45 protein-coding genes (2 of these 45 cut by a window edge) are annotated in these 57,671 nt (G+C 60.0%); 11 read left to right on the forward strand and 34 right to left on the reverse strand.

Translation table 11 applies throughout. The features are described 5' to 3' along the window. Nucleotides 1-360: the end of an SDR family oxidoreductase gene (locus AD668_RS12115; protein WP_053158951.1), read on the forward strand. It extends 387 nt beyond the left edge of the window; the window shows 360 of its 747 coding nt (coding positions 388-747); its start codon lies off the left edge, out of view; the stop codon is at nucleotides 358-360. A gap of 106 nt (nucleotides 361-466) precedes the next feature. Here the strand turns inward: AD668_RS12115 and mapR are convergent, their stop codons facing one another. From mapR to AD668_RS12130, 3 genes are all read right to left on the reverse strand, one after another. After that, on the reverse strand, nucleotides 467-1,876 hold the full coding sequence (gene mapR / locus AD668_RS12120) for a GntR family transcriptional regulator MpaR (RefSeq protein WP_053158953.1): 1,410 nt from the start codon (nucleotides 1,874-1,876) through the stop codon (nucleotides 467-469). A 131-nt stretch (nucleotides 1,877-2,007) separates the two neighbouring features. Continuing rightward, on the reverse strand, nucleotides 2,008-3,423 hold the full coding sequence (gene ccoG / locus AD668_RS12125; protein WP_053158955.1) for a cytochrome c oxidase accessory protein CcoG: 1,416 nt from the start codon (nucleotides 3,421-3,423) through the stop codon (nucleotides 2,008-2,010). A gap of 184 nt (nucleotides 3,424-3,607) precedes the next feature. Then, complete coding sequence (locus AD668_RS12130) at nucleotides 3,608-3,841, reverse strand: DUF3203 family protein (protein ID WP_053158957.1); 234 nt, start codon at nucleotides 3,839-3,841, stop codon at nucleotides 3,608-3,610. Nucleotides 3,842-3,962: 121 nt separating this feature from the next. Here AD668_RS12130 and AD668_RS12135 point away from each other — a divergent pair, with 121 nt between their 5' ends. Next, nucleotides 3,963-4,463, forward strand: a complete 501-nt coding sequence (locus tag AD668_RS12135; RefSeq protein WP_053158959.1) for an MgtC/SapB family protein — start codon at nucleotides 3,963-3,965, stop codon at nucleotides 4,461-4,463. Between the two features lie 99 nt (nucleotides 4,464-4,562). On the opposite strand, the gene AD668_RS29660 is transcribed toward AD668_RS12135, so the two are convergent. Then, a complete protein-coding gene (locus AD668_RS29660) occupies nucleotides 4,563-4,724 on the reverse strand; it encodes a hypothetical protein (protein ID WP_172681823.1) in 162 nt (53 codons plus the stop codon). 204 nt (nucleotides 4,725-4,928) lie between these two features. Between AD668_RS29660 and AD668_RS12140 the strand changes: the two genes are divergently transcribed. The 3 genes from AD668_RS12140 (at nucleotide 4,929) to glgB (ending at nucleotide 12,628) form a co-directional block, all read left to right on the forward strand. Further along, complete coding sequence (locus tag AD668_RS12140) at nucleotides 4,929-6,923, forward strand: alpha-1,4-glucan--maltose-1-phosphate maltosyltransferase (RefSeq protein ID WP_053158961.1); 1,995 nt, start codon at nucleotides 4,929-4,931, stop codon at nucleotides 6,921-6,923. 129 nt (nucleotides 6,924-7,052) lie between these two features. Further along, nucleotides 7,053-10,394 (forward strand): maltose alpha-D-glucosyltransferase, encoded by a 3,342-nt coding sequence (gene treS, locus AD668_RS12145; protein ID WP_053158963.1) that lies wholly within the window; start codon nucleotides 7,053-7,055, stop codon nucleotides 10,392-10,394. A gap of 2 nt (nucleotides 10,395-10,396) precedes the next feature. After that, complete coding sequence (gene glgB, locus AD668_RS12150) at nucleotides 10,397-12,628, forward strand: 1,4-alpha-glucan branching protein GlgB (RefSeq protein WP_053158965.1); 2,232 nt, start codon at nucleotides 10,397-10,399, stop codon at nucleotides 12,626-12,628. Between the two features lie 110 nt (nucleotides 12,629-12,738). Here glgB and AD668_RS12155 read toward each other — a convergent pair whose 3' ends face one another. The 9 genes from AD668_RS12155 to glgA form a co-directional block, all read right to left on the reverse strand. Further along, nucleotides 12,739-13,806 carry an autotransporter outer membrane beta-barrel domain-containing protein gene (locus AD668_RS12155; protein WP_053158968.1) on the reverse strand — a complete coding sequence of 356 codons (1,068 nt, stop codon included), beginning with the start codon at nucleotides 13,804-13,806 and terminating at the stop codon, nucleotides 12,739-12,741. 310 nt (nucleotides 13,807-14,116) lie between these two features. Beyond that, nucleotides 14,117-16,759, reverse strand: coding sequence for an autotransporter outer membrane beta-barrel domain-containing protein (locus tag AD668_RS12160; RefSeq protein WP_053158970.1), 2,643 nt, complete (start codon nucleotides 16,757-16,759; stop codon nucleotides 14,117-14,119). A 242-nt stretch (nucleotides 16,760-17,001) separates the two neighbouring features. After that, nucleotides 17,002-17,802 carry an endonuclease/exonuclease/phosphatase family protein gene (locus tag AD668_RS12165; RefSeq protein WP_053158972.1) on the reverse strand — a complete coding sequence of 267 codons (801 nt, stop codon included), beginning with the start codon at nucleotides 17,800-17,802 and terminating at the stop codon, nucleotides 17,002-17,004. 98 nt (nucleotides 17,803-17,900) lie between these two features. Then, complete coding sequence (gene glgX, locus AD668_RS12170) at nucleotides 17,901-20,063, reverse strand: glycogen debranching protein GlgX (protein WP_053158974.1); 2,163 nt, start codon at nucleotides 20,061-20,063, stop codon at nucleotides 17,901-17,903. A 187-nt stretch (nucleotides 20,064-20,250) separates the two neighbouring features. Then, nucleotides 20,251-20,586, reverse strand: coding sequence for a DUF2934 domain-containing protein (locus tag AD668_RS12175; protein ID WP_053158976.1), 336 nt, complete (start codon nucleotides 20,584-20,586; stop codon nucleotides 20,251-20,253). Between the two features lie 21 nt (nucleotides 20,587-20,607). Beyond that, on the reverse strand, nucleotides 20,608-23,403 hold the full coding sequence (locus tag AD668_RS12180; protein WP_053158978.1) for a malto-oligosyltrehalose synthase: 2,796 nt from the start codon (nucleotides 23,401-23,403) through the stop codon (nucleotides 20,608-20,610). Then, nucleotides 23,400-25,478 carry a 4-alpha-glucanotransferase gene (gene malQ, locus AD668_RS12185; protein ID WP_053158979.1) on the reverse strand — a complete coding sequence of 693 codons (2,079 nt, stop codon included), beginning with the start codon at nucleotides 25,476-25,478 and terminating at the stop codon, nucleotides 23,400-23,402. Before malQ ends, AD668_RS12180 begins: the two co-directional genes overlap by 4 nt. Next, nucleotides 25,471-27,270, reverse strand: coding sequence for a malto-oligosyltrehalose trehalohydrolase (gene treZ / locus AD668_RS12190; protein ID WP_053158981.1), 1,800 nt, complete (start codon nucleotides 27,268-27,270; stop codon nucleotides 25,471-25,473). Before treZ ends, malQ begins: the two co-directional genes overlap by 8 nt. 11 nt (nucleotides 27,271-27,281) lie before the next feature. After that, the gene (glgA, locus tag AD668_RS12195) at nucleotides 27,282-28,865 is read right to left on the reverse strand and encodes a glycogen synthase GlgA (protein ID WP_053158984.1); all 1,584 of its coding nucleotides are present in this window, start codon (nucleotides 28,863-28,865) and stop codon (nucleotides 27,282-27,284) included. A gap of 561 nt (nucleotides 28,866-29,426) precedes the next feature. Here glgA and AD668_RS12200 point away from each other — a divergent pair. Then, nucleotides 29,427-30,239: a crotonase/enoyl-CoA hydratase family protein gene (locus AD668_RS12200; protein WP_053158986.1), complete on the forward strand. Its 813-nt coding sequence runs from the start codon at nucleotides 29,427-29,429 to the stop codon at nucleotides 30,237-30,239. Between the two features lie 6 nt (nucleotides 30,240-30,245). Continuing rightward, nucleotides 30,246-31,076 (forward strand): NAD(+) diphosphatase, encoded by an 831-nt coding sequence (gene nudC / locus AD668_RS12205; RefSeq protein ID WP_053158988.1) that lies wholly within the window; start codon nucleotides 30,246-30,248, stop codon nucleotides 31,074-31,076. Here the strand turns inward: nudC and AD668_RS12210 are convergent. Next, entirely contained in the window at nucleotides 31,044-31,823 is a 780-nt protein-coding gene (locus AD668_RS12210; RefSeq protein WP_053158989.1) for a TSUP family transporter, read from the reverse strand. The two genes, nudC and AD668_RS12210, sit on opposite strands and share 33 nt — an antisense overlap. Before the next feature lie 251 nt (nucleotides 31,824-32,074). Next, complete coding sequence (locus AD668_RS12215; RefSeq protein WP_053158991.1) at nucleotides 32,075-32,551, reverse strand: nuclear transport factor 2 family protein; 477 nt, start codon at nucleotides 32,549-32,551, stop codon at nucleotides 32,075-32,077. Between the two features lie 260 nt (nucleotides 32,552-32,811). Between AD668_RS12215 and pssA the strand changes: the two genes are divergently transcribed. Next, a complete protein-coding gene (pssA, locus tag AD668_RS12220) occupies nucleotides 32,812-34,155 on the forward strand; it encodes a CDP-diacylglycerol--serine O-phosphatidyltransferase (RefSeq protein WP_053158992.1) in 1,344 nt (447 codons plus the stop codon). Nucleotides 34,156-34,255: 100 nt separating this feature from the next. On the opposite strand, the gene efeO (AD668_RS12225) is transcribed toward pssA, so the two are convergent. Genes efeO (AD668_RS12225) through efeU form a run of 4 tightly spaced genes read right to left on the reverse strand, consistent with a single transcriptional unit; the run spans nucleotide 34,256 to nucleotide 38,474 of the window. Continuing rightward, nucleotides 34,256-35,080, reverse strand: a complete 825-nt coding sequence (gene efeO / locus AD668_RS12225; RefSeq protein WP_053158994.1) for an iron uptake system protein EfeO — start codon at nucleotides 35,078-35,080, stop codon at nucleotides 34,256-34,258. Between the two features lie 30 nt (nucleotides 35,081-35,110). Next, the gene (gene efeB / locus AD668_RS12230; protein WP_053158996.1) at nucleotides 35,111-36,409 is read right to left on the reverse strand and encodes an iron uptake transporter deferrochelatase/peroxidase subunit; all 1,299 of its coding nucleotides are present in this window, start codon (nucleotides 36,407-36,409) and stop codon (nucleotides 35,111-35,113) included. Continuing rightward, entirely contained in the window at nucleotides 36,406-37,626 is a 1,221-nt protein-coding gene (gene efeO, locus AD668_RS12235; protein WP_053158998.1) for an iron uptake system protein EfeO, read from the reverse strand. Before efeO (AD668_RS12235) ends, efeB begins: the two co-directional genes overlap by 4 nt. A gap of 8 nt (nucleotides 37,627-37,634) precedes the next feature. Continuing rightward, nucleotides 37,635-38,474, reverse strand: coding sequence for an iron uptake transporter permease EfeU (gene efeU / locus AD668_RS12240; protein WP_053159000.1), 840 nt, complete (start codon nucleotides 38,472-38,474; stop codon nucleotides 37,635-37,637). A 284-nt stretch (nucleotides 38,475-38,758) separates the two neighbouring features. On the opposite strand from efeU, the gene AD668_RS12245 reads away from it, so the two are divergent. Then, nucleotides 38,759-39,775, forward strand: coding sequence for an AraC family transcriptional regulator (locus AD668_RS12245; protein WP_053159002.1), 1,017 nt, complete (start codon nucleotides 38,759-38,761; stop codon nucleotides 39,773-39,775). A gap of 2 nt (nucleotides 39,776-39,777) precedes the next feature. Here AD668_RS12245 and AD668_RS12250 read toward each other — a convergent pair whose 3' ends face one another. The 5 genes from AD668_RS12250 to AD668_RS12270 all read right to left on the reverse strand — a co-directional run bounded on the left by AD668_RS12250 (nucleotide 39,778) and on the right by AD668_RS12270 (nucleotide 44,491). Then, nucleotides 39,778-40,323, reverse strand: a complete 546-nt coding sequence (locus tag AD668_RS12250) for a GNAT family N-acetyltransferase (protein WP_053159003.1) — start codon at nucleotides 40,321-40,323, stop codon at nucleotides 39,778-39,780. Nucleotides 40,324-40,350: 27 nt separating this feature from the next. Beyond that, on the reverse strand, nucleotides 40,351-40,821 hold the full coding sequence (locus AD668_RS12255) for an LEA type 2 family protein (protein ID WP_053159005.1): 471 nt from the start codon (nucleotides 40,819-40,821) through the stop codon (nucleotides 40,351-40,353). A gap of 65 nt (nucleotides 40,822-40,886) precedes the next feature. Next, nucleotides 40,887-42,350 carry a nucleobase:cation symporter-2 family protein gene (locus tag AD668_RS12260; RefSeq protein WP_053159007.1) on the reverse strand — a complete coding sequence of 488 codons (1,464 nt, stop codon included), beginning with the start codon at nucleotides 42,348-42,350 and terminating at the stop codon, nucleotides 40,887-40,889. A gap of 98 nt (nucleotides 42,351-42,448) precedes the next feature. Further along, entirely contained in the window at nucleotides 42,449-43,156 is a 708-nt protein-coding gene (locus tag AD668_RS12265) for an HPP family protein (protein ID WP_053159009.1), read from the reverse strand. 153 nt (nucleotides 43,157-43,309) lie between these two features. Then, nucleotides 43,310-44,491 (reverse strand): MFS transporter, encoded by a 1,182-nt coding sequence (locus AD668_RS12270; protein ID WP_053159011.1) that lies wholly within the window; start codon nucleotides 44,489-44,491, stop codon nucleotides 43,310-43,312. Between the two features lie 274 nt (nucleotides 44,492-44,765). On the opposite strand from AD668_RS12270, the gene xerC reads away from it, so the two are divergent. After that, nucleotides 44,766-45,734 (forward strand): tyrosine-type recombinase/integrase, encoded by a 969-nt coding sequence (gene xerC / locus AD668_RS12275; RefSeq protein ID WP_053159013.1) that lies wholly within the window; start codon nucleotides 44,766-44,768, stop codon nucleotides 45,732-45,734. A 10-nt stretch (nucleotides 45,735-45,744) separates the two neighbouring features. Here the strand turns inward: xerC and AD668_RS12280 are convergent, their stop codons facing one another. From AD668_RS12280 to AD668_RS12325, 10 genes are all read right to left on the reverse strand, one after another. Beyond that, nucleotides 45,745-46,815: an ABC transporter ATP-binding protein gene (locus AD668_RS12280; RefSeq protein WP_053159015.1), complete on the reverse strand. Its 1,071-nt coding sequence runs from the start codon at nucleotides 46,813-46,815 to the stop codon at nucleotides 45,745-45,747. Beyond that, nucleotides 46,812-48,410: an iron ABC transporter permease gene (locus AD668_RS12285; RefSeq protein WP_053159016.1), complete on the reverse strand. Its 1,599-nt coding sequence runs from the start codon at nucleotides 48,408-48,410 to the stop codon at nucleotides 46,812-46,814. Before AD668_RS12285 ends, AD668_RS12280 begins: the two co-directional genes overlap by 4 nt. A gap of 3 nt (nucleotides 48,411-48,413) precedes the next feature. Continuing rightward, complete coding sequence (locus tag AD668_RS12290; protein ID WP_053159018.1) at nucleotides 48,414-49,427, reverse strand: iron ABC transporter substrate-binding protein; 1,014 nt, start codon at nucleotides 49,425-49,427, stop codon at nucleotides 48,414-48,416. A gap of 147 nt (nucleotides 49,428-49,574) precedes the next feature. Continuing rightward, nucleotides 49,575-50,132: a membrane integrity-associated transporter subunit PqiC gene (locus tag AD668_RS12295; RefSeq protein ID WP_053159020.1), complete on the reverse strand. Its 558-nt coding sequence runs from the start codon at nucleotides 50,130-50,132 to the stop codon at nucleotides 49,575-49,577. A 17-nt stretch (nucleotides 50,133-50,149) separates the two neighbouring features. Then, on the reverse strand, nucleotides 50,150-51,829 hold the full coding sequence (locus AD668_RS12300) for an intermembrane transport protein PqiB (protein WP_053159022.1): 1,680 nt from the start codon (nucleotides 51,827-51,829) through the stop codon (nucleotides 50,150-50,152). Then, complete coding sequence (locus AD668_RS12305) at nucleotides 51,810-52,466, reverse strand: paraquat-inducible protein A (protein WP_053159027.1); 657 nt, start codon at nucleotides 52,464-52,466, stop codon at nucleotides 51,810-51,812. The genes AD668_RS12300 and AD668_RS12305 overlap by 20 nt, the downstream gene beginning before the upstream one ends. Next, on the reverse strand, nucleotides 52,463-53,059 hold the full coding sequence (locus tag AD668_RS12310; protein WP_053159029.1) for a paraquat-inducible protein A: 597 nt from the start codon (nucleotides 53,057-53,059) through the stop codon (nucleotides 52,463-52,465). Before AD668_RS12310 ends, AD668_RS12305 begins: the two co-directional genes overlap by 4 nt. A gap of 173 nt (nucleotides 53,060-53,232) precedes the next feature. Next, complete coding sequence (locus tag AD668_RS12315; RefSeq protein ID WP_053159031.1) at nucleotides 53,233-54,534, reverse strand: FAD-binding oxidoreductase; 1,302 nt, start codon at nucleotides 54,532-54,534, stop codon at nucleotides 53,233-53,235. Continuing rightward, the gene (locus tag AD668_RS12320; RefSeq protein ID WP_053159033.1) at nucleotides 54,531-55,619 is read right to left on the reverse strand and encodes a polyamine ABC transporter substrate-binding protein; all 1,089 of its coding nucleotides are present in this window, start codon (nucleotides 55,617-55,619) and stop codon (nucleotides 54,531-54,533) included. Before AD668_RS12320 ends, AD668_RS12315 begins: the two co-directional genes overlap by 4 nt. Nucleotides 55,620-55,776: 157 nt before the next feature. Beyond that, on the reverse strand, nucleotides 55,777-57,135 hold the full coding sequence (locus AD668_RS12325; RefSeq protein ID WP_053159036.1) for a glutamine synthetase family protein: 1,359 nt from the start codon (nucleotides 57,133-57,135) through the stop codon (nucleotides 55,777-55,779). Between the two features lie 162 nt (nucleotides 57,136-57,297). On the opposite strand from AD668_RS12325, the gene AD668_RS12330 reads away from it, so the two are divergent. Beyond that, nucleotides 57,298-57,671, forward strand: the start of a protein-coding gene (locus tag AD668_RS12330; RefSeq protein ID WP_053159038.1) for a helix-turn-helix domain-containing protein. 559 nt of this gene lie beyond the right edge of the window; 374 of the gene's 933 nt are visible here — the first part of the coding sequence; the start codon lies at nucleotides 57,298-57,300; the stop codon falls past the right edge of the window.

Genomic DNA, 57,671 nt, shown 5'->3' on the forward strand with positions numbered 1-57,671 from the left:
AAGCACGGCGGGCAGGGCGGCAGCATCGTCAACGTGTCATCGGTGGCGGCGCGCCTGGGGGCACCCAACGAGTACGTTGACTACGCCGCCTCAAAAGGCGCGCTGGATACGTTCACCGTCGGCCTTTCCAAAGAAGTGGCCGGCGAAGGCATCCGTGTCAACGCGGTTCGCCCAGGCTACATCTACACCGATTTCCATGCCCTGAGCGGTGATCCGGATCGGGTCAGCAAGCTTGAATCCGCCATCCCCATGGCGCGGGGCGGACGACCGGATGAAGTGGCGGAAGCGATTGTCTGGCTGCTGTCGGACAAGGCTTCCTATGCGACGGGGACGTTTGTTGATTTGGGGGGTGGGCGCTAAGCCCCGGGATTGGTGTTGTCAGTGCCGGCCTCATCGCGAGCATGCTCGCTCCTACAGTGGATTTGTGGTGTTCACAGATACCCCTGCAGGAGCGAACTTGTTTTTATCAGAACGACCGCACAATCCGCCCCAACGTCTCCATCGCCTTCTCCGAATCCTCAGTCCACGGACTGCCGTAATTCAGCCGAATACAGTTTCTGAAGCGCTGCGTCGGTGAAAAGATCGGCCCCGGTGCAATGCTGATGCCTTGCGCCAGCGCCATCTGAAACAACTTCAACGAATCCATTTGCTCCGGCAACTCCAGCCACAGAAAGTAGCCGCCAGCCGGCTGACTGACCCGAGTCTGTGCCGGGAAATACCGGGCGATGGCGGCGAGCATCGCGCTTTGCTGGTCCTCCAGCGCGTGACGCAGTTTGCGCAGATGGCGGTCATACCCGCCGTGTTGCAGGTAATCGGCAATGGCCGCCTGGGCCGGCATCGACGCACACAGCGAGGTCATGAGTTTCAACCGTTCGATTTTCTGCGCATAGCGCCCGGCGGCGACCCATCCGATGCGGTATCCGGGGGCGAGGCTTTTGGCGAATGAGCCGCAGTGCATCACCAGGCCTTCGGTATCAAAGGCCTTGGCCGGTTTCGGTGCTTGCTGGCCGTAATACAACTCGGCGTAGACATCGTCTTCGATCAGCGGCACTTCATGACGGCGCAGCAATTCGACCAGTTCCTGCTTCTTCGCCTCGGGCATGGTCGCGCCCATGGGATTCTGAAAGCTGGTCATGCACCAGCAGACCTTGATCGGGTGTCGCTCCAGGGTTTGCGCGAGCACACCGAGGTCGATACCGTCGCGCGGGTGCACGGGGATTTCCACAGCCTTGAGTTTCAGGCGTTCGAGTACTTGCAGACAGGCGTAGAACGCTGGGGCTTCGATGGCTACCAGATCGCCCGGCTCTGTGACTGCTTGCAGGCACAGGTTCAATGCCTCAAGGGCGCCGTTGGTGATCAGCAGTTCTTCCATCGGCAACATCAGACCGCCAACCATGTAGCGCAGGGCGATTTGTCGGCGCAATTGTGGATTGCCCGGCGACATGTCAGTGACGACCATGCGCGGGTCCATCTCACGGGTGGCGCTGGCCAGGGAGCGGGACAAGCGTTGCAGGGGGAACAGGGTCGGACTGGGGAACGCAGAGCCGAACGGCACGGTGTTCGGGTCCTTGATCGAGTCGAGTACCGAGAACACCAGTTCACTGACATCGACCTCGGTGGATTCGTTTACCTCGCTGCTGATCACCGGTTCGCAGAACTGACTCGGGGTATGGGTGTTGACGAAGTAGCCAGAGCGCGGGCGGGCGCGAATCAAACCGCGACGCTCCAGCAGATAATAGGCCTGGAACACCGTGGATGGGCTGACGCCGTAGGTCTGACTGGCATAACGCACCGACGGTACGCGGTGGCCGGGTCCCAGAACGCCGGAGCGGATCAGTTCAGCAATGTCGTCGGCGAATTTTTCGTAGCGTTTCATCGAAAGTCCGATAAGTGTGTTTCAGAAAAACCGGAAGTGACTTCATCGCGAGCAGGCTCGCTCCCACAAAGATTGCGCTGTTCTTGAGGGAGTGAGCCTGCTCGCACGTGGCAGCACCGCAGTTTAACGGCTCAACGATTCATCGGCGCAACAAACCGGCTCTTCGCCACGCTATAGATGCCTGGTTCATCGCTGTCTTGGACTTTGAACGCGATGTTCTGCGAACCGCTGGCCGCTCGTTCCGTAGTCATCGCCACCGACACGGGTACGTCGACAATCTCGCCAGGTGTCAGGCTCAGATCGGTCTTGCCCTGCAACTGGAAGCCGTCGCCATCCACCAGAGTCAGCCGGTAATCCTGGCGTTGCTGGGTCTTGTTGATCACCTTCAGGCTGTAGATGTTTTCGATCTGCCCCTGGCTGTTCTCGCGGAACAGGCCACGGTCTTTGCTGACGTCCAGCGACACCATCGGCCGCTCCACCAGCGCAACCACCAGCGCGGCGATCATCACCAGCAGCACGGCGGTGTAGCCGATCAGCCGTGGGCGCAGCAGGTGCGTCTTGCCACCCTGCAACTGATGCTCGGAGGTGTAGCTGATCAAGCCTTTGGCGTAACCCATTTTGTCCATGATCGAATCACAGGCGTCGATGCACGCAGCGCATCCGATGCACTCCATCTGCAAACCGTCGCGGATGTCGATGCCGGTCGGGCAGACCTGGACGCAGAGCTGACAGTCGATGCAATCACCCAGGCCGACTTCGGCAGGTTTGACCTCGCGTTTGCGCGGGCCTCGGTTTTCGCCCCGGGCCACGTCGTAGGAAATGGTCAGGGTGTCCTTGTCGAACATCACGCTCTGGAAGCGCGCATATGGGCACATGTGCATGCACACCGCTTCGCGCAGCCAGCCTGCATTGATGTAGGTCGCGCCGGTAAAAAACAGCACCCAGAACAGACTGACGCCGCTCATTTGCAACGTGAGCAGTTCCTCGGTCAGCGGCCGGATCGGCGTGAAGTAGCCGACAAAGGTCAGGCCGGTCAGCAGGCTGATCGCCAGCCACAATGTGTGCTTGGCCGAGCGGCGCATCAATTTGTTGAGGCCCCAGGGTGCCGCTTGCAGTTTGATCCGCTGGTTGCGCTCACCCTCGGTGATTTTCTCGCACCACATGAAAATCCAGGTCCAGGAACTCTGCGGGCAGGTGTAGCCACACCAGACACGACCTGCAAACACAGTGATAGCAAACAGACCGAACGCCGCGATGATCAACAGGGCCGATAACAGAATGAAATCCTGCGGCCAGAACGTGGCACCAAAAATGTGGAATTTGCTCTCGGACAGGTCCCAGAGTACGGCCTGGCGTCCACCCCAATTGAGCCATACAGTGCCGAAAAACAGTAAAAACAGAAGCCCCGTGCCGCTCAGGCGCAGGGTTCGGAACAGTCCGGTAAAGCTGCGGGTATGAATCAGATTGTCGCTGGATTTGGCCTTTATCTTCCTGCCGGGTAAAGGCTCGAATGTTTCAACGGTTCGGACGGGGATTCTTTCGCTCATGGTCTTTCGCTCATCAGCCTCCATCAGGCATGAGCACTATGAGCGGCAATCTGTTTGCATAACAGACTCAGGTAATTCAATAAAAAGCGGATCAGATCGTGTGTGAGCGCCTGCCTGCGGCAAGTTGAAGCACCTGCCGCACGCGCCTATGCAACTTGTTTGCGCCGGTATTGAGCCAGATCAGTCAAATCACCGAATCACTGTCCGTCGCTTTCAGGTGCCGACGACCGTCCACTGCGCCCGCTACGGTCAAGGCGTCCGCTTCCGCTTCGGTGATGTAGATGTGCTGACCATTGATGTCCACGGCCGACATGGCTTTTTCCGAGTCGGTGATGATGGTGACATCGGGACATAGTCGGATTTCTTCGCCATTTTCAGTGGTGAAAAAGCAGGTCTGGTTTTCAATGCGCACGGTCATGGTGGAGTCCTTTTTTCGGCGGAACCTATAGTCTCTGGCCGCAACCGCTGGTTATCGTTCTATGCAACCGATTAATGGTCGGTGCGGTCCACCATCCATGGCTCCTCACAAGGACATCACCATGAACGCCTGGTGGCATGAAGTCTGGGTAACGCTGCAAGCCGAGTTCGCCGATATCGGCGACGCGTCACAGTTGACACGGGTGACGGTGCGGTTGCTGATGGCCGCTGTATTGGGCGGGATTCTCGGTTTTGAACGCGAACACAAGGGCAAGGCTGCCGGTGTGCGCACCCACATGCTGGTGGCGATGGGGGCGGCACTGTTTGTGCTGGTGCCGCAGATGTCCGGTTCCCAGGCCGACGCCATGAGCCGGGTGGTGCAGGGGGTGATTGCCGGTATCGGTTTTCTCGGCGCCGGCACCATCCTGAAAAACCACGAGGGCGACGAAGGTCACGTCAAAGGCCTGACAACTGCGGCGGGCTTGTGGATGACCGCCGCCATCGGCGTCGCGGCCGGATTAGGGCGCGAAGCCACGGCGGTGCTCAGTACGTTGTTGGCATTGGGGGTGTTCAGCGTGATGCCGCGAATTGTGAAGCTGCTGGAGAAAGACCACACCCTGTAGGCGCTGCCGAAGGCTGCGATGTTTTGACTCTGACTGTTTAACTGTCTTGATATCAGGGAAGCCCAGATCAACGGATCGCAGTCTTCGGTGCCTACAGTGTCAGGGTTTGACAATGACAGGTGGCATCGTTGTTGGCGGTTCTTCCCGTGGCGGGGTGGTGTCGGGTGGGTCTTGTTCGGGCACCGGTTGCGGCTCGCCTTCAGGGATGACCGGGCTGTCGATGTTCGGATCGGGGGTTTCTGCCGGGAATGGGTTGTTCATTGATCAAGCCTCCAGTGGCACATGGCGTGAGTCGTGCTTAAGTTGGTTGACCACGACGTGGCAGATTTGATTCCCCCCGATTGCGCTGAACTTTTCCCGGCGCCTGTCGCTCGGAACCTAAGTGAGTTCATTCCGGGGCAGGCGTTCCGGCGGGGATGTTGAACAAACACAAGCGCGTCCATGGGGCGTAAGGAGAGAGGCTCGATGACGGCTGAAAAACCGACTGAACTGAGCTACAACCCGAACATGCCGCTGTCGCAGGCACTGTTGCTGCCGCGAATTGTCATTGAAAGCGCCATGCCGACCCTTGAAGGTGGGCAGTTCGCCGTGAAGGCGGTGGAGGGGCAGGATGTTGTGGTAACGGCCAAGGTGTTCGCCGACGGGCATGACAAGCTGGCGGTGCGGGTGCGCTGGTGTCGTGATGGTCAGGACCTGTGGCAGAGCGCGGTCATGGACGATCTGGGCAACAACGGTTGGCAGGGCCAGTTCCGCGTCGAAAGCCAGGGCCGCTACCGATTCTGTATCGAGGCCTGGATCGATCAGTTCGCCAGTTTCCGTTACGAGCTGGAAAAAAAGCATGCGGCTGCCGTGCCGGTCAGCCTGGAGTTGCAGGAAGGGCGCAATCAGGTCCAGCAAGCCGCTGAACGTAGCGAAGGCCAACTCAGCGAACAACTGGCGGCGTTGCATCACGAACTGTCGGGACTGCTCGAAACCGAGCAGGTTGCGCTGTTTCTGCACCAGCGTAGCGCCGACCTGATGGCCCAGGCCGATCATCGCGCCTATTTGAGCCTGAGCCCCGAATACCCGGTGGATGTCGAACGTGAATTGGCACAGTTCGCCAGTTGGTACGAATTGTTCCCGCGTTCGATCACCGATGATCCGTCTCGCCACGGCACCTTCAACGACGTGCATTCGCGGCTGGCGATGATTCAGGACATGGGTTTCGACGTGCTTTATTTTCCGCCGATCCATCCGATCGGCCGCAGCTATCGCAAAGGCCCAAACAATTCCCTTACCGCAGGTCCTGATGACCCGGGCAGTCCCTATGCCATTGGCAGCGAGGAGGGTGGTCACGAAGCGATTCACTCGCAGTTGGGCACTCGTGAGGATTTCCGCCGACTGGTGGCCGCGGCGGCGAGCCATGGCCTGGAAATCGCCCTCGACTTCGCCATCCAGTGTTCCCAGGATCACCCGTGGCTCAAGCAGCATCCCGGTTGGTTCAACTGGCGGCCCGACGGCACGATCAAATACGCGGAAAATCCGCCGAAGAAGTACCAGGACATTGTCAACGTCGACTTCTACGCCGCCGAAGCGATCCCGAGCCTGTGGATCGAGTTGCGCGACATTGTGGTGGGTTGGGTGGAGGAGGGGGTGAAGATCTTCCGCGTCGACAATCCGCACACCAAACCGTTGCCATTCTGGCAATGGCTGATCGCCGATGTGCGGGCGTTGTACCCCGAAGTGATCTTCCTCGCTGAGGCCTTCACCACTCCGGCAATGATGGCGCGGCTGGGCAAGGTCGGTTATTCCCAGAGCTACACCTATTTCACCTGGCGCAACACCAAGTCGGAGCTGGCGACCTACTTCACCGAACTTAATCAATCGCCCTGGCGGGAATGCTACCGGCCTAATTTTTTCGTCAACACGCCGGACATCAACCCGGCCTTCCTCCACGAGTCCGGCCGCTCCGGTTTTCTCATTCGTGCGGCGCTGGCGACCATGGGCTCGGGCCTGTGGGGCATGTATTGCGGTTTCGAACTGTGCGAATCAGCCCCGGTGCCGGGCAAAGAGGAATACCTGGACTCGGAAAAGTACGAAATCCGCCCCCGGGACTTCAACGCCCCGGGCAACATCATCGCCGAAATCGCCCAGCTCAACCGCATCCGCCGACAGAACCCGGCATTGCATACGCATTTGGGCCTGAAAATCTATAACGCCTGGAACGACAACATTCTGTACTTCGGCAAACGCAGCGCCGACGGCAGCAACTTCATTCTGGTCGCGGTCAGTCTTGACCCGCATAACGCTCAGGAAGCGAATTTCGAGTTGCCATTGTGGGAAATGGGCTTGCCGGATGACGCCAGCACCCAAGGCGAAGACTTGATGAACGGCCATCGCTGGACGTGGCACGGCAAATACCAATTCATGCGAATCGACCCGGCGTATCAGCCGTTCGGGATTTGGCGGATTACCGCGTAGGCGCTGCCGCAGGCTGCGATCTTTTGATCCTGGCATTCAATGGAAAGGCAAAAGATCGCAGCCTGCGGCAGCTCCTACAGAGACCTGGCACGTTTGCCAGGCGTGTAGAGAATTCAACAGGAGTTTCAAATGGCGAAGAAACCCAAAGCAGCCACCTTCATCAAGGACCCGCTCTGGTACAAGGATGCGGTGATCTACCAGGTACACGTAAAATCCTATTTCGACTCAAATAACGACGGGATCGGCGACTTTCCTGGCCTGATCGCCAAGCTCGACTACATTGCCGATCTGGGTGTCAATACCATCTGGCTGTTGCCGTTCTATCCATCGCCTCGCCGCGACGACGGGTATGACATCGCCGAGTATCGAGGTGTGCACAGCGACTACGGCACCATGGCCGACGCCAAGCGCTTCATCGCCGAGGCGCACAAACGTGGCCTGCGGGTGATTACCGAACTGGTCATCAACCACACCTCCGACCAGCACCCGTGGTTCCAGCGAGCGCGCAAGGCTAAAAAGGGCTCGGCGGCGCGAGACTTCTACGTCTGGTCCGATGACGATCAAAAGTACGACGGCACCCGCATCATCTTCCTCGACACCGAGAAGTCCAACTGGACCTGGGACCCGGTTGCCGGCCAGTACTTCTGGCACCGTTTCTACTCCCACCAACCTGACCTGAATTTTGACAACCCGCAGGTGATGAAAGCGGTACTGTCGGTTATGCGTTACTGGCTCGACATGGGCATTGACGGACTGCGCCTGGACGCCATTCCCTATCTGATCGAGCGCGATGGCACCAACAATGAAAACCTGCCGGAAACCCACGATGTCCTGAAAAAGATCCGTGCCGAAATCGACGCCAATTACCCCGACCGCATGTTGCTGGCCGAGGCCAATCAATGGCCCGAAGACACGCAGCTGTATTTCGGCGACACCGACAAGAAGGGTTTGAACGGCGACGAATGCCACATGGCTTTTCACTTCCCGCTGATGCCGCGCATGTACATGGCGCTGGCCCAGGAAGACCGCTTTCCGATCACCGACATCCTGCGCCAGACGCCGGATATTCCGGCCAACTGTCAGTGGGCGATTTTTTTGCGCAATCACGATGAGCTGACCCTGGAAATGGTCACCGACAAGGAGCGCGATTACCTGTGGAATTACTACGCGGCTGACCGTCGTGCGCGAATCAACCTGGGGATTCGCCGCCGTCTCGCGCCGTTGATGGAGCGCGATCGCCGCCGTGTGGAGCTACTCAACAGTCTGCTGCTGTCGATGCCCGGCACGCCGACCCTGTATTACGGCGACGAAATCGGCATGGGCGACAACATCTACCTCGGTGACCGCGACGGCGTGCGTACGCCGATGCAGTGGTCCATTGACCGAAACGGCGGTTTCTCCCGTGCCGACCCGGCGAGCCTGGTGTTGCCACCGATCATGGATCCGCAATACGGCTACCTGTCGGTCAACGTCGAAACCCAGGCCGGTGACCCGCATTCGCTGCTGAACTGGACCCGGCGCATGCTCGCCGTGCGCAAGCAATCCAAGGCGTTCGGGCGCGGGACATTGAAGATGCTGTCGCCGAGCAACCGGCGAATTCTGGCGTACACCCGCGAGTACACCGGACCGGACGGCAAATACGAAATCATTCTGTGCGTGGCCAACGTGTCGCGCAGTGCCCAGGCGGCAGAACTGGACCTGTCGGCCTACGTCGGCATGGTGCCGGTGGAGATGCTGGGCGGTAACGCATTCCCGCCCATCGGGCAGTTGAATTTCCTGCTGACGCTGGCGCCGTATGGGTTTTACTGGTTCGGCCTGGCGGCAGAAAACCAGATGCCGAGCTGGCATGTGGAACCTGCTCAAAGCCTGCCGGACTTCACTACGCTGGTGTTGAAAAAGCGCATGGAGGAACTGCTCGAAGCCCCGTCGCGCAATACGCTCGAACAGCAGATTCTGCCGAGCTGGCTGCAGAACCGTCGCTGGTTCGCCGGTAAGGACGCAGTCATCGAGCAGGTGAAACTCGCCTACGGCGTGCGTTTCGGCGATCCGCAACATCCGGTGTTGTTCAGTGAGATCGAAGTCACCAGCGGCGGCCAGACCAGTCGATATCAATTGCCGTTCGGCTACATTCCGGAGGAACAGGTCGGTGCAGCGCTGCCCCAGCAACTGGCCTTGTCGAGGGTTCGACGCGTGCGCCAGGTCGGCCTGATCACCGATGCCTTCAGCCTGGAAACCTTCGTCCACGCCGTGCTGCAAGGCATTCAGGCCGGTAAGGTGTTGCAGACGAGCGAGGGCGATATTCGCTTCGAGGCTACCGCCGAGCTGGAAAAACTCGGCCTGAACGCCGAGTCACCGGTGCGTTACCTGTCAGCCGAACAATCCAACAGTTCGGTGGTGATCGGCAGCAGCCTGGTATTGAAACTGATCCGCAAAGTCGCCTCCGGTGTGCATCCGGAGCTGGAGATGAGTGCTTATCTGACGGAGGCAGGCTTCCGGCATATTTCGCCACTGCTAGGCGCCGTGGTGCGTCGCGATGCCGCCGGTGAAGACAATCTGCTGATGATCGCCCAAGGTTATTTGAGCAATCAGGGTGACGCCTGGGAATGGACGCAGAACAACCTCGAACGGGCGTTGCGTGATGAACTGGCCGGCGCCATGTCCGAGCAGGAACAACATTACAACGCGCTCGGCGAACTGAAAGATTTCGCTGGCATGCTCGGTCAGCGATTGGGCGAAATGCACCAGATGCTCGCCGCGCCGAGTACCCACGCCGATTTTGCACCGCAGGTCACCACAGCAAAAGACGCATTGGCTTCAACCAGGGATGTTGTGGCACAGATCGAGCATGCGTTGAAGTTGCTCAAGCAGCATCAACACGAATTGAACCCGGCGGATAGAACCCTGGTCAGCCGGTTACTTGATAATAAAAAGGCGATCCTCGGCCATGTTCAGGAGCTGGGTAAAAAGACCGCGGGTGGCTTGCGGATTCGGGTGCATGGCGACTTGCACCTGGGGCAGGTACTGGTGATCAAGGGCGACGCGTACCTGATCGATTTTGAAGGCGAACCGGCACGACCGCTGCATGAACGGCGGGGCAAACACAGCCCGTACAAAGATGTCAGCGGCGTTTTGCGCTCCTTCGACTACGCTGCCGCGATGGCGATCAATGTGCACAACGTCGACAACACCGCCGTGGCCGATGCGGCACGCGTGCGGGTAGCTGATCGCTATTTGAAAGAGGCACGGCAGTCATTTGTCGACGCTTATCGGCTGGCGGCTGCCGGTCTTGGCCATGCATGGCAAGATCCGGAAGGCGAAGATGCTGCGCTGGCGTTGTTCGGTCTGGAGAAGGCCGCGTATGAAGTGGCCTATGAGGCGGAAAATCGCCCCACGTGGTTGTCCGTGCCGTTGCACGGTTTATATGGATTATTGAGTGGGCTTAAACCCTTTTCCGATCTTGGTGGAGAGTAGTCATGAGTGTCTCGAACAAGGAACAGGGTGATCACAAAGAAGCGCTGCTACCCAGGGCGCGGGACATCGACGCGTTGGTACGCGCTGAACACATCGACCCTTTTTCCATTCTCGGTCCCCACGGCGATGGCGCTGGCGGGCAGTTTATCCGGGCTTATCTGCCGGGCGCGCTGAGCGTTCAGGTGGTAGCCAGCGATTCTGGCGAAGAGCTCGGCAACCTCGAAGACACACAGACACCAGGGCTGTTTGTCGGGCATTTCGAACGGGCACAACCTTATCTGCTGCGGACTCGCTGGGCCGGTGGCGAACAACTGGCCGAAGACCCTTACAGCTTCGGCCCGCTGCTGGGCGAAATGGATTTGTACCTGTTTGCCGAGGGCAATCACCGTGACTTGAGCGCCTGCCTCGGCGCACAACTGAAGACAGTGGACGGCGTCGAGGGCGTGCGTTTCGCAGTGTGGGCGCCGAATGCCAGAAGGGTGTCGGTGGTCGGCGATTTCAACGTGTGGGACGGGCGTCGCCATCCGATGCGCCTGCGCCATCCTACCGGGGTCTGGGAGTTGTTCATCCCGCGCCTGCAGGCGGGGGAGGTGTACAAGTACGAAATTCTCGGCGCCCATGGGATTCTCCCGCTGAAGGCCGACCCCATGGCACTGGCAACCACCTTGCCACCGGACACCGCGTCGAAAGTCGCGTCGCCGCTCAAGGTCGACTGGCAGGACCAGGACTGGATGTTGTCCCGAGGCGAGCGCCATCGCCCGACCGCCCCTTTGTCGATCTATGAACTGCACGCCGGCTCGTGGCAATGCGAGCTGGACGATCTTGGCGAAGTGGCTCGCCAGTACACTTGGCCAGAGCTGGCGGAGCGCTTGATTCCGTATGTCAAGGAACTGGGATTCACTCACATTGAACTGATGCCGATCATGGAGCACCCGTTCGGTGGCTCATGGGGCTATCAGTTGTTGGCGCAGTTCGCTCCGAGCGCACGTTATGGCACGCCTGATGAGTTCGCGGCGTTCGTCAACGCCTGCCACGTCGCCGATATTGGCGTGATCCTCGATTGGGTGCCGGCGCATTTCCCTACCGATACCCATGGTTTGGCACAGTTCGATGGCACCGCACTCTATGAATACGGTAACCCTCAGGAAGGCTTTCATCAGGACTGGGACACGCTGATCTACAACCTGGGCCGCACCGAAGTGCACGGCTACATGCTGGCGTCAGCGCTGCACTGGCTCAAGCATTTCCACGTTGACGGCCTACGGGTCGATGCCGTGGCTTCGATGCTCTATCGCGACTACTCGCGCAAAGCCGGCGAGTGGGTGCCGAACCGCCATGGTGGCCGGGAAAACCTGGAAGCCATCGACTTCCTGCGCCATCTCAACGATGTCGTGGCACTGGAAGCGCCCGGCGCACTGGTAATCGCCGAGGAGTCCACCGCGTGGCCAGGCGTCAGTCAAGGCACACAACAGGGTGGCCTGGGCTTCGCCTACAAATGGAACATGGGCTGGATGCATGACTCGCTGCATTACATCCAGCAGGACCCGGTGTACCGCGCGCATCACCACAACGAACTGAGTTTCGGCCTCGTATACGCGTGGTCCGAGCGCTTTATCCTGCCGATCTCCCATGACGAAGTGGTGCACGGTAAACATTCGCTGATCGACAAGATGCCCGGCGACCGCTGGCAGAAATTTGCCAACCTGCGGGCCTACCTGAGTTTCATGTGGACGCATCCGGGCAAGAAGCTGCTGTTCATGGGCTGCGAGTTCGGCCAGTGGCGTGAGTGGAATCACGATCAGCAACTGGACTGGTATCTGTTGCAGTACTCCGAGCACAAGGGCGTGCAGAAACTGGTCGCCGACCTCAACCGCCTGTATCGGGAAGTGCCTGCCCTGCATGAGCAGGATGATGTGCCGCAGGGCTTCCAGTGGCTGATTGGTGATGATGCGATCAACAGTGTCTATGCGTGGTTGCGCTGGAGCAAGGAGGGTGATCCGGTGTTGGTGGTGGCCAACTTCACGCCGGTGCCACGTGAAGCCTATCGCGTGGGCGTGCCGTTTGCGGGCCGCTGGAAGGAGTTGATGAACAGCGATTCGGCAACTTATGCCGGGTCCAACTACGGCAATGAAGGCGGGGTGCTCGCCGAAGAGGCGCCAAGTCATGGTCAGGCATTATCGCTGGTCCTCAATTTGCCGCCGTTGGCGGTGTTGATTCTGCGGCCCGAAGACTGACCGGATCATCGCGAGCATGCTCGCTCCCGCAGGTACCACCTCAAGACCTGTAGGAGCGAGCATGCTCGCGATGGCGTCAGCCCGGTCAAAACACCTCTAGTGTCTACTCCTCACCACCGCATCCGCACACCCAGGCTGCCGATCAACCCGTTCAGATCATTGTCATCTACATCACTGCTGTAATCGGCACTGACGTACAAGCTCACCGCTGGTGTCACCCTCGCGACCAGACCCAGGCCCAGTTCGACGGTTGAAGACTTGCGACTGCTGCTGATCTTGTCGACCTCATCGAGCGTCACCGTGTTGCCGGTGTACACCGTGTGCCACAAGTTGGTCCGCACGTAGGGTTCGACGGGCAGGCCACTGATGTCGTAACTGCCTTTCAAGCGCGCTCCGACCCGGCCGCTCCAGGACGTCAAGTCAGTGGAGGACGCATTGCCCGATCCTGCATACGGGGCGTCCAGCGTGATGCGCTGATTGATCAACTGCGCTTGCGGCTCAATCACCCAGTTCTCACCCAGGCCTATGGGGAAGCCACCTTCGACCGACAGCGTCATCGCGCTGCCTTCGGTGGCTTGCCGCGCACCTTGCTCATTGCGGCTGATACCGTTGACGCGGCCTCCGCTGGCCGTCAAGTCGACGTGCCAGCCCTGTGGCCCGGTCAGGCTCCAATAGGCGCCCAGGCTCTGGCCTTGAAGATTGAGTATGTCGCTGTTGGGGTCGGAGTGCGCCACCGGGCTTCGCACGCCATTGCTGTTGAACTGAATCTGCTGGTTGCCACCCACAAGACCGACACGCTGGGTATGACCGCTGGCGCTTTGCAGGGTCAGGATCGCTGGGCTCTTGAAGTCGCTGGTTCCGGGAACGCTGGAGTCGAGGGAAAGGAAGTCGGTTTGTGCTTGCCGTGAAGCCTGGCCATAGAGTTGGTCCCAGGCAGAGGGTGCGGCGTCTTCTGTGGACAGTCGGGAACTTCGTAGATCGGGGTGGGCGCTGAATTGGCCGGGATACGTCGTTGCAAGGGCAGACAAGCTGAGCGTAGGGGGTTCCTGCTGGTACCAGGGTAAGGTGTCTTCCTCGGCAGGGCCGGCCTGCACTTCCATGGAGGAACACAGCAGGAGTGAACTTGAGACAGTGCAAAAAGTAACTTTGATCTCTTGTGAGGTGAGAGTGGTTTTCATGGAGGTCTACCTTGCAATCGCATGCGGGATCTCGCTTCTGGCGTCTCTCCTACCCCGAGTGAGGGGCGACCGAATGGAGTAGGACACACCACGGGCTGCCCGTTTTTACGGGCGCCGGCGGCTTGTCCTGATGGTACTTCCGGGGTAGTAACGTGAAGTCAAGAAGACCCGACCCCATGCGTCAAGAAAATGGCCGATAAGTGGTATGGGTATTTAAGGTCATTTAAGTGACTGATTTACGGCGCCCTCTAAGTGCTTGTTTGTTGGAAGATACGTCAAAAAAACTGCGAGCTAGAGCCTTTTTTCAGGGTTACCAACTGACCCTGACACCCATGTTGCCGAACGTTCCTCGTTGCTGGTTGCTGTCGATATTGCCGGTGTAATCAAAGGCGACGTACAGGCTGACCGAGGGATTCAGACTTAACACCACACCGACCCCGATGTCGGCTGAGGAGGACTCCTGTCGGGTTTCGATTTTATCGGCGTTATCAAAGGTCACCGTATCGGTACCGGAAAAGGTGTGCCACAGGTTTGCGCGCAGGTAGGGTTCCAAAGGTTGCCCGTTGAGTTGGTAACGGCCCTTGAGCCGCGCACCGAGGCGACCGGTCCATGCGCTGTCGGAGTCGAAAGAGACGCGGGAAATGCCATCGTTCTGGCTTTTGAGGGAGATTTTCTGGTTGATCAGTTGCGCTTGGGGTTCGACTACCCAATTGTGGGTCAGCGCGATGGGATAACCGCCTTCCACCGAAAACGTCAGGGCATGACCCTTATTGTCGATCTTCAGGCCACGCTCGGATTTACTGTCACCGTCCAGCCAGGTGTACATCGCTACGCTATCGAAGTACCAGCCTTGTTGATCGGTCAGGGTCCAATAAGCGCCAAGGCTGTCTCCATTAATCTCAACCTTGCCGGCGCGCATGTCTTCGAATCCCTGAGTGAATCCGTTGACGTTACCTTGCAAACGACTGTGGCCGACAAAGAAACCCGTCCGCTGGGTTTGTCCGCCCGCCAGTTGTGATGCGAAAAGATCGTTGCCCACCTGAAAAGCCTTCAGCGAACCATTGAGACGCGGCGCCACGGTGCCGGCCCACGTCTGGTCGAAGTCCTTGCCGTAGACCCGACCCCAGCCTGCACTCAAGGCGCCGGTTTCAGCGAGCAGGCGCTGATCGCCCTGACGATCATGGAAGGTACCGAGGGCACTCAGAACCAGTTGTGTAGCGGCTGGCGGCAGCACCGACCAGACCGGCACTTCTTGCCGGAAAAGCGCAATCGGCGCGGCGCCCGGTACGGCGGCAGGCAACACCAGGGTTTCCAGGAGTGGAACTGTTGGAATTGTTGGATTCGTTGGATCCGTTGGAACTGTTGGCACTTCAGGACTTGGCGGAACTCCGCCCTGCGCCACAATTGGCGCAGCGACGGGAACCGCGACCAGCGGCACCAGAATAGGCGGTGAATCCGGTGTTGCGCCAGCGACCTCCACCAGCGGCGGCGCCACGACGGAGGAACGCAGGTAGAAACTGTTTTCGCTGCCTCTGGTCACGCCACCCTTAAACAAACGGTAATCGTACGCCCCCGCCGATACGGTACCTTTGAGGGCAAACGCGGTGCTTTCGCTGACTGCCGTGCCTTGAGCCTTTACCACCTCAATGCCGTTCTGTTGAGTCAGGGCACCCACACCGCCGATGTTGGTGACGGTGATCAGGGTGGTGCCGGTCAATTTTCCGTTACTGACCACCAGCTTGTCGCTGGGCGAGCTGTCGTCGCCCAGGCGGGTTTGCACTAACAACTGGCCACCCTTGCCGACGTAATTGCCGTTGAGGGTCATGGTGTCGTCGGTGCGGGAGTTGCTGCGGGTGAGGTCAATGGTGCCAGCGTTGTTCAACGTGGCGAGTCGTTCTGCGTTGAGGGGGGCGATACCGCCCTGAACCGAAGTCAGCGTACTCTTGGCGTCGATGTTGAATTCACCGGTACCGATGGTGCTGTCGCCCAACACAAAAGTGCCATCCAGATCGAAGCGCGAGTCGTTGTTCAGATTGACCGTTTCCCAATTCTTATAACGACCAGCACCCGCCGAATCGCTGTGATCAAAGGTCAACAGGTCGGTGCCGTTTTCACCGTTGATGCTCGGGGTCAGGGCCAAGGTGGTTTCAGTCAGGTTGCTCAGGGTTGCGCGGTCGTTGCCTTCGCCCATCAGGATGGCTGAGCGGATCGTCCCGCCATCGCTCCACTTCAGCGTGTCATTCCCGGCACTGGCGCGGATCTCACCGACAATCTCGCCACCGGTCACGGTGATTCTGTCGTTGCCGCCGCTGACACTGAGGTTACCGCCGATACGGCCCCCCGAGAGGATGATGGTGTCGGTGCCGAACCCGGTGACCAGATTGCCCTTGATCTCCCCGCCAGACATGTCGAACAGGTTGTCGTCGAGCTTCATGTCTACCCGGCCGATGGAGCCCGCAGTCATTCGCGCTTCGTCGCCATCCTCGAAGGCGCCCGTTATGGTGCCGCCGGTCATCAAAAACCTGTCAGGACTGTCTCCCTGAGCGAGGGAACCGATGATGCCCCCACTCATGAGAAAGTTATCGACGCCATCACCCTGGAGGACTGCCCCGGTGACCTGACCCGCACCGATGGTGAAAGTGTCGTCACCATCACCCTGCAAGACCGTGCCGACAATCACACCGGAAATCATATCGACTTTGTCGTTACCAGCACCGAAGGTCACATTGCCCGTGACTGTGCCGCTGCCGCCTGCGGGAAAGGCCAGGCTGTTGTTGCCCGACAAGTCAGTCAGTGCGCCACTGGAGCCACTGTCACACACGTAACTATCGTTGCCGACGGTGGGCGTCAGCGTACAGGCACCCAGGGCAGGTTGCGGCCATCCGGCACACAACCAGAGTGAAAAAACACAGGCGCCATAACGGTATTTGGTCAGATCTGTCGAAAATTCCATGTTCGTCTCCACGAATGGACCGATGCCCGGGCCGCCACCGCTTTAACGTGGCAAGGCATCGGGCACGCTCGGCAGCGCGAGTTGCGAGACGACATCGAGAAATCAACTTTCCCGCACAGATCCTTCGGCAACCTTGGCTACAGTGAGTCGCAAGCCCCTTCAACTATCGAAATGGGCGAGGTCACCGTAGCAAAGAATTTTTGTGCGTGGCTACTGTCAGAAATAACAGGTAGGTGTGCGCATCAGAGATGTACTTCCACCGCCAACGGCAAATGATCGGACAGATGCGTCCAGGGTTTACTCCCCAGAATGCGCGGTTGATGGCTGTTGGCGTTGCGCAGGTAAACGCGGTCCAGACGTAGCAATGGAAAGCGTGCAGGGTAGGTCTTGGCGGGTCGACCGTGGTGGCGTTCGAAGGCTTCGTGCAGATAATGGCGGCGGGCGAGGGCGGCGTTGCCTTGCAGTTGCCAGTCGTTGAAATCCCCGGCGATGATGACCGGTGCATCGTCGGGCAGGGATTCAAGCAACTGACAGAGCAACTGCAATTGCAATTGGCGATGGCTCTCCAACAGGCTCAAGTGAACGCAGATGGCATGCACCTCGGTATGGCCCGGCACGTCCAGTACGCAATGCAACAGACCACGGCGTTCGGGCCCGGTGATGGACACGTCGAGGTTGCGGTATTCGCGGATCGGGTATTTCGACAGCAGGGCATTGCCGTGGTGCCCGTTGGGGTACACGGCATTGCGGCCATAGGCGAAGTCGCTCCACATGCTGTCGGCGAGGAATTCGTATTGCGAGGTTTGCGGCCAATCGTTAAAGCGCGAGGAGTGACGATCGTGCTCGCCGACGACTTCCTGCAGAAACACCAGGTCCGCCGAGGTACTGCGGACCGCTTCACGCAGCTCCGGCAGAATGAAGCGTCGATTGAGCGCGGTAAACCCCTTGTGCGTATTGACCGTCAGCACCCGCAACCGATGAATGGCCGCTGGGGGATCCACCGGCACCGATTCGGCTGCCTGCTGCTTGGAATGACTGGCCACGTTTGCTCCTTTGTCTGCGGTCTGCTTATGCATGCGACTGATACGGTGGCGCGCAGTTCAGTTTCACAGGCGACAACGTTGCGGTCGCAAAGGTGCTTTTATTCTTCCTCCTCATGCTGAAGCTCGAACAGCAGCAACGACCGTCCGGTGACCGAGTATTCGTGGCCGAACTCAAAGCGCTCCTGGCCGCGAATCGACGGTTGGTTGGTGTCGATCATGCAGGTCCAGAATCCGCCGTCAGGCACTTGCGGCAGCATGAAGTTGACGATGTCGTGATGGGCGTTAACCACCAGCATCAGCGTAGCATCCGCGCCTTTGCGGCGAATCCCGGTTTCCTGAGCGCGACCGTCGAGCAGCATGCCCAGGCAGCGGTTGTGCACATCGTGCCAGTGCTCGGTGGTCATTTCAGTGCCGTCCGGCGCCAGCCAGGTCACGTCCTTGACGCCGATGTCCTCGTTGTAATTTCCCACCAGAAAACGCCCACGGCGCAGGATCGGGTAAGTCAGGCGCAGCTTGATCAGACGTTTGACGAACTTGAGCAACGCTTTGCCGTCCTCGCTCAAGTCCCAGTTGACCCAACCGATCTCACTGTCCTGGCAATAGGCATTGTTGTTGCCGTCCTGGGTTCGGGCGAATTCATCACCGGCCACCAGCATCGGCGTGCCCTGGGCGATTAACAGGGTGGCAAAGAAGTTGCGCATCTGCCGATGACGCAGGGCATTGATCTCGGGGTCGTCGGTCGGCCCTTCGACACCGTGGTTCCACGACAGATTGTTGTTGCTGCCGTCCTGATTGTCTTCGTCGTTGGCTTCGTTGTGCTTGTCGTTGTACGACACCAGGTCGTTGAGGGTGAAACCGTCGTGGGCGGTGATGAAATTCACGGAAGAATAGGGACGCCGTCCACGCTGATTGAACATCTCGCCCGAGGCAGTCATGCGGCTGGCGAAGTCCGCCAGTTGCCCGTCATCACCTTTCCAGAATGCGCGGACGGTGTCGCGGAACTTGTCGTTCCATTCGACCCAGCCCGGTGGAAAACCGCCTACCTGATAGCCGCCGGGGCCGCAATCCCAGGGTTCGGCAATCAATTTGACCTGGCGCAGCACCGGGTCCTGCCGGCAGGCGACGAGGAAGCTGTGGCGTTCGTCGAAGCCGTCGTGATAGCGCCCGAGGATGGTTGCCAAATCGAAGCGGAAGCCATCCACGTGCATTTCGGTGGCCCAGTAACGCAAGGAGTCGGTCACCATTTGCAGGACGCAGGGATGGCTCAGGTCCAGGGTGTTGCCGGTGCCGGAATCGTTGATGTAGAAACGCTTGTCGTCGGGCATCAAGCGATAGTAGGACGCGTTGTCGATGCCGCGCATGGACAGGGTCGGGCCTTGTTCGTTGCCCTCGGCGGTGTGGTTGTAGACCACGTCGAGGATCACTTCCAGATTGGCTTCGTGCAGGTGCGCGACCATTTCCTTGAACTCGGCAATCTTGCCGCTGGCCAGGTAGCGCGGGTCGGGGGCGAAGAACGCGATGCTGTTGTAGCCCCAATAGTTGGTCATGCCCTTGTGCAGCAGGTGCTGGTCATTGACGAAGGCATGAATCGGGAGCAATTCAACGGTCGACACCCCGAGCTTGCGAATGTGTTCCACCACGTCATCGACCATCAACCCGGCAAACGTACCGCGCACGTTCTCGGGGACGGCAGGGTGGCGCATGGTGAAACCGCGGACATGGGTTTCATAGATGATGGTTTTGTCCCAGGGCACACTGACGCGATGGTCGTGGCCCCAGGTGTGGGCCGGGTCGATCACTTTGCATTTGGGCACGAAGGGCGCGCTGTCGCGCTCATCGAAACTGAGGTCGGCGTCGGGGTGGCCGATGGTGTAGCCGAACAGCGCTTCAGACCATTTCAGTTTGCCGACCAGTTGCTTGGCGTAAGGATCGATCAGCAATTTATTGTGATTGAAGCGATGGCCGTTCGCCGGGTCGTAAGGACCGTAGACGCGATAGCCGTAGATCAGGCCCGGATGGGCGTCGGGCAGATAGCCGTGGTAGATCTCGTCGGTGTATTCGGGCAGTTCGATGCGTTCGAGCTCGACTTCGCCGGTATCGTCGAACAGGCACAGCTCAACCTTGGTGGCATGGGCGGAAAACAGGGCGAAGTTGACCCCCAGGCCATCCCAGGTCGCACCCAGCGGGAAGGGCAAACCCTCGCGAATTCGCGTGGCTTCGGCACGGGGGGCTGGTGTGGCGAGTTTCTTGGGGCTGGTCATAAATTCTCCGGCAAACGTTTAACCTGTAGGAGCGAGCCTGCTCGCGAGGGTGTGTCAGCCTGCACAGGTGCTGAATGTTGAACCGCTATCGCGAGCGAGTTCGCTCCTACAGGTTTTTTTCGGTCGAGCGTAGCCTCAGTGGCAAGCGGGCTCGCCACGACGTCATTTAGAAACAAGGTTGGGTAAATCAAACCGCAGGCGGTTTTCGCGCAGCCCGGGGTTTTTTCTCGGCGGCTTTTTCCCCCGGCGGAATCACTTTCGATGCCGCCGCAGGCTTGCTCCTGACTTTGGGCACGGCAAGCTTGCCGTCCAGCGCTTTGCCATTGCTGAGCTTGCCGTCGCCGGTTTTTTTAACGCCAGATTTGCTGGCGGCAGCTTTGGGCGACTTGCTCGGCGCCAGCGCTTCGGCCTCTGCCAGTTTGCGCGCCATCTCCCAGTGGCGGGCTTCCTGACCTTCGGGTTTTCCTTCTGACTCCCAGATCTGATAAGCGAATTCTCGGATGCGTTTATCGTCGGTACTCATCGCAATGCTCCTGAACTGAACTCAAGTGTGGGTCGTTTGAATAATGAGATTGACCGGGAATTCCCCCAGCGCGGCGCTGATCATCAGCTCCCTGTGTTTTGTGACTGCGACGCTCGAAAAAAGTCCCTTCAGATTTTCCTCAGGCTCAGTGAACGGCAAGTTGACTCGGGTATCGCCCCACAGCGGCGCGTCGATCTGTGGTTCGGCACTGTTTTCCAGCAGTTGCGCGCATCGAATCGGCACAATCACGATGGCGCGTTTTCCTTCGTGCTCCCGGGCAAAAGCCAACACTCGTTGAGCCTGGCTGCCCAGCACTTCCAATGCCTGATACGTGCCTCGGTGAAACAGCGTCGCTTGTTCGGCACGCAGACCCAATGTGCGCGCAATCAAGGCCTGCTTGATGCGCCCATCGCGCCAGTTCATCAGCAGATCCGGCACATCAACCACCTGCTGCAGCGTTTGTTGGCGTCTGGCGTAATCCACCGGTTGCCGATTGTCCGGATCGACCAGGCTGAAGTCCCAATAGTCGTTGCCTTGATAGAGGTCCGGCACCCCTGGCACTGTCATGCGCAGCAAGGTTTGCGCCAAACCATTCAGGGCGCCGGGCGTGGCGATTGAGCGGGCCGCTTTTTCAAGGGCGGCGCGCAGCAGTTCGCCTTCCGGGCGCAGCAGCAGGCGCTGGAGAAAATCCTCGGTCGCCTGCTCGTACGCATCGTTGGGCGCGCTCCAGCTGCTTTGCAGTTTGGCTTCACGCAGCGCTTTGCGTTGCCATTGCCAGAGGCGCTTGGCGTAGTCCTCCAACGCCACCGGCTCATCCGCCCGCAACGTCAGTGGCCAGCTGCCGAGAATGGCTTGATACAGAATCAATTCATCACCCGTCGACGGCGTTTGATCGTCGGCGCGCAAGGGCCGGGCGAGGGCGCGCCACAAACCGATCTGATCGGCATACCAGGCGCTGCGCTCACTCAATACGGCCAGGCGCGCGCGGGTGTCTTCGCCGCGTTTGTGGTCGTGAGTGGCGGTGGCGAGCAGGTTGTCCGGGAAGGCGTCGAGGCGCTCGATGCAGGCCTGATGGAACGCTTCGACCGGGGCACTGAACTGCTCGGTACTGAAACCGACGTCATTGCGCGAAAGCAATACCGCCGAGCGATAGAAAGCCGTGTCTTCCACCGCTTTCGCTGCGGCGGGCGAGGTCAGTTGCTGAAAGCGTACGCAGGCATGCTTGAGGCGTTTGCGTTCGCGGCCTGCGGGACGCCGGCGCCAGGGTTCACCGCCGAGCCACCCGGCGAGGCAATCGAGTACCGGCCAGTCGGCTTCGCCCAGCGCTCGACGGGCACCTTCGATGGCCTGCTGGAAAAACACGTCATCCTGATCTGATCGGCCGAGGGGGTTGATGTACGTGCGGTACACCGGGAAATACACGATCAACGCCTGCAAGGCCCGGCGAATCGCACCGAGGGTCAGGTCGCGAGTCATGAGGTTGTCCCGGGCCACTTGCAGCAAGGCCTGGGCGACACTTTCAAAATCCCCGGCCAGGGAACCGTTGAGAATCTGCTGGCGCGCCAACTGAGCTTCCTGAGCAAAATCGGCGGGACGTTCACTGTGGCGGTGCCAGAGTTCGGCGAGTGTCTGTGTGCCCAGCGGATCGTGCTGCAGCAGTGACAGCTGATTCATGAACTCGTAACCGGTGGTGCCGTCCACCGACCAGTCGCGGTGCAGGGTTTCGCCTTCGCCGAGAATCTTTTCGACGTAGATGGGCAGGTGCCGCCCCACGGATAACCGATCGATCCGTCGACGCAGTTTTCGGCAGTAGCCCCGAGGGTCGGCGAGGCCGTCGATGTGGTCGATGCGCAGCCCGTCGATCAGCCCTTGCGCCACCAGCTGGAAGATCTTCGCATGGGTCGCTTCGAAGACTGCCGGACGTTCGACGCGCAGGCCACCCAATTCATTGATGTCGAAAAAGCGCCGCCAATTGATGTCGTCGGCGGCGGTGCGCCAACTGGCCAGGCGATAGCTCTGGCGCTCCAATAAATTGTGCAGGCGCTGGAAACCTTCAGGAGTCTGGGAATTGAACTGTTTGAGATTTTGCTCGATGGCTGCGGCGAACTGCGGATCGTTCGCCAGGTCGCGCAGCTCGGCTTTGAGCGGGATCGCCAGGCTATGTGCATCGGTCTGGTAGCTCAGTGCGCCGAACCGATCAGCCAGGTTTTTGAGTAGCTCGGCCTGAGTTGCGTCGGGCGCCACCTCGGTCTTGAGCAGTTCACCGTAATCGCCAGGGCAAATCGGGAAACGGTGATCGTAGTGTTCAACATGGAACGTGCCGTGCCAGGCATCGAATCGCATCGCCAGGGTGCCGTCCTGCAAGGCGACGCCGTAGTCGCTGCCAAGGAACGGCAGGAGCAATTGGCCCTCCATCAGCGGATCGGGGGAATGCCACTGGATGTCGAAGAACTCGCCGTACGGACTCAGTCGTCCCCATTCCAGCAGGTCCAGCCACCACGGGTTATCGCCGCCGCCCACGGCCATGTGGTTGGAAACGATATCGAGGATCAGTCCCATGTCGTGTTCGCGAAGGGCATTGACCAGACGCCGCAGCGCCGCTTCACCGCCCAGTTCCGGGTTGACCCTGGTCGGGTCCACCACGTCATACCCATGCATCGACCCTGAGCGGGCGCGCAGCAAAGGCGAGGCGTAGACATGGCTGATGCCGAGGCGGGCGAAATACGGCACCAGCGGCACCGCATCGTCAAGCGTGAAACCTTTGTGAAATTGCAGTCGCAGGGTGGCCCGCAGCATTGGATCAAGCGTTTTTGTCATCGATCACGCTCGGCAGCTTGCAGGCGCGCGCAGGCGAGCAGTTCCAGGCGCCGGGCGGCGTCCGGACCATCGAGCAAAGCTTCGCTGTACCCGGGAAGCCTTCGCGACCAGTTGGGGTGTGCGTCGATGGTGCCCGGCAGATTCGCCTGCTGCTCAACGCCGAGAGCATCCTCCAGCGGCAGCAAAACCAGAGGCGCACGGGTATGGCCGAGGAAGCGAACACTGGCATCGAGGATCTGGTCGGTCTCGTGGGATTCTTCGCGGAAGTTCTGCGGATCCTGGCTCAAGACCCGGCGCAGACCTTCGCGCTCGCGCTCACGGTGCTGGCGCCATTCGATTTCACCGCTGGCGTCGACCATGCCGAGCCGGGCATTCCAGTCGATATCCCGGCCATGCCACCAGCCGTTGAGCGTCGGCAGGTCATGGGTGCTGGTGGTGGCCAGCGCATTGTCTGGCCAGTCGAGTATCGGTTTGAAGTGCGCGTTGTCCTGTTCAAACAGCAAGACGCGCATGCCCAGCATCGAACGGGCAATGAGTTTCTCCCGCAGACCCTCCGGCACCGTGCCCAGGTCCTCGCCCAGCACGATCGCCTGATGACGATGGGATTCCAGGGTGAGTAAACGCAGCAGATCGTCCACCGGGTAATAGAGGTACGCGCCGTCGGCGGGCGGCGAGCCGTTAGGTATGACCCACAGGCGTTGCAGGCCCATGACATGATCGATGCGCAAGCCGCCGGAGTGGGCGAAGTTGGCCCGGAGCATTTCGATGAAGGCGCGGTAGCCGTTACGCACCAGGCCTTCTGGCGAGAATGCGGAAATCCCCCAGCCCTGGCCGCTGCGATTGAGGATGTCCGGTGGCGCGCCGACGGTGAGGGCGGCGAGCAGTTCGTCCTGCCGGCTCCAGGCCTGGCTGCCAGCACCATCGGCGCCGACTGCCAGATCGGCGATCAGGCCTATGTTCATGCCGCTGCTGCGGGCAGCGGCCTGGGCCCGTTCCAGGCAGCGGGTGATCAGCCACTGGCAGAACGCGAAAAAACCGATGCGCCCGGCGTTTTCTTCGGCGAATTCGGCCAGCGCGGTGCTACGTGGATTGCGCCATTGCTCGGGCCACTCTCGCCAGTCGAGGTTTTCACTCCGGGCGGCGCGAGCTTCCTGAATAGCCTCGAAGCGGCAATGGTTTTCCAGGGCTTCGCCACCGGCGTGGCGAAAGCTGCTGAAGTCGGCGTGCAAGGGGTGTTCGCCCTGGACGAAGCCTTCGTACAGCGCCTGCAATATCCGGTGCTTGGCTTCGGCGGCGGCCGGCCAGTCGATCAGCGGGCGCGCTTCCAGATCCTTCAGCTGGTCAGCCAGCCCGGTTGCATCAATCGCGGTGCGCAAGGCGCGTTCACCCAGAATCGCACCAGGCGCGCAGTAGAGGCTATTGAGAAATAAACGGCTGGACGGTGAATAAGGGCTGTAGCGCTGGGTGTCACTGGAGAACATCGCGTGCAGTGGGCTGATCGCCAGCGCGTCTGCACCGCGCTCGCCCGCAACCCGGGCGAGGTCTTCCAGCGCCTGGGTATCGCCGAAGCCGCCATCGCCCGGGCGACGCAAGCCATACAGCTGCACACTCAAGCCCCAGCCACGCGGGATCGGGCTGTCTGCCGCATCGCCTACGCTGTAGCAACGGGCCGGCGCCACGGCGAGGGTGAAGGTTTGTCCATCAATGCTGGCGTGCTGGTAGCCGACCGGGATCAAGCCGGGGAGCACCGCCTGGGCATCCAGTTTCAGGTTGAGCCGCGAGCCGTCTTCGAGATGGATTTCGCACAGGGTTTGAGGGGCAAAAAAACGTGCCAGATCGAGGCCGACACCGACGTCGGCGGTGATCAAGGGTGGCAGGTGCTGGGTGTGTTGCGCCGCTTGCAACTCCAGCAGACTGGCGTCGATTTCCTGGGCGCTGCCGGCCGGATGGCCGAGTCCGGTCAGCACATTACGCAGGACCGAGGGCGCGACTTTTTGCGCGCGGCCATTGGCGTCGATCCAGTCGACCGCGAGGCCGGCACGGCTGGCCAGAATTTCCAGTTGCGCATCACTCATGGACGCTCTCCGTCAGGGGTAGCAAAGGGGCTGCAGCGATGATGCTGACGAGCGCGCAATAGGGAGCAAGGGTGCCTTGATCCAGCAGGGCGGCGGACTTTGGCGGTTGTTCGAACAACACCTGCGCGCCGGTCTGTGGGGTGTGGACCACGGGCTTGTCGCCCAGGTTCAGGTCAATGCGCCACAGACTGCCATCGCCCAGACGCCATGACGCACTGACTGCGCCATCGCCCAATACATTAGCGCCCAGTGGCTGGGTGCCAGGCAGGCGCGGGATGAGGTGTCGATGGCGGATCTGCAACAATTGTCGATACAGGTCGTGCGTCGCGCTGTCAGCACACGTTGGCATCATTGGGCGCGATGCTTCAAAGGTCTGCGGCGCATTCGGATCGGGAATGCGCGCGCGTTGGTGCGGATCGGTGAACGCGCTGAACGCCGCGAATTCATTTCGACGCCCATCGCGCACCAGTTTCGCCAGTTCACCGTGGTGGCTGGTGAAAAACAGGAACGGTTGTTCGACGGCGAATTCATCGCCCATGAAAAACAGCGGGATCATCGGCGATAACAGTAACAACGCCGTCGCTGCCCGCAATGCTTGCGGATGGGCCAGTTGATGCAGGCGCTCACCAAAGGCACGGTTGCCGATCTGGTCGTGATTCTGCAGAAACAGGATAAATGCACTGGGTGGCAGGTGCTCGCTGGGCTCACCACGTGCCACACCGTGACGGTTGATGTGGCCCTGAAACACGAAACCCTGGTTCAGGCAGCGCGCCAGTTGTGCGGTCGGATTGTGTGCATAGTCAGCGTAGTAGGCGTCGGTCTCACCGGTCAGTAGAACGTGCAAGGCATTGTGGCCGTCGTCGTTCCACTGCGCGTCGTAACCTTGCTCCAGCAGGCTGGCCTCGTTGTGTTCGTTTTCCAGCATCAGCCAGACATGACGCGCAGGATCGATTTGTTGTCGTACCCGTCGCGCCAGTTCCTGAAGGAAGTCCGGGTCTTCGATGGCGTGCACGGCGTCGAGGCGCAAGCCGTCGAAGCGGTACTCCTGCACCCACATCAAGGCATTTTCGATAAAGAAGTCCCGCACTTCACGCCGACGGAAGTCGATGGCCGCGCCCCAGGGCGTGTGCTTGTCTTCGCGGAAGAAGTCCTTGGCGTAACGATGCAGATAATTGCCGTCCGGTCCGAAGTGGTTGTAGACCACGTCGAGAATCACCGCCATGCCATGGCCATGGGCGGTGTCGATCAAATGCTTGAGCTGATCGGGTGAGCCATACGACGCCTGGGGCGCAAAGGGCAGAACACCGTCGTAGCCCCAATTACGCTCGCCGGGGAATTGCGCCACAGGCATCAATTCGATGGCGGTGACCCCCAGTTCAACCAGCCGCGACAAATGTTGCTCGACGGCCTCGAAGCCGCCGAGCGCACCGACGTGCAATTCGTAGATCACCGCCTCGCTCCACGGCCGTCCCAACCACTCAACGTGTCGCCACTGGTAAACCAACGGATCGACCACCATGCTGTGGCGATCGATATCGCCCGCCTGTGCGCGAGAGGCGGGGTCGGGCACTTCCAGTTCGCCATCAATGCAGTAGCGGTAACGCGTCCCCGCCGGGCATCGAGTATTGATCACGAACCAGCCGTCGGCCTGAGGCAGCAACGGCAAGGACTGTCCATTTTCCAGTTCGACACTGACGTAAAACGCATCTGGCGCCCACAACGCAAATTGCGTGTGCTGTGCGTCCAGCATGATTGCGCCGTGGGGCCAGGTCTCAAGGGTCCGTAACGGCATCTTCATCCCTCTTACTGTTTGTTCGATTTCCCCAACGCTTTAGCCACAAGCTGTTCGTAGAGTTCGGCGTAGGGTTCGACCGCCTTGCACCAGTTGAAAGGTGCCGCCATGGCCCGGCAGCGCATGGCGTGCAGCAGGTCAGGGAAGGCAAACACCTTGAACGCCCGGCTCAGAGCTTGCTGATAGCTCTCGACGGTGGATTCGTCGAACAGGAAACCGGTCACGCCGTTTTCGATGGTGTCGGCCAGGCCGCCGGTGTTGCGTGCCACCGGCAAGGAGCCGAAGCGCTGGGCGTACATCTGGCTCAGGCCGCACGGTTCGTAACGGGACGGCATCAGCAGGAAATCGCTGCCGGCGAACATGCGCCGGGCATCGGTTTCGTTGAAGCCGATGCGCACGCCGATCTGCCCGGGGAAACGCAGGGCCAGTTCGCGCATCGCCTGTTCTTCTTCCGGTTCGCCGCGACCGATGATCGCAATCTGGCCGCCGTTTTTGACGATGAACTCGGACACCGCTTCGGTCAGGTCCAGGCCTTTCTGGTAGACCAGTCGCGACACCACGGCGAACAGCGGACCCTCTGAGTCCTGCAGGCCAAACAACTGGCGTACGTGGGCGGCATTCACGGCTTTGCCTTCCCAATCGCCAATGCCAAACGGACAGAACAGGTGCGGATCGGTGGCCGCATCCCAGCTCTCGTCGATGCCGTTGGGAATACCGCTGAGCAAACCTTGCTGGGTCTTGGCGGCGAGGAAACCGTCGAGACCGCAGCCGAAATCCGGGGTGGTGATTTCCTGGGCGTAGGTCGCACTGACCGTGGTGATGTGGCTCGAATAGGCCATGCCGGCCTTGAGGAACGACATCTTGCCGTAGAACTCCATGCCTTCCTGTTGCAGTGCGTGATGGGGGATGCCCAACTCGGGGCAGGAACCCAGGCTGGTCACGCCCTGATACGCCAGGTTATGGATGGTGAACAACGTCGGGGTGCGCTGCCCGCGCCAGTGCATGTACGCCGGCGCCAGGCCGGCCGGCCAGTCGTGGGCGTGCACCAGGTCCGGGCACCAGTGAATTTGTGCGAGGTTGGCGGCGATATCGGCAGCCGCCAGACCCAGGCGAGCGAAGCGAATGTGGTTGTCCGGCCAGTCACGGCCGTTGTTCGCGCCATAGGGTGAGCCTTCACGCTCGTAGAGTTCGGGGCAGATCAACACGTAAATGACCAGACCATCAGGCATGTCCATGCGCCCGACCTTGCAGGGTGGCAGCGCCGCATGGCCGCCCAGTTCACCGATGATATGAATCGGGTTTTCGCTGTTGAGCACTTGCGGGTAACCGGGGATCAACACCCGCACATCATGCAGATGGGCCATGGCGCGAGGCAGCGCGGCAGAGACGTCGCCGAGTCCACCGGTCTTCACCAGGTCGGCAATTTCCGAGGTGACGAACAGGACTTTCTTGCGGTTGGGGTTGTGGCTGACCACCGGTGCCAGCGTCTTGGTCACCGGGACGTTGATCGGTTGCGTATTTGCGGCACTTACGGCGCTCGATTCGCCGACCTGATGAGCACGCTCTCCCTGTATTTCCAAAGCCGTACTGATCATATGAATCTCCCGTGTTGTTGATCTAATTCTTAGGTCTGGCAAACGGTATTTCAGGCCAGATTCCCTTGGCCGGGCGCAAAAGCGCTACGCATCAGTGAGCAAGCGCTGCCCAATGCGTTGAAGCAAAAGGGGTGAATGAGCCTTTGCAAAGATTGCACCAGTCGCAACGCACCTTCTTTTGAGAGGACCGACGGAGAAAGGTAAAAGTTTCCACTTTTTTTCCGTTTTGTGACCGACCGGTCTCGCCTCGAGAAAATGAGTCTAGGCCAGAACTTAGAGCGGTAAAGCGCAGATGGCAAAATTGTTCGACAATCGGTTTGAAGCGGAACGAGCGTGCCTGATCAAGGGGCGAACGCTCCGACGAAGGGCGTGTTTTTTTGCGCATTGGCCTCAAAAAGTCACGGGCCGGTCACATAACCGTGCAACAGGATTTTGCGCTCATGCACTGTTACGGTGCGTGACGGGTGAGTCCCGCATTTGGCCGAACCACTGCCTTACTGACGGTGATGGGGGGTTGGTATAGTTCTGGCCTCATTTTTTGCCCGCAAAAGGATCACTGGCATGGCTCAGTACACCGCGTTCAACGTCGAACTGGTCAATAAAATCGCTCATGTGCAAATCAACCGCCCCGAGAAGATCAACTCGATGAACGCTGCGTTCTGGAGTGAAATCGTCGAGATTTTCCAATGGATCGACGACAGCGACGATGTGCGCGTGGTGGTCCTCAGTGGGGCAGGCAAGCATTTCTCGTCGGGTATCGACCTGATGATGCTGGCCAGTGTGGCCAACGAACTCGGCAAGGACGTGGGTCGCAACGCACGCCTGCTGCGACGCAAGATCCTCAACCTGCAAGCCTCGTTCAACGCCGTCGATAATTGCCGCAAACCGGTGCTCGCGGCGATTCAGGGTTACTGCCTGGGCGGGGCAATCGATCTGATTGCCGCTTGCGACATGCGTTACGCCGCTGAAGATGCACAGTTCTCGATCAAGGAAATCGACATCGGCATGGCCGCCGACGTCGGCACGCTGCAACGCTTGCCGCGAATCATCGGGGACGGCATGCTGCGTGAACTGGCTTACACTGGTCGCACGTTTGGTGCCGACGAGGCGCGGAGCATGGGCCTGGTCAATCGCGTTTACAGCGACAGCGCCAGCCTGCTCGACGGCGTCATGGGCATTGCCGGCGAAATCGCCGCAAAGTCGCCGATTGCCGTCACCGGCACCAAGGAGATGATCAGCTACATGCGCGACCATCGCATCGATGACGGCCTCGAATACATCGCTACCTGGAACGCCGCCATGTTGCAATCCACTGATCTTCGCGTGGCCATGGCTGCCCATATGAGCAAACAGAAACCCGAATTCCTGGATTGATTGACCATGATTTCTCGCTGGACCACCGCAGTACTGGACACAGACCAACCCGGCGGCTGGGCTGTCGCACGCAGCCCTGAAGGCTTTTTGTTCGACGACAACGGCGCGCTGTTCCCAAGGGAATGGCTCAAGCGCCAGGACTTGTCGATTCTGGCTGAACACGGCATCGGTCATCTCGATGGAGAGCCGGTTTATCTGCTGGAACTGCGCAGCCACAGCGACGTGCCGGGTTGCAACTGGAAAGGTCTGCGGGCATTCATGCTGGACGGTGATCACACGGTCTATAAAGTGCTGGGTTACGCCGCGCAGATCGGCACCTGGGCACGCGAGCATCGCTTTTGCGGCAATTGCGGGCAGGCCATGACGCAAGTGCCGCGAGAGCGGGCAATGTATTGCCAGCCATGCGAGATGCGCAGTTATCCGCGCATCTCGCCGAGCATGATCGTGTTGGTCACCCGGGGCGATGAAATCCTGCTGGCGCGTTCACCGCGCTTCGTCACGGGGGTCTACAGCACACTGGCCGGTTTTGCCGAGCCGGGTGAGTCGGCCGAAGATTGTCTGATCCGCGAGGTACGCGAGGAAGTGCGCATCGAGGTCAGGAACATCCAGTACCTGGGCAGCCAGTGCTGGCCGTTCCCGCACTCGATGATGCTCGGCTTCCATGCCGAATACGCCGGTGGTGAGATCGTGTGTCAGGAAGACGAGATCGAAGACGCCCAGTGGTTCAACGTGCACGCGTTGCCGCCGTTGCCGGCGTCGCGCTCGATTGCCCGTTACCTGATCGACGTGTATGTGGCGCGGCGTTTAGGCCACGCTGAACCAGTGTTGCCAGGCTAAACGCACGGTCAGACCCAACACCACGGTGATGAACACCGGACGAATGAACTTCGCACCCCCGCTGATGGCGGTGCGGGCGCCGAAGAAGGCGCCGACCATCAATGACGAGCCCATGCACAGGCCGATGATCCAGTCCACCTGACCGGAAAAGATGAACACCGACAGCGCCGCCGCGTTGCTGACGAAGTTCATGCTGCGCGCCACACCGCTGGCCTTCACCAGATCGATAGGGTAGAGCAGCAGGCTGCTGACGGTCCAGAACGCGCCCGTGCCCGGACCGGCCACGCCGTCATAGAAGCCGAGGCTGAAGCCCTGTGTCGATTGCCACTTCTTCTTGATCGGCGCGTCGCTGTCCAGCGGCGCTTTCGGCGTACCACCAAACAACAGATAAACGCCACAGGCGAAAACGATTACCGGCAGCATCTTGTTCAGCCATTCCGCTGGCAGGTAATGCGCGACGATGGCACCGATCAGTGCGCCCACCAACGTGCCGACGATGGCGTGAACCCACTGTGCGGGATGGAACAGCTTGCGGCGATAGAAGGTAAAGCTGGCGATGGCCGAGCCGAAGGTCGAGCTGAGTTTGTTGGTGCCCAGGACCAGGTGCGGAGGCAGGCCGGCGGTCAGCAGGGCTGGTGTGGTCAACAGACCGCCGCCGCCGGCGATGGCATCGATGAAACCGGCAACAAAAGCGACAAGGGCGAGAATGGCCAGGGTGGAGAGGTCAACACTGAGTTCGAAGGGCATGGGATCGGCTTATTCGGCGGGTGCAGAAAGGGGCTGCGGGGAAGGGGCGACATCTTACTCATCTGTACAACACAAAACCAATGCAGGAGCGGATCGCAGATCCTGTAGGAGCCGGCTTGCTGGCAAGCCAGCTCCTACAGGTCCGGCGCGAGGGCTGATGCTGTAGGCGCCGGCTTGCTGGCGAACCAGACGACGCGGTGTGTCAGGCCGGCCGCCTCGCTGGCAAGCCAGCTCCTGCATAAAGTGCGTGTTTACAGGCCTAGATCTGACAGCCCTGGATGATCATCCGGTCGCCGCCCCAGCGGCCAGTGGTACTTGCGCTCGCTTTCCTTGATCGGCATGTCGTTGATGCTGGCAAACCGTCGCGCCATCAAACCATCCTCGTTGAACTCCCAGTTTTCGTTGCCATAGGAACGAAACCAGTTGCCCGAGTCGTCGTGCCATTCATAGGCAAAACGCACTGCGATGCGGTTGTCGGTAAAGGCCCAGAGCTCCTTGATCAGGCGATAGTCGAGTTCCCTGGCCCATTTGCGCGTCAGGAAGGCTTTGGCTTCTTCGCGGTTATGGGCGAACTCGGCGCGGTTTCGCCATTGGGTGTCCAGGGTGTAGGCCAGGGACACGCGCTCCGGCTCGCGGGAGTTCCAGCCGTCTTCGGCCAAACGGACTTTCTCAATGGCCGATTCACGGGTGAAGGGCGGCAATGGCGGGCGAACGTTGGCATCAGACATTTCAAGGCTCCGTATCAAGTTGAAATTCAAACAAGGGTCGAGCAGATTTTGATCTTCAGAGTGAAGGTCCTCTTTTTGCAATACCAATGCGTTGATGCCTGATAAATGGCTTTCGCGAGCACGCTCGCTCCCACAAGAGAATGCCGTTGAATGGGGGCGTGAGCCTGTTCGCGAAGAGGCCATTACAGACCGTAACAAGACCCAACCCCATCGATGGTGTAAGCTCTTGGGTTCTTCGGATTCGACCCATTGCGAGCCCTATGCCGTCGCTTTTCAAACGCTCCCTGCTGCCAAAACTACGCAGTTTTGCGCTGACCGCCGATGCCGTCAGCATCCTTTCCGGCGCTGCCGAATTTCGTCGTTGCCTGCTGGAAAAAATCGCCAGCGCGACCCAGCGCATCTATATCGTCGCGTTGTACCTGCAACAGGACGAAGCCGGCCAGGAAATTCTCGATGCCCTGCACGCAGCGAAAGCCGCACGTCCTGAGCTGGACGTGGTGGTCGTTGTCGACTGGTTGCGCGCCCAGCGCGGTCTGATCGGTGCCGGCAAACAGCCGGGCAACTCGGCGTGGTATCAGGAAATGACTCGCACCCACGCAAGTGTAGTGCCGGTGTATGGCGTCCCGGTGCAGACCCGCGAACTGTTCGGCGTGTTGCACCTCAAGGGCTTCGTCATTGATGATTGCGTGATCTACAGCGGCGCGAGTCTGAACAACGTTTATCTGCACAAGTTCGACAAGTACCGCTACGACCGTTATCACCTGATCCAGAACCGCGAACTGGCCGATTCGATGCATCACCTGGTGCAACACGGCCTGGTCGCATCCAAAGCGGTGCATCGCCTCGACTTGCCGAACCTGCCGACCACCCGCAGCCTGCGCAACGATATCGGTGACTTGCGCAGCCGTCTCAAGCACGCGGCGTACGACACCACGGCGGGCACCACGCTCAAGAACGGTTTGACCGTCAGCCCGTTGCTCGGCGTTGGCAAGAACAACCCGTTGAGCCGGGTGATTTGCGAACTCATCGCCAGTGCCCAGCATCAACTGACCATTTGTACGCCGTACTTCAACCTGCCATTGGCCGTGACCCGGGAAATCAACCGGGCACTGGCGCGGGGGGTGAAGATCGACATCGTGGTCGGCGACAAGACCGCCAACGACTTCTACATTCCGCCGAGCGAACCGTTCAAGGTGATCGCGGCGCTGCCATACCTGTACGAGATCAGCCTGCGCCGGTTTGCCAAGCGCCATCAGCGCAACATCGACAGCGGTCAGTTGAACCTGCACCTGTGGCACGATGGCGACAACACCTATCACCTCAAAGGCATGTGGATTGATCAGCGCTACACCTTGCTGACCGGCAACAACCTCAACCCGCGCGCATTCCGCCTCGACCTGGAAAACGCCTTGCTGATCGATGATCCGCACAGCCAGTTGCTGGAACCGCGCCGCAAGGAGCTGGCCGAAATCTTCCAGCACACCCGGCGCATCGAGCGCTATCAGGATCTGGAAACCCTCGCCGAATACCCGGCGGGCGTGGCCAAGTTCCTCAAGCGGGTCAGTCGCGTGCGTATTGAGCGGTTGCTTTACCGTATTCTTTGAGCGGTAACGTCGCCTTCAATGCAATCGCGAGCAGGCTCGCTCCCACAACCCCTGTGGGAGCGAGCCTGCTCGCGAAGAGGCCCTTAAAGCGCTACAACACTCAGTTCAACCCCAGCTTCCCACGCATCGTCGACAAATCTTCAGCCAGCGTATTAACCGGCCCGACCAGCGCCTTGCGGTCCTTTTCCTTCACTTTGTCGTAGGTCTCGAAACCACCGTCGCTGGTCTTGTACCTGGCCAGGATCTTGTCCACGGTCGCAAAATTCCTGTCGACCTTGGCCACGAACCCGGCGTCCTGTTTCTGGATCTGTGGACGGAACAGGTCGACGATTTTCTTCGCACCGTCGATATTGCCCTGCAAGTCATACAGGTCGGTGTGGCTGTAGCGATCTTCCTCACCGGAGATCTTGGTCGCAGCGACTTCTTCCAGCAGTGCGGCAGCACCACCGACCACTTTTTCAGGCGGGAAGGTCAGGCCGGCCACGCGGGCCTGCAGGTCTTTGATGTCTTTGTTCAAGCCGTCGGCCAGTTCGCCCAGGCCTTCGGTACTTTTTTCCGAGAACAGCGAGTATTCAAGGCGGTGGAACCCGGTGAAGTCTTCGGCCATCACACCTTTCTCGTGATCGTCGACGCGGGAGTCGATGGACGCATCCAGGTCACTGAACAGCTCGGCAATCGGCTCGATCGACTCGTAATACACGCGAGTCGGCGCGTAGAGTTTTTTCGCGGTGGCCAGGTCACCTTTTTTTATGGCGTCGGTGAATTGCCGGGTGTGGCTGGCCAGCTCATCCAGTTGTTCAGTGACGTATATCTTATAGTCCGAGACCGGCCCCACCAGGTCCAGCGGCGCGGTGGCCGCGAACGCCGAAAACGGGGTGTTGAGCAAGCCAAGGATCAGCAGTAACACGAGGGGCGACTTTTTCATGGGGCGGTTCCGTGAGGATCGTTGTGGCGGTTAGGCAGTGGTTTTGTTGTGTGTAGCGTTCAGCAGCGAACGACCGATGAAATCCTGGTCGCCGATGACACCGGGCAACGTGAAGAAATACCCGCCGCCGACGGGCTTGAGATATTCCTCCAGCGGTTCGCCGTTGAGGCGGTTTTGCACGGTGATGAAGCCTTTTTCCAGGTCGCTCTGGTAGCAGATGAACAGCAGACCCATGTCGAGCTGACCGTTCTTGTTCACACCGTTGGAATAGTTGAATGGCCGACGCAGGATCAGGTTGGTCTGGCTCGCCGTGGTGCGCGGGTTGGCCAGGCGGATATGTGCGTCGAGCTTGGTCAGCTTGCCTGCCGGATCGTTGGTGTAATCCGGGATTTCGCTTTCGTGGCTGCCGCCCATGGGTGCGCCGGTGCTTTTGACCCGACCGAGAATGCTTTCCTGTTCCTGCAATGGCGTACGGTCCCAGCGCTCGACGAAGTTGCGGATGATCCGCACGGCCTGATAGCTGCCGTTGGCCGCCCACGCCGGTTCATCGCTGCCCGGTTGCACCCAGACAACGGAGTCCATCGCTTTGGCATCGTTGGAATCTGGGTTGGCTGAGCCGTCGCGAAAACCCAGAAAATTGCGCGCGCTCTGTGCCGGTACGCCGGGTTTCGCCGGGGCCTGGGGCGGCACGCTGCCTTCCTGTTTCCAGCGCACCAGTAATAAGTCCGGCAGGTTTTTCACGATGTCGCGCAGGGCGTGGATGTTGGTGTCGGTGGTGTTGGCGCACAATTGCAGGCTCAAATCGCCGTGGCAGCAGTCGGCCTCCAGCGCATCATTGGGAAAACCGACCATGCGGGTCAGCCGCTTGGGCTTTACATCGGCGAGGCCGAAGCGTTCGTCGAACAGCGACTCGCCCACCGACACGGTGATGGTCAGGTTGTCCGGTGTGACAACGGGGCCGAGGATGCCCGAGTCCACGGGGGGCAGCTTCGGATCGATCTGGGACACCGGGCCGCCCTTCATCAAAAAGGCGATGCGTTCGTTCAGGGTACGGAACAGGCGCTCAAGGTCTTCGCGGTCGCTGGCCAGAACATCAAACGACACCAGCATGCCCGACGCCGGGCGCGGCGTGACGATGCCGCTTTGGTGTTTGCCGTGGAACGCGTGACGATCTTCGGTACGGTCGCTGCTCGGCGCCGCGGTGACTTGCGCGGGGGTTGCCGCCATGACCGGGCAGCTCAGCGCCGAGCCGGCGAGGGCGACACCGGCGGCGCCCATGCCCATCAAGACTCGACGTCGCTGGAAGTTGCATGGTTCTGAATCGTTCATCGTTTGGAGCCTTCTGCTGTCAGGCCACCAAGGCCAAGGGCGGGGTCGATGGCATCCAGTGCGCTGGCCAGTGCCGTGGCTTTGTCGGCGATCTGTTGACGTTGCGCGGTGTTGACGCTGTCATAGCTGGCGTAGCCGTCGTTGACCTTGAAACGGTTCAGTTCGGCGTCGAACGCATTGAGGGCGTCATCGATTGTCGGCAGTAACCCGGGCGCAGACGTGGTCAGCAGCGGGCGCAACAGGTCGACAACTTTGCGGGCCGCATCGAGATTGCCGGCGAAACCGTTCAGGTCGCTGTGGCTGTAGCGTTCCTCTTCACCGTTGAGGGCGCGGACTTCGGCGATGCTGTTGAGGTTGCGCACGATGATGCTCACCAATTGCTCCGGTGGCAGCGACTGGGCCAGCAGCTGTTGTTTGAGGGTGGTGACGTCCGTCAGCAGACGCAGGGCATTCGGTGTCAGTCCGTCGAGATTGCGTTGTTGGAACAGCGCGAATTCGAGGCGGTGGAAACCGGCGAAGGCCGGGTCTTGCTCGCGCTTTTCAAAATAGTCGGCGCGGGCATTGATGCTGTTGTCCAGTTCAGCCAGGCGCTGCGCGGCCGGGGCCATGCGCTGATAGGCGACGCGGGCCGGCACGTACAGCGCCTGTGCCTGAGCCAGATCACCGGAGGCGATTGCTTGTTCCAGTACCGTGACCGCTTTGATCAGCACCGAGCCTTGAGTGCTCAGGTACACGCGAAATTCCGACAATGGTCCGACAAATTTCAGCATCGACGGCTTTGCCTTGGCGGCGGCATCGGACGCCGCGGTCGGCGTGACGTGCAAGGTGCCCCGCGGGTTGCTCAACAGGCCACACGTGATGGCGTAGTCGCCGGGCAACAGGTTCGCGTTAATCACCTGACTGAGGCCGGGTGCGATGTTCTCGCGCTCTTCGATCACCAGCACACCGTCGAGGATTTCCCATTCAACCGCACGATCGGAACGATTAACGATGCGCAAGCTGGCGCGCCCGGCGGGGACCGTCAGGGTATTAGGCTCACAGCTGTGCGGATGAATAGTCACCAGCACCTCGTCATGATTGGCCAGGCGCTTGGCCGCGGCCATGGTCGAGGCGTAGTAGAACAGGCCGCCGGCGGCGATCATCACGATCACCGAACCGACCACTGCCCAGCGCAAGGCATGGGGTGGGGACGCCTGGGGTGGGGCTTGGTTTGGCATGGTTGCCCTTACTGGCTGGAAACAGAAGACGGAGTTTTCGAAAGCGCCGGCGCCGGGAGAAAGAACATCACCAGCGCGATCAGCAGGTAAATCAGATAAGCGCCGAGGGTGCTGACGGTCGGCGCGTCCTGATAGCCGAACATGCCGGCCAGTACCGAGCCCAGCGGGCCGTCCATCGGCAGCGTGGCGCTGATATCGAAGAGCACGGTTTGCAGGTGATTCCACACCCCGGCTTCATGCAGCGCCTGCACGGAGTTGGCGAGAATGCCCGCGGCAACCACGAGAATAAATAACCCGGTCCAGCGGAAAAATGCAGCCAGGTTCAGGCGCAGGCTACCGCCGTAAATCATGAAACCGATGACGATGGCCAGGACAAGGCCGAACAGGGCACCCACCGGAGCGGCCGGACCTTCGCTTTGCTGGAACACCGCCAGCAGGAAAAACACCGTTTCCAGGCCTTCGCGGGCCACGGCGAAAAACACCATGGCGATCAGCGCGATCAGCTGATGTGTTGAACCGGCCAGGGCATGGTCGAGGGAGACGTGCAGTGAATGCTTGATCGAGCGCGCGACCTTGCGCATCCAGAACACCATGGAACTGAGAATGCCGACGGCCACCAGCCCGACAATGCCTTCGAACAGTTCCTGTTGTTTCTGCGGGAATTCAGCGCTGACCAGTTCCAGGCCACCGCCGACCAACAGGGCGAGGGCGGCGGCGAGGAAGACACCGATCCACACGGCCGGCATCCACTGCCCGCGGCCGGTCTGTTTGAGGTAGCTGGCGATGATGCCGACGATCAGCGCGGCCTCGATGCCTTCGCGCAGCATGATCAGAAAAGGAACGAGCATTCAGCAACGTCTCGGATTTAGATAGGGTGCTAAGTTGTAACATAATGACACTCATTCACATATGCCACTGATTGACATTTACCTGAACCTAACCTGAACGATCTCAAGAACACCAAAATCCCTGTGGGAGCGGGCTTGCCCGCGATGGCGTCATAACATTCAACATTGATGTTGAATGATCGATTGCAATCGCGGGCAAGCCCGCTCCCACAGGATCTCCATTGCGCGAACGGGCTGCGCTAATATGCCCACCACTCAAAACAACAACAGGCTCGCCTCGGTCAATGTCGGAAAAAGACACCATTTCCATTCAACTGGTGCGTGAAGCGCTGCTGCAAAGCTGCGCGCCGGGCATCGCCACTGAAGATGTGCTGAACAAGGTCGGCATTGATCCGCAGCTACTGGCAAGCGCCGATGGCCGCGTGCCGGCTACCGCTTACGCGCGTCTGTGGCGGTTGTTGGCACGGCGCGGGGACGATGAGTTTTTTGGCATGGACCCGCGCAAGCTCAAATCCGGCAGCCTGGCGTTTCTCTGCCGTTGCGCCATGGTCCAGCCGAGCCTGGCAACGGGCCTCATCAGCGGTTTGGGTTTCCTGTCCCTGATGCTTGAAAACATGCCCGCCGAGTTGGTGCGTCAACAAAGCCTGGCGGAAATCGTGCTGCTCGAAGACGGCAAAGACCCGCGCCGGGCCTTCACTTATTTCACCTATTGGATGATCGTCCACGGGGTCGCGTGCTGGCTGGCGGGACGGCGAATTCCGATCCTGGCCATCGAATTGCGCTGCCCCCAGCCGGACTTCTGCGATGACTACCAGGTGATGTTTTCCGAGAACCTGCGTTTTGACCGCCCGCGCACGCGGATGATTTTCTCCGCCGATTGCCTGGACGCGCCGATCAAGCGCAGCCCCGAAGAGCTCAAGCGTTTCCTGGCCCATGCACCGGCCAATATCCTGGTCAAATACCGGGATCCGGAGAGCCTCTCCAGCCGGATCAAACAAGATCTACGGCAACTTCCCGCCGAACGCTGGCCAGAAACCGAGGCCCTGGCGCAACGCCTGTGCATGTCAGCCTCGACCTTGCGCCGTCGACTGGCCGAAGAGGGCCAGACCTACCAAGGCCTCAAGGACAGCGTGCGCAAGGAGTTGGCGATTGTCTGGCTGGCGGAACCGGCCATCAGCTTCGCCGAAATCGCCACGCGTCTCGGGTTTGCCGATGCCAGTTCGTTCTACAAGGCGTTTCGCAAGTGGTCAGGGTCAAATCCCGGGCATTACCGCAGCCTGATTCTTAATGAGGCAGAGTGAATTCAGCGCTGTTGCAGCCATTCTTCGCGAGTGATTTCCCAGGTTTCTTTCGTAAATATCCCGCCGACGAATCGACCTTCGTCGGTATGGATCAAGCGCATCCCCGTGCGTTCGGAGAGCCTGCGCGAGCCGGTGTTCGGCGCGGCTTTCGGCACACGCAGCACTGAGCGGCCAAGGGTTTCGAACCAAAAATCGGTGACAGCCTCACTGGCCTCGCTAATGAAGCCCTGACCTTGCCACTTCGGACCGAGCCAGAAGCCGCGGTTGTTGTCCTGTTCGTTCATCAAACTGATGTTGCCGATCAGTTGTTCCGGCGCTGACTTGAGTCGGATCGACCAGTGCCATTCAGAGCCCCGGGCCATCGCCGGTAACGCATTGTCACGCAGATATGTCAGTGCACCGTCTGCCGGATAAGGCCATGGAACAAACTCGTTGAGGTAACGCACCACTTCCCAGTGGGGGAATTGTTGCTGGATCGCTTCGGCATCGGCCAGCTCCAGCGGCCGCAGGATCAGGCGCTCGGTATGAAGCGTAGGGGTAGCTTCCATTGGGGGTGTCGCTCCTTGAGTCAGGCTTCACCTGGCACCGGTCGTCGATGCCGGCAGGTTGAGTGTGCCACTATCGATGAAGCGCTTGGTGTTGAAAACCCCTCCCGAGAGTTTGCCGCGCAATACGTAGGGCATGTTGTTAAGGGTTTTCAGCTGGCTGATGCCGTAGGTCTGGCGGATCACCGAAAACGCCGAGACGCTTACCGGCACGCTCACGATCACGTCGGAAAAACGTCCGATCTTGCCGCGCTCGTCGCTGACGCCGGAGGCGAAGGGTTGGCCGTTGATGTCCAGGTCCAGTGCGACACCGCTGTAGGTGAGGTTGTAGTCGTTGGGATTCTGCACGCGGATCTTCACGGCAAAACGCACTTCCATGCCCTGACCTTGCAGTGGCTCGATGCCGACTACGTTGATTTTCAGCGGGTCACGGTTGGGCAGGGACGAACAGGCGCTCAGGCAGAGCAGGAGGGAAATCAGGACTGCGTGGACGCTGCGCATGGGGGTGCTCTCGAAAAAAAGGGCTGGACCGTCAGCGGCTCAGCCCTTGAGCTCGTCCAGCGGTTCTACTGTGCGACCACCGCAGGTGTTGCGGGTTCATCCTTGGCGGTCACATCCGGGTTTTGCATCACCTGAAGCACCGAGGCTTCCGGGTCGAATTCGTCTTCTTCCAGTTCGAGGAACTCTTCGGGCAGGAAGATATTTAGAACGATAGCGCACAGCGCGCCGACCGTGATGGGCGACTCGAAAATGTTATGCAGCGCCATCGGCAGTTCGCGCAACACCTCGGGAACGGCGGCCACGCCCAGGCCCATGCCGAGGGAGATCGCGACAATCAGCATGTTGCGCCGATGCAGGCCGGCTTCGGCGAGGATCTTGATCCCGGCCACGGCGACGGTGCCGAACATCACCAGCTCGGCGCCACCCAGTACCGGTTTGGGCATCAGTTGCAGTACCGCGCCAATCATCGGGAACAATCCCAGTACCACCAACAGGCCGGCGATAAAAAACGCCACGTAACGACTGGCCACGCCGGTGAGCTGGATCACGCCGTTGTTCTGGGCAAAGGTCACCATCGGCATGCTGTTGAAGACCGCGGCCATGGCCGAATTGAGTCCGTCGGCGAGCAGGCCGGATTTGATCCGGCGGATGTACAGCGGGCCTTTGACCGGTTGGCGGGAGATCATCGAGTTGGCGGTTAGGTCGCCGGCAGCTTCCAGCGGCGACACCAGGAAAATCACCGCCACGGGCACAAACGCCACCCAGTCGAAAGAAAATCCGTATTTGAACGGTACCGGCAAGCTCATCAGCGGCACGTCGGGCAGGCTGGAGAAATTCACCTGGCCCATCAGCCAGGCGACGAAATAACCCAGGGTCAAACCGATCACAATCGCCCCGAGGCGCAAAAACGGCACATCCACCCGGTTCAACACCACGATGGTCCCCAGCACCAGTGCCGCCAACGCCAGGTGACTGGCAGCGCCCAGATCAGGCGCACCGAAGCCGCCGGCGATGTCGGTCATGGCCACTTTGATCAGCGACAAACCCATGAGGGTGATGATGGTGCCGGTGACGACCGGGGTGATCAGCATGCGCAATTTGCCAATGAATTGGCTCAACACCACTTCAATGAAAGCGGCGAAGAAGCACACACCGAAGATCGTCGAAAGGATCTCGTCGGTGCCACCACCCCGAGCCTTGACCATGAACCCGGCGCTGAGTATCACGCTGATGAACGAGAAACTGGTGCCTTGCAGGCACAACAGGCCAGAACCGACGGGGCCGAAGCGCCGCGCCTGAACAAAGGTACCCAGGCCGGAGACGAACAGCGCCATGCTGATCAGGTACGGCACTTCGCTTTGCAGACCCAGGGCGCTGCCCATGATCAGTGTCGGCGTGATGATGCCGACGAAACTGGCCAGCACGTGTTGCAGGGCAGCGAACACCGTGGCGGTCAGGTGCGGGCGGTCGTCGAGTCCGTAGATCAAATCATTGTGGCGTGGAACGGGGGCTTTTTCGGAGGCGGTCATGGTGATTTGCGTGCCTGAAGGCGGGCCGGGTCAGAAAATGGACGCGCAGGATGCCAGAAGCCTCTTGTCACAGCAAAACAAGCTGTCCGCCAGCCAGATCAGAGCCGTGGCGCCAGCACCTCGCCGACGCTGCGGCGGCGGGCGTGCAACTCACTGGCGTGGATCAGTTGCTCAAGGTCTTCAGGGGTCACGTCAAAGAACGCTTCCATCTCGGCCAGCGCCTTTTTCAGGTCCTGGGCAGTAATGGCCTGGCTGTCGATTGGCGGATGGTCCGCCGCAATCACGGCCGCTGGTTCACTGGCGCGTTTGGGGTAACGAACGCGTGTCAGGTTGTTGTAGGCCAGTGCGCTGAGCAGCATCGTCGCCGCGCTGAGCATCACCGGTGCGAGGGCTTTCCAGTCCATGGCAATGGTCGCCGGATCGGCCAGCACCAGAATCAGCGCCAACGCGCCGGCCGGTGGATGCAGGCAACGCAGGCAGCACATCAGAATCAGTGCCATGCCTGCCGCCAGACACGCCGTGGCCAGTGTGCGACCCAAAAGGTGCGCTACCAGCAATGCCAGCACGGCGGCGCACAGATAGCCACCCAGAATCGACCAGGGCTGCGCCAGTGCGCCGGAGGATACCGCGAACAACAGCACCGCCGAAGCGCCCAGTGGACCGATCAGATGTTGTGCCACCTGGATGCCGAACACCTGAGCGCAAAGCCAGACGGTCAGCAGCGTCCCCAGCGCCATGCCGATAGCGGCACGGCTCCATTCAGTGGGTCGGGTGTTGATAGCGGCAGGCAACCAGCGGGCAAACATTTCGAAAACGCTCCGTGAGCAAAAAAATTCAATCAAAAAAAAGGCTTAGCTGGGAAACCCAGAAAGCCCTTTAAGTTGTTCCAACTATTGGGGGAGGAACGGGCACAGTGTGCCGTTCAATCCATTTACTTACAAATTCATATTAATGAGCTTTCAGTGCATTAATTTTGCTGTATGGCCTCGGCCACTGATGAAACACAACAGCCCACCCACAGCGGCAAGAACGCTCATGGCGTAAAACATGGTCGGCGCTGGTGTATGCATCAGCAGGAACCCGCAAATCACCGGGCTCACTGCACCACCCAGTGCTGCCAGGTTCTGCGCGCCGTAGTAGCTGCCACGCAAGTCTTCTGGAGCGAGGGTGTCGACGAAGAGAAATTCTGCCGGATAGATGATGATTTCGCCCAGGGTGAAAATGAACATCGCCACGCACCAGCTCACCAGGCTTTCTGCGAGGCTGAAGCCGATCAGGCCAAGAATGAACAGGCCGGTGCCCGCGACGATCCATTGGCGCAAGTGCTCGCGCTTGAGCAAACGCCCGATCTGGTATTGCAGCAGGATGACGCTGATGGCGTTGCAGGCGAGCAGGGCAGCCATGATTTGCATGGTGTGTCGCGAGTCGCTGGTCACCAGCAGGTATTGCGACAGGTAAAAGGTAAACCGGCCGTGGACCACCGTGCTAAGCAGGCAACCACCGGTGAACATGATCAGGGTGCGGTCGTTTTTCAGGGTGATCAGGGTTTTGAGGAAGCTTTGGACCTGACCCGAATCAGGCGCACGGGCAGGGTCTTTCGGGATCCCGATCATCAGGAAAATGCTTGAAAAGGCAATGGCCGATGCGATAAGGAACGGCGCACTGGTGAAGCGGCTGGCGATCAATACACCGAACATCGGTCCCACGGCGTAACCGATGTTGGTCAGCGTATAGCTCAGGGAAAATGCCTTGGCACGCTGGCCCATGGGCAAATTGTCGCTGAGGATCGCTTTGGAACCGATCAGGAACAGCGCTGACGCGGTTTCGGTGACGATCAGGGTGACCGTGGTCAGGTAGAGGTTCTCGGCAAAGGTCAGCAGGACCAGGCCAACGGCGCTGGAGAGCATCGCGAGGATCAACAGCCGGCGCTTTTCGAAGCGATCAATGATGTAGCCGCCGTAAAGCGATAGCAGGGTGGCGACAAATACGGCGATGCCGAGCAGCAGACCAACGTCCTGTTGGTTGAGGCCGAGTTTGTCGCTGACGAACAGCGTGAGCAGCGGGCTGGTGATGGCGCGGCTGACGACGATGGTCAGCGAGCAGACCAGCAAGCGGCGGATCAGGGGGGAGTAACTGGTCACGGGGAACGTCCTTATTCGATTGAGCCGGTTTCAGCCCAATCCCGGAGGCTACTGTAAACGCAACGTTGAACCTGTGGCGAGGAAGCTTGCTTGCGTTGGGCTGTGCTGCGGCCCTGAGAGCGGACTATTGCGGGCTCCAGCCGGAGCAAGCGCCCTCGTCACAGGCTTTTGTGTATGCGCCACCCCCCGGTTTGGTCGGCATGGCGTTGACTTTCCCGGCCATGACCGGCAGCGTAACGGCCATTGCTGGACCCACACCATTTTTCGTTTATAGATGCACCTCTCTATTTCAAGGCCGTTTCGTTTGATTGACTTACCCGATGCTGATTCGCGCACTCCCTCCACCAACCCGCTAACCGTGTATCTGGCCCGTCTCGCACCGTCCAGTCAGCTGACCATGCGCTATGTGTTGCAGGACGCTGCCGACCGCTTGGGTTTTGAAGACGTCGATATCGAAGAGATCCCCTGGTACAACCTGCAGCCAGAAGACGTGATCGCGCTGGTGGCGGCCTTGCGCGAGGATGGTTATGCACCGAACACCTCTTCGCTGTACGTCAACGCGGTACGCGGCGTGATGAACGAAGCGTGGCGCATGAGCCTGATTTCTCAGGAACACCTGTTGAAAATGCGTTCGGTAAAGGGCATTACCGGGACGCGGCTGTCCCAGGGGCGCAATCTCAGGCGAACACTGATCAAGGAATTGATGGCGGTCTGCGCCGCCGATCCGAGGCCACAAGGCCTGCGGGATGCAGCGATCATCGCGATTCTGTACGGTTCCGGCATGCGTAAATCGGAATCGGTGAACCTGGAACTGAACCAGGTCGACTTCACCGAGCGCAGCCTGCGCGTCACCGCCAAGGGCAACAAACAATTGATCAAGTACGCACCCGCCTGGGCTTTCGCCAAACTCGAAGCCTGGCTGGAACTGCGTCGATCCATGTTGAAGGAGGGCGAGGAGGACGATCCGTTCCTGTTCAACCGTATTCGTCGTGGCAGCCACATCACCCGCGAGCGCATCACCAAACATGCGATCTATTACATTGCCCGGCAACGGGGCACGCAAGTCGGGGTGAAAATCATGCCCCACGATTTCCGGCGTTCATTCATTACCCGGGTGATCGAAGAACACGATTTGTCGATTGCACAGAAACTGGCCCACCACAGCAACATCCAGACCACGGCCAATTACGATGTGCGTGATGACAATGAGCGACGCCGGGCGGTTGATCGCTTCGACCTTTGAGGCGAGGAATTCAAACCTCGCTCAGGACGTGGGCGTGGCCGATGGTCGAGACCTGAACCGCGCTGCCGGCCGGTGGCGCGTACATGCCCGAGCTGCGTACCAGCAGTGATCGGCCGGGTTGTTCGCTATTGACCAAAGGTTGCAGCTCCACAGTCAACGTGCAGGTATTGCCGCTGAAATCCCGGTCGATCACGACTGCGCGACAACCGGCAACGTCTGCATCGCTCGGCAGGATACTGACCAATTGCAGCTGTTCAGGCCGCAGCATGATCTGCGCCGCGCTGTTGTTGCGGTGATTGTTGACCGGAATCCGCCCCAGATCACAATGGGCCCAGCCGGCCTCGATGCGCGCCGGCAAGACCACGGCATCGCCGAGAAACAGCGCGGTCTGTTCGTCTTCGGGATAACGGTAAAGATCCAGCGGATGCCCCGACTGCACCAATTGGCCATGTCGCATCACCGCCAGTTGATCGGCGAATGACAAGGCTTCGCTCTGGTCATGGGTCACCAGAATGGTGGTGACGCCCGTCTCTTCAAGCAGGCGGGCGACCATTTTGCGCATGGCCGCCCGCAAACCGGTGTCGAGTGCCGAGAACGGCTCATCCAGCAACATCAGGCGCGGTTGCTGTGCCAAGGCACGGGCCAGCGCCACACGTTGCTGCTGGCCTCCGGACAATTCGTGAGGCCAGCGCTCGGCCATATTCGAATCCAGCGCCACGCTGTCCATCAATTCATCGATGCGATGTTGTCGGACAGCGCCCTTGGTCGACAGGCCGAAGCCGATGTTGGCCGCTACGGTCATGTGCGGAAACAGCGCGCCGTCCTGGGGCACATAACCGATCAGGCGCTGGTGTGCCGGCACTTCGTGGGTGCTGTCGACCAGCGTCTGGCCGTTCAGCGACAGGCGCCCGGTATCGGGGAATTCGAAGCCGGCGATCATCCGCAGCAAGGTGGTTTTGCCAGAGCCCGAGGGGCCGACAATCACTGTGCGGCTGCCGCTGGGCACTGACAGACTGACGTCGTCCAGGGCACGATGGGTGCCGTAGGTTTTACTCAGCGAATGCAGTTCGAGCGTGTTCATCGGCCCGCCGTTTTTTTCGATTGATGATAAAGGAGCCCGGTCAAGGGCAGCGACAACAGGATCATCAGCAGCGCATAGGGAGCCGCGGCGGCGTAATCGATTTCGCTGGTCATCGCCCAGAACCCGGTGGCCAGGGTGCGCGTGCCGTTCGGGGCGAGCAGCAGGGTGGCGGTCAATTCATTGGTGATCGCCAGAAATACCAGTGCCGCGCCCGCGGCCGCGCCCGGTGCAGCCAGACGCAGGGTAATCAGCCACAGCGCCCTGGCGGGTGAGCGGCCAAGGCTGCGGGCGATGTTTTCCAGCTCCACCGGGGCTTGGGCGATGCCGGCACGTAAACTCACCAGCGCCCGGGGCAAAAACATCAGCAGGTACGCCAGCAGCACGGTAATCGTGGTCTGGTAGATCGGCCGCGCGAAATGAATGGTGACCGTCACCAGCGCCAGTGCCACGACAATGCCGGGCAAGGAGCTGGTGATGTAGTTGCAGCTTTCCAGCACCCGCTGCATTCGGCCGGGATAACGAATCGACAACCACGCAATCGGGATAGCTGCGCAGGTGGTCAGCGCCGCGCCCGCTACGCCGAACAACAGGGTTTGTTGCAAGGCGGGTAATAGTTCCGGCAGGTTCCAGACTTGAGCGCCCCCGGCGACCAGCCACCTGCCGAGCGTCAGCAACGGAACACCCAGGGCGAGCAGGCAGGTCACGACCATCAGGATCATGGACAAAAGAGTCGACGGTGTTTTAAGGATCACGACCCGTTGATCCCGGGCACTGCCGGAACCGACGCGGGCGTAACGCGCCGATCCCCGTGCGGCCGATTCCACGGTCAACATGGCCAGACAGCACAACGCGAGCACACTGGCCAACATGTGCGCGGCGGGGCCGTTGAAGGTGGACTTGAACTGATCGAAGATCGCCGTGGTGAAGGTGTCGAAGCGGATCATCGCGTACAGGCCGTATTCGGCGAGCAGATGCAGCCCGACCAGCAACGCGCCACCACAAACGGCCAGGCGCAACTGCGGCAGCACCACGCGATAAAATACCGCCCAGGGCTTGAGGCCCAGGGATTCGGCGACGTCTTCAATGGCCGGATCAAGCCGACGCAACGTCGCCGCCACCGGCAAGTACAGAAACGGGAAATAGGCGATCACCGACACCAGCACACCCGCAAACAACCCGTGAATCGGCGGCACCAGGCTGACCCACGCATAGCTGTGAACGAACGCGGGGACCGCCAGCGGCGCGGTTGCCAGCAACGACCACCAGCGCCGTCCCGGCAGATTCGTGCGCTCCGTCAGCCACGCCAGCGTCACGCCCAATGCGATGCACAACGGAATCGTCAGCAGCACCAACAACACGGTGTTGACCAGCAGTTCACCGACTCGAGGGCGCAACACCAATGTCACAACGCTCGCCCAACCGGTCTGCAAGGACACGCCAATGACGTAGGCAATCGGCAGCAGTGCCAGCAACGAAACCAGCACCGACAAACCGATTACCCACGCGCCGCCACGCCCCGCGAACACCCCACGGGATCGTCGACGCAAATGTGCGGGTATCGGCTCGGCGATCCCCGCAGGCAGTATTTCCGGCATCAATTAAAGCAGTCCGGCCTGTGTCATCAGCTCCACGGCTTTTTTACTGTCGAGTTTCGAGGCATCGACGGTCGGCGCATCGAGTTGTTGCAGAGGCACCAGTTTAGGGTTGGATTCAGCGCCCTTGCCCACGGCGTATTCAAACGACTTGCCAGTCTTCAGCACAGCCTGGCCATCCTTGCCGGTGATGTACTTGAGAAACGCCTGGGCTTGTTCCTTGTGTTTGCTGGAGGCCAGCACGCCACCACCGGAAATGCTGACAAACGCACCCGGATCCTTGTGCTTGAAGTAGTGCAGGGCGGTGTTCTTGCTGTTTTCGCCAGTCTTGGCCTGATCGACGTAAGCGTAATAGTGATAGATCACGCCGCTGTCGATCTGCCCGGCGTTCACTGCCTTGAGTACCGAACTGTTGCCGCGGTACGCGGTGAAGTTGGTTTTCATCGCCTTGAGCCAGTCGAGGGTCGCCGCTTCACCTTTTTGTTCGAGGATGGCGGCGACGATCGCCTGGAAGTCGGCACCGCCCGGTGAGGCGGCCCAGCGGCCTTTCCAGCCTGGCGCGGACAGGTCCATGATCGATTTGGGCAGGTCGGCTTCCGCCAGCTTGGCCGGGTTATAGACAAACACCGTAGAGCGTGCGGCAATGCCGACCCATTTGCCGTGGGCCGGGCGGTAGGCCGCGTCCACTTGCTCCAGCGTGGTGTTGTCGACCGGGGCAAACAGGCCGGCATTGTCGACCAGCACCATGGCCGGCGAGTTTTCGGTCAGGAACACATCGGCAGGGGAATCCGCACCTTCCTGCACGATCTGGTTGCCCATCTCGGTGTCATCGCCATTGCGCAACGTTACGGGGATACCGGTCTCCTGAGTAAACGCCGCAACCCAGGATTTGGTCAGGCTTTCATGCTGCGCGTTGTAGACCACCAGGCCGACGGAATCCGCGGCATACACGTGGCCGGCGCTCAACAGCGCAGTGGCTAGCAGGGCTTTTTTCAGAAAGGCGGGGAAATGCGGATTCATGCGGCGCCAGCTCCTGTTTTTAGAGTCTTGCAGGCTGAGTCGAGAGAATCGACAACGCAACGTCGTCAATTATTCTAGATCAATACGAATCATTTGCATGTTTGAGGGGCGGCTAATTTCAACCGCCCTTTAGAAAAAATCGTCAAATCATTGCGATGCAGGACAGCCTTTTTGTATGCCTGCCGATGCTTGGTTGATCAACTCAGCCAGGCGCTTGACGTTTTTCTGCTGTGCGAGTACCAGGTCATCAATGCTAGGCCCGGACGGCGTTTTCAGGGTGCTGCGGCAGATGATCCGTACGGCATCGGCTTCACCGCCGCTGCGCAGACGCCATTTGACGTCCATCAGCGCGTATTGCCCCGGCACGGAGTCAAAACGCTGTACGTGGATCCGTACCGATTGCCGGTTATGGGCATTGCTGTTGGTCAATTGATCGATCAACGCGCTGCGCAATTCGTCGACGAGGTTGGAACCCCACCACTGGGTTTCCAGAATCGCCAGTCCGCTGTCACCCTCGCGAATGACGATCTGCGGACGATCGACCTGTGGCGGCACGGTCAGGGTGTCAATCTGGATAATCCCGGCGCTTTTGGAGTGAACACCCGGTTGCGCCGGGGTCAGGGTGTGGAACTGAATCGGGTCACTGCGGCAAGCGGCAAGCAGTACCAACGCAGCGACCAATGTGAGCTTCAGCGGAAAAACCATGGTTGTTGCTCCTTTATTCAATTGCGCGGAGGCCCTTTAAGGTCCATCGGTGCGGCATTGTCGGGACGGCCGCGCAGCAGCGATTCCGGATGCCGGCCCAGGTAATCCGAAAGGTCGCGCAAGGATCTCGATGTGCGTCCCAGTTCATCCAGGGTCTCGCCCAGTTTTTCCCGCTGCGGAGAATCCTCGGCCAGGGTCGAGTTGGCCGATTGCAGGGTGGTATTGGCCGAATCCAGGGTTTTGCTCAGGTCAGCCAGAGTGGTTGACACGTTAGGCAGCGTCTTGGCGTTGAATTGCACCAGGCCTTTGCGCAGTTCCACGAGGTTGCCATCGAGATTGCCGGCAATGCGCTCCACGGGCAGCTTGTTGAGCTTGTCGACCATGGCTTCGAGTTTTTCCTGCAATTGCTCGAGGCTGCCCGGCACGGTCGGGACCATGATCGGGCGCGCATTGGCATCGAAAGCAACTTTCTCGGCTTTTGGATAGAAATCCATGGAGATGTAGAGCTGGCCGGTCAGGAAATTGCCGGTACGGGCCTGGGCACGCAGGCCGTTCTCGATAAATGAGCCGATCAAACGCACCGCACCGGCTTCGTCGCTCGGGTCATGATTGAGCGCCTTGAGCATTTTGACATGGGCCTGCCCCAGGCGTTGCGGGTAGATCACAATGCCGACATTGACCGGGAAGGTGCGTTTCTTGGCGTCGAAATCCAGGTTGATCGACACCACTTTGCCGATTTCGATGCCCAAGAATTCCACCGGCGCATCGACCTTGAGTCCGCGCAGGGCCTGTTCGAAGCGCATGGACATGTACTGCGGCTTGCCATTGGGCGGGGCGAGGGCAGTTTGTTGGTCGTCGAACAGTTCGTAGGCGTATTCGGCGGCAGCAGGTTTATCGTTGGGGCTGTAGTCCGGCGCACGGAACGCAATGCCGCCGACCAGTATGGCTGACAGCGATTCGGTCTTGACCGCGAAACCGTTGGCGCCGACGTTGACGTCAATCCCGCTGGCGTTCCAGAACCGGGTGTTTTCGGTGACGTACTTGTCGTGCGGCGAGTGGATGAACAACTCGATGTTCACGCCTTTACCGTCCGGGTCAAGGGCGTACGCCACGACCTGGCCGACCGGGATCTTGCGGAAATAAACCGGGGAGCCGATATCCAGCGACCCCAGATCCTGAGTGATCAAGGTGAAACGCTTGCCCGGTTCGCCATAGGTAATCGGCGGCGGGTTTTCCAGACCCTGAAAGTGCTTCGAGCGGCCATTGGCCTGGCCGATGTCGGCACCAATGTAATCGCCGGACAGCAACGTATCGATACCCGAGACGCCGCCAGCCCCGATGCGCGGCCGGACCACCCAGAACTGTGAGTCTTCGCGGGTGAAGCTCTCCGCCTGCTTGGACAACTTGATGGTGGCGTTGACGCTTTTCTGGTCGTTGCTCAGGTCCACGTCCGTGACATGGCCGATCACCACGTTGCGGTACTTGACCTCGGTCTTGTTGGCGGTCAGGCCGCTACCGGTCTTGAAGTTCACCACAATGGTGGGGCCTTCTTGCAGAATGCTGTGAACCACCAGCGAAATCCCCACCAGCACCGCGACAATCGGCACGATCCAGACCAGCGAAAAGCTGAACCGGCCGCCCGTCTTGATCGGGGCCTGCCCTGGAGCTTGTGGCTCGTTAGTGGTTTGCGACTGCATCCTTGACCTCCTCAGTTTGTGGGTCCTGCTGCTCTTTATCCCAAATCAGGCGCGGGTCGAAACTCATCGCCGACAGCATGGTGAACACCACCACCAGACCAAAGAACAAAATGCCCGGACGCGGCTCGATGTCGGCCAGGGCTTGAAACTTCACCAGCGAGGCCACCAGCGCGACCACGATCACATCGAGCATCGACCAGTAGCCGATGACTTCGACGAAACGGTACAGCGTCGAGCGCTCCCTGCGCGCCCATGCGCTTTCGCGTTGCACGCTCACCAGCAGCAACGTGAGGGCGACGAACTTGACGCCGGGCACCGCGATACTGGCGATAAAAATGATCAGGGCGATGTCCCAGGCGCCTGCTTCCCAGAACTCCAGGACGCCACTCATGATCGTGCTGTCGGCGCCGCTGCCGACCATTTTGGTGTTCATCACCGGCAACAGATTGGCCGGGATGTAAAACACCAGCGCCGCGATCATGTAGGCCCAGGTCCGGGTCAACGAATTGGTTTTGCGTCGGTGCAAGGGTGCGCCACAGCGTTCGCATTCGTGGGGCGCATGAGTGACGTCGCAGGCCAGGCCACAACTGTGGCACAGGCAAAGATTGAGTTCGTCGGCGACCGGAGGCCTGCTCATAAGATGTCCCACAGTTCACGAATATCGCGCCCGGCGATGCGGATCATCAACAGACTCAGAATCGCCAGGGCAATCAGGCCGATGCCGGGCAGCACGTCGAGCAACCCGGCGAGCTTGATCACCGCGACCATCGCGCCCAGCAGACAGACTTCGAGCATGCTCCACGGCCTCAAGCTTTCCAGCCAGCGCATGCAGAATTTGAAACCGGGTGCGCGCCGTTGGGTGAGGGCGAAACCCAGGACCCAGAGCAGCAGCATCAACTGAATGATCGGCGCGATGATCATCGCAATGGCGGCGACCATGGCAATGAAGGTAATGGGGCCCAGACTCAGGGCCAATACCGAGTCCCAAAGGGTCGCGCTGTTTTTCAGGCCCTTGAGGCTGATACTCATGATGGGATAGAAATTGGCGAAGACCCAGAGCATCAAAGCGGTGAACGTCAGCGCCAGACGCTGCTCCACGGTCAGGCCGTTATAGCGCTGAAGCACGCCGCCGCAGCGCGTGCACAGGGTTTTCTGATGTTTGGCGAGCGACACTTTTTCATACACGCAATCGCAGTGCTCGCAGATGATCAGCTGATCAGTAGTTGCCATGGGCAAAGCTCAACAGAAGGCAGGAAGTTCAGAGCACCTCCTCAATATAGAAGTGGTTCGCAATTGAGCAAATAGAAATAAGTGTAGGAGCCGGCTTGCTGGCGAATCGGGCGGTGCGGTATGTCAGGCAGACCGCCTTCGCCGACGAGCCAGCTCCTGCAGGGTAAAGGCTGTCAGCCCAACACTTCACGCACCCTGTACCACAACATTCCCAGTGCCAGCAGCGGCGAACGCAGGGCGCGGCCGCCGGGGAAGGTCATGTGTGGCACGGCGCTGAACACGTCGAAGCCTTTGCTGTGACCGGCATGGATCGCTTCGCCCAACAGTTTCGCGCACCAATGGGTCACGTTCAGGCCATGGCCGGAGTAACCCTGGGCGTAGAACACGTTAGGGTGCTGGCTCAGGCGACCGACCTGCGGGAAGCGATTGGCCGAGATGCCGATTTTGCCACCCCATTGAAAATCGATGCGGGTGTTGGCCAGTTGAGGGAACACCTTGAGCATCTGCGGGCGCATGTAGGCGGCGATGTCCGCCGGATCTCGCCCGGAATAGTGACAGGCGCCACCGAACAGCAATCGCCGGTCTGCCGAGAGCCGGTAGTAATCCAGGCCGACTTTCTGATCGCACAGCGCCAGGTTGTGCGGGATCAACTGCGCGGCGGCTTCTGCTGACAAAGGCTCGGTGGCAATAATGTAGCTGCCCGCCGGCAGTACCTTGCCGCTGAGTTTGGGTTCGAGTTCTTCCAGATGCGCGTTACACGCCAGCACCAAGGTGTTGGCGCGAACCGTTCCACCGGCGCATCGCACTAGCGCGGTGCTGCCATGGATCAACTCCAGCACCGGACTTTGCTCGAAGATCTGTACGCCAAGGGTTTCTGCGACCCTCGCTTCGCCCAAGGCCAGATTCAGCGGATGCAAATGCCCCGAGCCCATGTCCACCAGGCCACCGGCATACACGCCGGAATTCACCACGTGTTCACGGATCTGCCCGGGTGCGATCAAGCGGGTTTCATGGGCGTAGCCCGACTTGATCAGTTCGGCCTGTTCGGCCTTCATCGCCGTGAACTGCGCCGCCGTGTTGGCCAGCTCGCAAAAGCCCCAACGCAGGTCGCAATCGATGCCGTGTTCGCGAATACGATCGGCCACCACTTGCACCGACTCGATGCCGGCGTGCTCAAGGTATTGCACGCCGTCGGCACCAATGTGTTTGGCGAAACCGCTGACGTCATGCCCGATGCCGCGAATCAACTGACCGCCGTTGCGCCCGCTGGCGCCCCAGCCAATCCGTCGGGCTTCGAGCAGGATCACCGAGAGCCCGCGCTGGGCCAGTTCGATGGCCGTGTTGATGCCGGTGAAGCCGCCGCCGATCACGCAGACGTCGGCCACCAGATCCGTGTCCAGGGTCGGCCGCGGCTTCATGCCTCTGGCCGACGCGGCGTAATAGGAATGGGTGTGTTCGCGGGTGTACTGATTCATTTGTTGGACTTCACTTTGCTCCACGACCGGGTCATCAGACGCATGATCGATTGGGGCGGGGTCGTGGAGATATACAGCTTGTCGAGGACTTCCTGGGATGGGTAAACCTCGGGGTTGTTCACCAGTTCAGGTTCCATGAACTGTTTGGCGGCCGGGTTCGGGTTGGCATAGCCGACCGAGGCGCTGACCTTGGCGATCACCTGCGGGTCGAGCAGGTAATTGATGAAGGCGTGGGCTTCTTTGGGGTTGCTCGCGTCGGCGGGAATGGCCAGCAGGTCGAACCACAGGTTGGCGCCTTCCTTGGGAATGGCATAGGCGATATTGACGCCGTTGCCGGCTTCCTTGGCCCGGTTGGCGGCCTGGAACACATCACCCGAGTAACCGAAGGCGACGCAGATGTCGCCGTTGGCCAGGTCCGAGACGTACTTGGACGAGTGGAAATAGGTGATGTAAGGGCGAATGCTCAGCAGCTTGGCTTCGGCTTTTTTGAAGTCTTCAGGATTCTCGCTGCGTGGGTCCATGCCCATGTAGTTGAGCATCGCCGGGAACACTTCGTCGGCCGAATCCATCATCGACACGCCACAGGCGCTGAGCTTCTTGATGTTTTCCGGTTCGAACAGCACGGCCCAGGAATCGATCTTGTCGATGCCCAGCACAGCCTTGACCTTGTCGACGTTGTAGCCGATGCCGTTGGTGCCCCACAGGTAAGGCACCGAGTGCGAGTTGCCCGGATCGTTTTTCTCCAGCAACGCCAGTAATTTCGGGTCGAGGTTTTTGAAATTCGGCAGCTGCTCGCGGTCCAGTTTCAGAAAGGCACCGGCCTTGACCTGACGGGCGAGGAAGTGGTTGGACGGCACGACTACGTCATAGCCGGTGCGGCCGGCAAGGAGTTTGCCCTCCAGGGTTTCATTGGAATCGAAGACGTCGTAGATCACCTTGATCCCGGTCTTGGCCTGGAAGTCGGCGAGGGTGGTTTCGCCGATGTAATCGGTCCAGTTATAGACGCTGACCTGAGGCTGGGCCTGGGCGACGGCACTGAACAGGACCGCCATCGCGACGGGAACCACGGATTTCAAAAGACGCATATCGATACCTTCTTGGAATTATTGGGTTATCCCGATTTTTTTCTGTCCGAACTGTAGGAGCCGGCTTGCTGGCGAAAGGGGAATGCGGTGTATCAGGTACACCCCGCCACGTCTTTCGCCAGCAAGCCGGCTCCTACAGGGAGCGTGTGTGCTGTCGTCAGACGCTAAGCATCAGGAACTCACGCTCCCAGGAGCTGATCACCCGCTTGAAGTTCTCGTGCTCGGCGCGTTTGACCGCGACATAGCCACGCACGAACTTGTCGCCCAGGTAACGGCCAATGGTTTTGCACTCTTCCATTTGCGTCAGCGCGTCTTCGATAGTGATTGGCAGGCGCAGGTTGCGACGCTCATAGGCACGGCCCTGGACCGCAGCACTCGGTTCGATGCGCTCGACCATGCCGAGGTAACCGCACAACAGACTGGCGGCAATGGCCAGGTACGGGTTCGCGTCGGCGCCCGGCAGGCGGTTTTCCACGCGCATGGCGTCCGGGCTGGACGTCGGTACGCGCAGGCCGACGGTGCGGTTTTCTTCGCCCCACTCGACGTTTACCGGTGCCGAAGTGTCCGGCAGGAAGCGGCGGAACGAGTTGACGTTCGGCGCGAACATCGGCAGCACTTTCGGGATGTATTTCTGCAAGCCACCGATGTGATGCAGGAACAGTTCGCTCATGTTGCCAGCGGCATCGGCGAAGATCGGCTGGCCGGTGGCGATGTCCACCACGCTCTGGTGAATGTGCATGGCGCTGCCCGGCTCATCGCCGACCGGCTTGGCCATGAAGGTGGCCGCCACGTTGTGCTTGAGCGCCGCTTCACGCATGGTGCGTTTGAACACGGTGATCTGGTCGGCCAGGTCCAGGGCATTGCCATGACGGAAGTTGATTTCCATCTGTGCCGGGCCGTCTTCGTGGATCAGCGTGTCCAGGTCCAGGCCTTGCAGTTCGCACCAGTCGTAGACGTCTTCGAACAGCGGATCGAATTCGTTCGCGGCGTCGATGGAGAACGACTGACGACCGCTTTCGGCACGGCCCGAACGGCCCATGGGTGCCTTGAGCGGCAAGTCCGGGTCTTCGCAGCGCTGGGTCAGGTAGAACTCCATTTCCGGCGCAACAATCGGACGCCAGCCCTTGTCGGTGTACAACTGCAGGACTTTCTTGAGCACGTTGCGCGGCGACAGTTCGATCGGGTTGCCGAATTTGTCGAAGGTGTCGTGGATCACGATGGCGGTCGGCTCGATGGCCCATGGCACCACGTACACAGCGTCGGCGTCCGGCTTGCAGACCATGTCGATGTCGGCCGGGTCGAGCAGGTCGTAGTAGATGTCGTCGTCGACAAAGTCCCCGGTTACCGTTTGCAGAAGGACACTTTCCGGCAGGCGCATGCCTCGCTCATGCAGGAACTTGTTGGTCGGTGCAATTTTGCCGCGTGCAATGCCGGTCAGATCGCTGACGACGCACTCGACTTCGGTAATCTTGTGATCTTTCAGCCAAGTGAACAGCTGATCGAAAGGGACATTCATAAAGACCTCGTTATTGGTTTTATTAACGCCAGGAGAGACCGGTTTCATCCGCCGGACACTTCCCCTGTAGCGCGTTGACGACTATCTTGTGCGAGCCGTGCGGTTCCATCTATCCACTTTAAGCAGCACAAAGCGCACCAAAAGAGTGCGTAAGGTCGCCCCATGACAGGTTCAACTTCCCTCCAGGTCCAAGCGTTCAGCACCGCCGATGTTGCCGAGCAAATCCGCGCTACGCCCGGCTGGGTGCAGCAATACCAGCAGATGTCGCCGGGGCATTTCGCGGGCCTGGTGCGTTATCTGGATCTTCAGGGCGTGGAGATTTACGAGGAGTCGATGAACACCCGGGTCGAGCAGAATTTCAGCGCGCCCCAGGGTTCGCTGGCGTTCTGTTTCGATCGCAGCGACAACGCGCTGTACGTGTTGAATGGCGAAAGCCGCAACATCTGGATCACCCCGGAGAACTACCAGGAAATCGCCGTGGTGTTCGGCCCCGAGTTTGTCCAGCGCCACAGCCTGGATGTCGCCCGGCTCGAAGG

Source organism: Pseudomonas sp. P1.8 (assembly GCF_001269805.1).
GTDB lineage: Bacteria > Pseudomonadota > Gammaproteobacteria > Pseudomonadales > Pseudomonadaceae > Aquipseudomonas.

What these genes read in the sequence shown, in the direction of transcription:
- efeO (WP_053158998.1), bottom strand. Translation starts at nt 37,626, where the DNA reads ATGCCAAACCAAGCCCCACCCCAGGCGTCCCCACCCCATGCCTTGCGC.
- mapR (WP_053158953.1), bottom strand. Translation starts at nt 1,876, where the DNA reads ATGAAACGCTACGAAAAATTCGCCGACGACATTGCTGAACTGATCCGC.
- AD668_RS12210 (WP_053158989.1), bottom strand. Translation starts at nt 31,823, where the DNA reads ATGCCCTTCGAACTCAGTGTTGACCTCTCCACCCTGGCCATTCTCGCC.
- nudC (WP_053158988.1), top strand. Translation starts at nt 30,246, where the DNA reads ATGATTTCTCGCTGGACCACCGCAGTACTGGACACAGACCAACCCGGC.
- AD668_RS12215 (WP_053158991.1), bottom strand. Translation starts at nt 32,551, where the DNA reads ATGTCTGATGCCAACGTTCGCCCGCCATTGCCGCCCTTCACCCGTGAA.
- AD668_RS12295 (WP_053159020.1), bottom strand. Translation starts at nt 50,132, where the DNA reads ATGGTTTTTCCGCTGAAGCTCACATTGGTCGCTGCGTTGGTACTGCTT.
- AD668_RS12245 (WP_053159002.1), top strand. Translation starts at nt 38,759, where the DNA reads ATGTCGGAAAAAGACACCATTTCCATTCAACTGGTGCGTGAAGCGCTG.
- xerC (WP_053159013.1), top strand. Translation starts at nt 44,766, where the DNA reads ATGCACCTCTCTATTTCAAGGCCGTTTCGTTTGATTGACTTACCCGAT.
- AD668_RS12130 (WP_053158957.1), bottom strand. Translation starts at nt 3,841, where the DNA reads ATGACCGTGCGCATTGAAAACCAGACCTGCTTTTTCACCACTGAAAAT.
- AD668_RS12200 (WP_053158986.1), top strand. Translation starts at nt 29,427, where the DNA reads ATGGCTCAGTACACCGCGTTCAACGTCGAACTGGTCAATAAAATCGCT.
- treS (WP_053158963.1), top strand. Translation starts at nt 7,053, where the DNA reads ATGGCGAAGAAACCCAAAGCAGCCACCTTCATCAAGGACCCGCTCTGG.
- efeU (WP_053159000.1), bottom strand. Translation starts at nt 38,474, where the DNA reads ATGCTCGTTCCTTTTCTGATCATGCTGCGCGAAGGCATCGAGGCCGCG.
- AD668_RS12180 (WP_053158978.1), bottom strand. Translation starts at nt 23,403, where the DNA reads ATGACAAAAACGCTTGATCCAATGCTGCGGGCCACCCTGCGACTGCAA.
- AD668_RS12260 (WP_053159007.1), bottom strand. Translation starts at nt 42,350, where the DNA reads ATGACCGCCTCCGAAAAAGCCCCCGTTCCACGCCACAATGATTTGATC.
- glgA (WP_053158984.1), bottom strand. Translation starts at nt 28,865, where the DNA reads ATGATCAGTACGGCTTTGGAAATACAGGGAGAGCGTGCTCATCAGGTC.
- pssA (WP_053158992.1), top strand. Translation starts at nt 32,812, where the DNA reads ATGCCGTCGCTTTTCAAACGCTCCCTGCTGCCAAAACTACGCAGTTTT.
- efeB (WP_053158996.1), bottom strand. Translation starts at nt 36,409, where the DNA reads ATGAACGATTCAGAACCATGCAACTTCCAGCGACGTCGAGTCTTGATG.
- AD668_RS12290 (WP_053159018.1), bottom strand. Translation starts at nt 49,427, where the DNA reads ATGAATCCGCATTTCCCCGCCTTTCTGAAAAAAGCCCTGCTAGCCACT.
- malQ (WP_053158979.1), bottom strand. Translation starts at nt 25,478, where the DNA reads ATGAGTGATGCGCAACTGGAAATTCTGGCCAGCCGTGCCGGCCTCGCG.
- ccoG (WP_053158955.1), bottom strand. Translation starts at nt 3,423, where the DNA reads ATGAGCGAAAGAATCCCCGTCCGAACCGTTGAAACATTCGAGCCTTTA.
- AD668_RS12155 (WP_053158968.1), bottom strand. Translation starts at nt 13,806, where the DNA reads ATGAAAACCACTCTCACCTCACAAGAGATCAAAGTTACTTTTTGCACT.
- AD668_RS12325 (WP_053159036.1), bottom strand. Translation starts at nt 57,135, where the DNA reads ATGAATGTCCCTTTCGATCAGCTGTTCACTTGGCTGAAAGATCACAAG.
- AD668_RS12175 (WP_053158976.1), bottom strand. Translation starts at nt 20,586, where the DNA reads ATGAGTACCGACGATAAACGCATCCGAGAATTCGCTTATCAGATCTGG.
- AD668_RS12300 (WP_053159022.1), bottom strand. Translation starts at nt 51,829, where the DNA reads ATGCAGTCGCAAACCACTAACGAGCCACAAGCTCCAGGGCAGGCCCCG.
- AD668_RS12305 (WP_053159027.1), bottom strand. Translation starts at nt 52,466, where the DNA reads ATGAGCAGGCCTCCGGTCGCCGACGAACTCAATCTTTGCCTGTGCCAC.
- AD668_RS12160 (WP_053158970.1), bottom strand. Translation starts at nt 16,759, where the DNA reads ATGGAATTTTCGACAGATCTGACCAAATACCGTTATGGCGCCTGTGTT.
- AD668_RS12310 (WP_053159029.1), bottom strand. Translation starts at nt 53,059, where the DNA reads ATGGCAACTACTGATCAGCTGATCATCTGCGAGCACTGCGATTGCGTG.
- glgB (WP_053158965.1), top strand. Translation starts at nt 10,397, where the DNA reads ATGAGTGTCTCGAACAAGGAACAGGGTGATCACAAAGAAGCGCTGCTA.
- AD668_RS12280 (WP_053159015.1), bottom strand. Translation starts at nt 46,815, where the DNA reads ATGAACACGCTCGAACTGCATTCGCTGAGTAAAACCTACGGCACCCAT.
- AD668_RS12285 (WP_053159016.1), bottom strand. Translation starts at nt 48,410, where the DNA reads ATGCCGGAAATACTGCCTGCGGGGATCGCCGAGCCGATACCCGCACAT.
- AD668_RS29660 (WP_172681823.1), bottom strand. Translation starts at nt 4,724, where the DNA reads ATGAACAACCCATTCCCGGCAGAAACCCCCGATCCGAACATCGACAGC.
- AD668_RS12135 (WP_053158959.1), top strand. Translation starts at nt 3,963, where the DNA reads ATGAACGCCTGGTGGCATGAAGTCTGGGTAACGCTGCAAGCCGAGTTC.
- AD668_RS12250 (WP_053159003.1), bottom strand. Translation starts at nt 40,323, where the DNA reads ATGGAAGCTACCCCTACGCTTCATACCGAGCGCCTGATCCTGCGGCCG.
- treZ (WP_053158981.1), bottom strand. Translation starts at nt 27,270, where the DNA reads ATGCCGTTACGGACCCTTGAGACCTGGCCCCACGGCGCAATCATGCTG.
- AD668_RS12265 (WP_053159009.1), bottom strand. Translation starts at nt 43,156, where the DNA reads ATGTTTGCCCGCTGGTTGCCTGCCGCTATCAACACCCGACCCACTGAA.
- efeO (WP_053158994.1), bottom strand. Translation starts at nt 35,080, where the DNA reads ATGAAAAAGTCGCCCCTCGTGTTACTGCTGATCCTTGGCTTGCTCAAC.
- AD668_RS12255 (WP_053159005.1), bottom strand. Translation starts at nt 40,821, where the DNA reads ATGCGCAGCGTCCACGCAGTCCTGATTTCCCTCCTGCTCTGCCTGAGC.
- glgX (WP_053158974.1), bottom strand. Translation starts at nt 20,063, where the DNA reads ATGACCAGCCCCAAGAAACTCGCCACACCAGCCCCCCGTGCCGAAGCC.
- AD668_RS12140 (WP_053158961.1), top strand. Translation starts at nt 4,929, where the DNA reads ATGACGGCTGAAAAACCGACTGAACTGAGCTACAACCCGAACATGCCG.
- AD668_RS12320 (WP_053159033.1), bottom strand. Translation starts at nt 55,619, where the DNA reads ATGCGTCTTTTGAAATCCGTGGTTCCCGTCGCGATGGCGGTCCTGTTC.
- AD668_RS12315 (WP_053159031.1), bottom strand. Translation starts at nt 54,534, where the DNA reads ATGAATCAGTACACCCGCGAACACACCCATTCCTATTACGCCGCGTCG.